The 57671-nt window shown below is 71.7% G+C and carries 45 protein-coding genes and 1 pseudogene (2 of these 46 cut by a window edge); 22 read left to right on the top strand and 24 right to left on the bottom strand.

The window, feature by feature from the left end; genetic code table 11:
• Nucleotides 1–699: the final stretch of a BTAD domain-containing putative transcriptional regulator gene (locus tag D581_RS0115720; RefSeq protein WP_026290551.1), read on the top strand. Its footprint begins 2706 nt before the window's first position; only the last 699 of its 3405 coding nucleotides appear in the window; its start codon lies off the left edge, out of view; its stop codon occupies nucleotides 697–699.
• Nucleotides 700–702: 3 nt separating this feature from the next.
• Here the strand turns inward: D581_RS0115720 and D581_RS0115715 are convergent, their stop codons facing one another.
• The 3 genes from D581_RS0115715 to panB all read right to left on the bottom strand — a co-directional run bounded on the left by D581_RS0115715 (nucleotide 703) and on the right by panB (nucleotide 3665).
• Entirely contained in the window at nucleotides 703–1563 is an 861-nt protein-coding gene (locus tag D581_RS0115715) for an ABC transporter permease (protein ID WP_018958175.1), read from the bottom strand.
• A complete protein-coding gene (locus D581_RS0115710; RefSeq protein ID WP_032752764.1) occupies nucleotides 1560–2573 on the bottom strand; it encodes an ATP-binding cassette domain-containing protein in 1014 nt (337 codons plus the stop codon). The genes D581_RS0115715 and D581_RS0115710 overlap by 4 nt, the downstream gene beginning before the upstream one ends.
• Before the next feature lie 192 nt (nucleotides 2574–2765).
• Nucleotides 2766–3665, bottom strand: coding sequence for a 3-methyl-2-oxobutanoate hydroxymethyltransferase (gene panB / locus D581_RS0115705; protein WP_018958173.1), 900 nt, complete (start codon nucleotides 3663–3665; stop codon nucleotides 2766–2768).
• Between the two features lie 385 nt (nucleotides 3666–4050).
• Here panB and D581_RS0115700 point away from each other — a divergent pair, with 385 nt between their 5' ends.
• Together D581_RS0115700 and D581_RS0115695 are read left to right on the top strand one after the other, a co-directional pair.
• Entirely contained in the window at nucleotides 4051–5076 is a 1026-nt protein-coding gene (locus tag D581_RS0115700) for an endonuclease/exonuclease/phosphatase family protein (RefSeq protein WP_018958172.1), read from the top strand.
• A gap of 187 nt (nucleotides 5077–5263) precedes the next feature.
• A complete protein-coding gene (locus D581_RS0115695) occupies nucleotides 5264–6526 on the top strand; it encodes an MFS transporter (protein ID WP_018958171.1) in 1263 nt (420 codons plus the stop codon).
• A gap of 200 nt (nucleotides 6527–6726) precedes the next feature.
• On the opposite strand, the gene D581_RS0115690 is transcribed toward D581_RS0115695, so the two are convergent.
• The 6 genes from D581_RS0115690 to D581_RS0115665 all read right to left on the bottom strand — a co-directional run bounded on the left by D581_RS0115690 (nucleotide 6727) and on the right by D581_RS0115665 (nucleotide 13031).
• Complete coding sequence (locus tag D581_RS0115690; protein ID WP_018958170.1) at nucleotides 6727–8481, bottom strand: NAD+ synthase; 1755 nt, start codon at nucleotides 8479–8481, stop codon at nucleotides 6727–6729.
• Between the two features lie 121 nt (nucleotides 8482–8602).
• Entirely contained in the window at nucleotides 8603–10243 is a 1641-nt protein-coding gene (locus D581_RS0115685) for a multicopper oxidase family protein (protein WP_026290549.1), read from the bottom strand.
• An 87-nt stretch (nucleotides 10244–10330) separates the two neighbouring features.
• Nucleotides 10331–10807 carry a hypothetical protein gene (locus tag D581_RS0115680; RefSeq protein WP_026290548.1) on the bottom strand — a complete coding sequence of 159 codons (477 nt, stop codon included), beginning with the start codon at nucleotides 10805–10807 and terminating at the stop codon, nucleotides 10331–10333.
• Nucleotides 10808–10938: 131 nt separating this feature from the next.
• Nucleotides 10939–11364: a CBS domain-containing protein gene (locus tag D581_RS0115675; RefSeq protein WP_018958167.1), complete on the bottom strand. Its 426-nt coding sequence runs from the start codon at nucleotides 11362–11364 to the stop codon at nucleotides 10939–10941.
• Between the two features lie 192 nt (nucleotides 11365–11556).
• Nucleotides 11557–12270 (bottom strand): DUF305 domain-containing protein, encoded by a 714-nt coding sequence (locus tag D581_RS0115670; protein ID WP_032752763.1) that lies wholly within the window; start codon nucleotides 12268–12270, stop codon nucleotides 11557–11559.
• A 68-nt stretch (nucleotides 12271–12338) separates the two neighbouring features.
• Nucleotides 12339–13031, bottom strand: coding sequence for a thioredoxin-like domain-containing protein (locus tag D581_RS0115665; RefSeq protein ID WP_018958165.1), 693 nt, complete (start codon nucleotides 13029–13031; stop codon nucleotides 12339–12341).
• Nucleotides 13032–13344: 313 nt separating this feature from the next.
• Between D581_RS0115665 and glnA the strand changes: the two genes are divergently transcribed.
• On the top strand, nucleotides 13345–14706 hold the full coding sequence (gene glnA / locus D581_RS0115660; protein WP_003969536.1) for a type I glutamate--ammonia ligase: 1362 nt from the start codon (nucleotides 13345–13347) through the stop codon (nucleotides 14704–14706).
• A 203-nt stretch (nucleotides 14707–14909) separates the two neighbouring features.
• Nucleotides 14910–15206: a hypothetical protein gene (locus tag D581_RS0115655; RefSeq protein WP_018958164.1), complete on the top strand. Its 297-nt coding sequence runs from the start codon at nucleotides 14910–14912 to the stop codon at nucleotides 15204–15206.
• Nucleotides 15207–15366: 160 nt separating this feature from the next.
• On the opposite strand, the gene D581_RS0115650 is transcribed toward D581_RS0115655, so the two are convergent.
• Together D581_RS0115650 and D581_RS0115645 are read right to left on the bottom strand one after the other, a co-directional pair.
• The gene (locus D581_RS0115650) at nucleotides 15367–15663 is read right to left on the bottom strand and encodes a hypothetical protein (RefSeq protein ID WP_018958163.1); all 297 of its coding nucleotides are present in this window, start codon (nucleotides 15661–15663) and stop codon (nucleotides 15367–15369) included.
• A 217-nt stretch (nucleotides 15664–15880) separates the two neighbouring features.
• Entirely contained in the window at nucleotides 15881–16219 is a 339-nt protein-coding gene (locus D581_RS0115645; RefSeq protein ID WP_018958162.1) for a hypothetical protein, read from the bottom strand.
• Nucleotides 16220–16378: 159 nt separating this feature from the next.
• Here D581_RS0115645 and D581_RS0115640 point away from each other — a divergent pair, with 159 nt between their 5' ends.
• Nucleotides 16379–17143: a GntR family transcriptional regulator gene (locus tag D581_RS0115640; protein WP_026290547.1), complete on the top strand. Its 765-nt coding sequence runs from the start codon at nucleotides 16379–16381 to the stop codon at nucleotides 17141–17143.
• A 139-nt stretch (nucleotides 17144–17282) separates the two neighbouring features.
• Here D581_RS0115640 and D581_RS01000000137280 read toward each other — a convergent pair whose 3' ends face one another.
• Nucleotides 17283–17960 carry an acyl-CoA-like ligand-binding transcription factor gene (locus D581_RS01000000137280; RefSeq protein ID WP_486585836.1) on the bottom strand — a complete coding sequence of 226 codons (678 nt, stop codon included), beginning with the start codon at nucleotides 17958–17960 and terminating at the stop codon, nucleotides 17283–17285.
• Nucleotides 17961–18177: 217 nt separating this feature from the next.
• Between D581_RS01000000137280 and D581_RS0115630 the strand changes: the two genes are divergently transcribed.
• From D581_RS0115630 to D581_RS0115620, 3 genes are all read left to right on the top strand, one after another.
• Entirely contained in the window at nucleotides 18178–19677 is a 1500-nt protein-coding gene (locus tag D581_RS0115630) for an MFS transporter (RefSeq protein WP_051114590.1), read from the top strand.
• Between the two features lie 289 nt (nucleotides 19678–19966).
• Nucleotides 19967–20824, top strand: coding sequence for a putative protein N(5)-glutamine methyltransferase (locus D581_RS0115625; protein ID WP_018958158.1), 858 nt, complete (start codon nucleotides 19967–19969; stop codon nucleotides 20822–20824).
• An 87-nt stretch (nucleotides 20825–20911) separates the two neighbouring features.
• Nucleotides 20912–23908 carry a bifunctional [glutamine synthetase] adenylyltransferase/[glutamine synthetase]-adenylyl-L-tyrosine phosphorylase gene (locus D581_RS0115620; RefSeq protein WP_018958157.1) on the top strand — a complete coding sequence of 999 codons (2997 nt, stop codon included), beginning with the start codon at nucleotides 20912–20914 and terminating at the stop codon, nucleotides 23906–23908.
• Nucleotides 23909–24150: 242 nt separating this feature from the next.
• On the opposite strand, the gene D581_RS0115615 is transcribed toward D581_RS0115620, so the two are convergent.
• Nucleotides 24151–25137: a phosphatase PAP2 family protein gene (locus D581_RS0115615; protein WP_018958156.1), complete on the bottom strand. Its 987-nt coding sequence runs from the start codon at nucleotides 25135–25137 to the stop codon at nucleotides 24151–24153.
• 76 nt (nucleotides 25138–25213) lie between these two features.
• Nucleotides 25214–26257 carry a LacI family DNA-binding transcriptional regulator gene (locus D581_RS0115610; protein ID WP_018958155.1) on the bottom strand — a complete coding sequence of 348 codons (1044 nt, stop codon included), beginning with the start codon at nucleotides 26255–26257 and terminating at the stop codon, nucleotides 25214–25216.
• Between the two features lie 346 nt (nucleotides 26258–26603).
• Between D581_RS0115610 and D581_RS0115605 the strand changes: the two genes are divergently transcribed.
• From D581_RS0115605 to D581_RS0115565, 9 genes are all read left to right on the top strand, one after another.
• Nucleotides 26604–27875 carry an extracellular solute-binding protein gene (locus tag D581_RS0115605; RefSeq protein ID WP_018958154.1) on the top strand — a complete coding sequence of 424 codons (1272 nt, stop codon included), beginning with the start codon at nucleotides 26604–26606 and terminating at the stop codon, nucleotides 27873–27875.
• Nucleotides 27876–27894: 19 nt separating this feature from the next.
• Entirely contained in the window at nucleotides 27895–28914 is a 1020-nt protein-coding gene (locus D581_RS0115600) for a carbohydrate ABC transporter permease (protein WP_018958153.1), read from the top strand.
• The gene (locus tag D581_RS0115595; RefSeq protein WP_018958152.1) at nucleotides 28911–29789 is read left to right on the top strand and encodes a sugar ABC transporter permease; all 879 of its coding nucleotides are present in this window, start codon (nucleotides 28911–28913) and stop codon (nucleotides 29787–29789) included. The genes D581_RS0115600 and D581_RS0115595 overlap by 4 nt, the downstream gene beginning before the upstream one ends.
• Nucleotides 29790–29907: 118 nt before the next feature.
• A complete protein-coding gene (locus tag D581_RS0115590) occupies nucleotides 29908–31584 on the top strand; it encodes a glycoside hydrolase family 13 protein (protein WP_018958151.1) in 1677 nt (558 codons plus the stop codon).
• On the top strand, nucleotides 31569–32627 hold the full coding sequence (locus D581_RS0115585; RefSeq protein WP_018958150.1) for a LacI family DNA-binding transcriptional regulator: 1059 nt from the start codon (nucleotides 31569–31571) through the stop codon (nucleotides 32625–32627). Before D581_RS0115590 ends, D581_RS0115585 begins: the two co-directional genes overlap by 16 nt.
• A gap of 477 nt (nucleotides 32628–33104) precedes the next feature.
• Nucleotides 33105–34835 carry a carbohydrate-binding module family 20 domain-containing protein gene (locus D581_RS0115580; protein WP_018958149.1) on the top strand — a complete coding sequence of 577 codons (1731 nt, stop codon included), beginning with the start codon at nucleotides 33105–33107 and terminating at the stop codon, nucleotides 34833–34835.
• A 183-nt stretch (nucleotides 34836–35018) separates the two neighbouring features.
• The gene (pulA, locus tag D581_RS0115575) at nucleotides 35019–40337 is read left to right on the top strand and encodes a pullulanase-type alpha-1,6-glucosidase (protein ID WP_018958148.1); all 5319 of its coding nucleotides are present in this window, start codon (nucleotides 35019–35021) and stop codon (nucleotides 40335–40337) included.
• Nucleotides 40338–40517: 180 nt separating this feature from the next.
• A complete protein-coding gene (locus D581_RS0115570) occupies nucleotides 40518–42749 on the top strand; it encodes a hypothetical protein (protein ID WP_051114587.1) in 2232 nt (743 codons plus the stop codon).
• Nucleotides 42750–42874: 125 nt separating this feature from the next.
• Nucleotides 42875–43579 (top strand): DUF2470 domain-containing protein, encoded by a 705-nt coding sequence (locus D581_RS0115565; protein ID WP_018958146.1) that lies wholly within the window; start codon nucleotides 42875–42877, stop codon nucleotides 43577–43579.
• Nucleotides 43580–43594: 15 nt separating this feature from the next.
• Here the strand turns inward: D581_RS0115565 and D581_RS0115560 are convergent, their stop codons facing one another.
• The 3 genes from D581_RS0115560 to D581_RS0115545 form a co-directional block, all read right to left on the bottom strand.
• On the bottom strand, nucleotides 43595–44320 hold the full coding sequence (locus tag D581_RS0115560) for a TetR/AcrR family transcriptional regulator (protein WP_018958145.1): 726 nt from the start codon (nucleotides 44318–44320) through the stop codon (nucleotides 43595–43597).
• A gap of 186 nt (nucleotides 44321–44506) precedes the next feature.
• Nucleotides 44507–45589, bottom strand: coding sequence for a PDR/VanB family oxidoreductase (locus tag D581_RS0115550; RefSeq protein ID WP_018958144.1), 1083 nt, complete (start codon nucleotides 45587–45589; stop codon nucleotides 44507–44509).
• 3 nt (nucleotides 45590–45592) lie between these two features.
• A complete protein-coding gene (locus D581_RS0115545; protein WP_026290544.1) occupies nucleotides 45593–46534 on the bottom strand; it encodes a metal-dependent hydrolase in 942 nt (313 codons plus the stop codon).
• 91 nt (nucleotides 46535–46625) lie between these two features.
• On the opposite strand from D581_RS0115545, the gene D581_RS0115540 reads away from it, so the two are divergent.
• Nucleotides 46626–47378, top strand: coding sequence for a class I SAM-dependent methyltransferase (locus D581_RS0115540; RefSeq protein WP_026290543.1), 753 nt, complete (start codon nucleotides 46626–46628; stop codon nucleotides 47376–47378).
• A 33-nt stretch (nucleotides 47379–47411) separates the two neighbouring features.
• On the opposite strand, the pseudogene D581_RS01000000137275 reads toward D581_RS0115540, so the two are convergent.
• The 3 genes and pseudogenes from D581_RS01000000137275 to D581_RS0115525 form a co-directional block, all read right to left on the bottom strand.
• A pseudogene (locus tag D581_RS01000000137275) lies at nucleotides 47412–47648 on the bottom strand (carboxymuconolactone decarboxylase family protein); the annotation flags it as partial.
• Between the two features lie 40 nt (nucleotides 47649–47688).
• Nucleotides 47689–48336: a LuxR C-terminal-related transcriptional regulator gene (locus tag D581_RS0115530; RefSeq protein WP_026290542.1), complete on the bottom strand. Its 648-nt coding sequence runs from the start codon at nucleotides 48334–48336 to the stop codon at nucleotides 47689–47691.
• Nucleotides 48321–49589, bottom strand: a complete 1269-nt coding sequence (locus D581_RS0115525) for a sensor histidine kinase (protein WP_018958138.1) — start codon at nucleotides 49587–49589, stop codon at nucleotides 48321–48323. The genes D581_RS0115530 and D581_RS0115525 overlap by 16 nt, the downstream gene beginning before the upstream one ends.
• A 243-nt stretch (nucleotides 49590–49832) precedes the next feature.
• On the opposite strand from D581_RS0115525, the gene D581_RS0115520 reads away from it, so the two are divergent.
• Entirely contained in the window at nucleotides 49833–51992 is a 2160-nt protein-coding gene (locus tag D581_RS0115520; protein WP_018958137.1) for an MMPL family transporter, read from the top strand.
• Nucleotides 51993–52129: 137 nt separating this feature from the next.
• On the opposite strand, the gene D581_RS0115515 is transcribed toward D581_RS0115520, so the two are convergent.
• The 3 genes from D581_RS0115515 to D581_RS1000000142100 all read right to left on the bottom strand — a co-directional run bounded on the left by D581_RS0115515 (nucleotide 52130) and on the right by D581_RS1000000142100 (nucleotide 54535).
• Nucleotides 52130–52789 (bottom strand): winged helix-turn-helix domain-containing protein, encoded by a 660-nt coding sequence (locus D581_RS0115515; RefSeq protein WP_018958136.1) that lies wholly within the window; start codon nucleotides 52787–52789, stop codon nucleotides 52130–52132.
• Between the two features lie 361 nt (nucleotides 52790–53150).
• Nucleotides 53151–54185 (bottom strand): glutamine synthetase, encoded by a 1035-nt coding sequence (glnII, locus tag D581_RS0115505; RefSeq protein WP_018958134.1) that lies wholly within the window; start codon nucleotides 54183–54185, stop codon nucleotides 53151–53153.
• A gap of 164 nt (nucleotides 54186–54349) precedes the next feature.
• A complete protein-coding gene (locus D581_RS1000000142100) occupies nucleotides 54350–54535 on the bottom strand; it encodes a hypothetical protein (protein WP_486585835.1) in 186 nt (61 codons plus the stop codon).
• Nucleotides 54536–54880: 345 nt separating this feature from the next.
• Between D581_RS1000000142100 and D581_RS0115495 the strand changes: the two genes are divergently transcribed.
• Nucleotides 54881–55801, top strand: a complete 921-nt coding sequence (locus D581_RS0115495) for a Gfo/Idh/MocA family protein (RefSeq protein ID WP_018958132.1) — start codon at nucleotides 54881–54883, stop codon at nucleotides 55799–55801.
• Nucleotides 55802–56026: 225 nt separating this feature from the next.
• Here the strand turns inward: D581_RS0115495 and pdxR are convergent, their stop codons facing one another.
• Nucleotides 56027–57442 (bottom strand): MocR-like pyridoxine biosynthesis transcription factor PdxR, encoded by a 1416-nt coding sequence (gene pdxR / locus D581_RS0115490; protein WP_018958131.1) that lies wholly within the window; start codon nucleotides 57440–57442, stop codon nucleotides 56027–56029.
• 50 nt (nucleotides 57443–57492) lie between these two features.
• Here pdxR and D581_RS0115485 point away from each other — a divergent pair, with 50 nt between their 5' ends.
• Nucleotides 57493–57671: the start of a carboxymuconolactone decarboxylase family protein gene (locus D581_RS0115485; RefSeq protein WP_018958130.1), read on the top strand. Its footprint extends 340 nt past the window's final position; the window shows 179 of its 519 coding nt (coding positions 1–179); its start codon is at nucleotides 57493–57495; the stop codon falls past the right edge of the window.

Raw genomic sequence — 57671 nt, 5'->3', positions numbered from 1 at the left:
TACCTGGCCGCGATCGGCTATGCGCAGACGCTCGGCGCCCGGTCCCAGGTAGCGGTGTTGCGGGCGCGCTACGCAGGGGCCCTCACCGAACTCGACCGGTCCGAGGAGGCCGAGGCCATCCTGCGCGAGATCGTCGACGGCGGCCGGATCTCGGGACACGAGGCGATGCCGACCGCCCGCCTGCACCTGGGCTTCCTGCTCGGACGTCAGGGGCGCCTGGCCGAGGCTCGCGAGCAACTGACGCTGCTGCGAAAGGAGTTCAGCTCCCGCACCGTCGGTGTCTTCGACGGATTCGTGCTCGGGGTGCTGGCCTGGCTGGACAACCTCGACGGCGCGTACGCTTCCGCGCTCGACGTCGCGCTGGCCGCCCTGGGCCGCTCCCAGGACCGGCTCTCGGCCATGATGGCCCCGTTCATGGCCTCCATGCAGCTGACGACCATCGCCCGTGCGCTCGCGGGGCTGGAGGGCGCGGGGGCCCCGGAGGCCGCCGCCCGGCTGCTCGGCCTCCAGGCGGCGCTCCTGCCGCCCGGGCACCTGCCGACCACGCTGGAGCGCCAGGCCCTCGAGGACGCGGAGCAGGCCGTACGCGCCCGGATCGACGACGAGACGTACACGGCGGCCTACCGCCAGGGCGCCGGCCTCACACTGGAGGAGGCCGCCGCCCTGGCGGAGACGTACCGGCAGCCCGCCGCGGAGTGACGCTCAGGCCTTCTTGCGGAACTTGGCCACCGCCAGCGGAGCCATCACCAGCGTGATGCCCGCAGCCCAGGCGAGCGTCACCCAGACGGAGTTCGCGACCGGGCCGCCCATCATCAGGCCCCGCACCGCGTCGGCCAGATTGGACAGCGGGTTGTAGTCGGTGAACGTCTGGAGCCAGCCCGGCATGGTCGTGGGCGGCGCGAAGATGGAGGATCCGAACTGCAGGGGCATCAGCACCAGCATTCCCATCCCCTGGACCGCCTGGGCCGTCTTCATGGCCAGCCCGAGCACGATGAAGATCCACATGATGGCGGCGCCGAACACCGCCGACAGCGCGACCGCCGCCAGGAGCCCGAGCACGGACGTGCCGACGCTCATGCCGAGGGCGAAGCCCATCGCGAGCAGGATGATGATGGCGACCATCATCCGGCCCAGCTCGACCACGATCTTGGCGATCAGCACCGAGGAGCGGGCTATCGGCATCGTCCGGAACCGGTCCATGACCCCCTTGCGGAAGTCGTCGTTGACCCCGGTGCCGACGGCCATGGCGATGTTCATGCCCATCATCGCCATCAGCCCGGGAATCAGATAGTTCAGGTAGTCCTGCCGGTCCCCGCCGAGGCTGCCGCCGACCGAGCCGCCGAAGACGTACACGAACAGCAGCGTGAAGATGATCGGCATCAGAAGGACGTCGAACATCGACTCCGGGTCCTGCTTGATCTGGAGCAGATTGCGCCGCGCCAGCGCCCCGATGTGCCGCAGATTGGCCCGCAGACCGATCCGGCCCTCGTCGGCCACCGCCCGCTTCGACGGCGCGGTGCCCGTGGTCCCGGCGGGAGCGGGGGGCAGAGTCGTGGTACTCATGCGGCGACCTCCTGGGGAGCCTGGTCGGAGAGGGACGTGGCCTTGTCGCCGGTGATCGCGAGGAACACCTCGTCGAGGCTGGGCAGGGCGGTGGAGACATGGGCGAGCGAGAAGCCCCGGACGCCCAGCAGCCCGATGACGGCGGTCAGCTGCTCGTCGCTGAGGATCGGCACGTACAGCAGGCCCTCGTCCGGCACCGCCTGCGCACCGGCGACGCCGTCGAGGCCCGCCTCCCGGATCGCCTGCGCCATCGCGGCCAGTTCCGCCGGGTCCGACGGCCGGATCTGGAGGGTGCGTCCGCCGACCTTCGCCTTCAGCTCGTCGACCCCGCCCCGGGCGATGATCTTCCCGCGGTCGATCACGGTCAGCTCCTTGGCGAGCTGCTCCGCCTCCTCCATGTACTGGGTGGTCAGCAGTACGGTCGCGCCCTCGGCGACCATCCGCTGCACCTCGTCCCAGACCTCGTTACGGGTCCGGGGGTCGAGCCCGGTCGTCGGCTCGTCCAGGTAGAGCACGGAGGGGCTGCCGATCATGGAGGCGGCCAGGTCGAGCCGGCGGCGCATCCCGCCGGAGTACTCCATGCAGGCCCGTTTGGCGGCCTCGGTGAGCGAGAACCGCTCCAGCAGCTCGTCGGCGCGGGCCCGTGCCTTCTTGCGGGGCAGATCGAGCAGCCGCCCGATCATGTAGAGGTTCTCCCAGCCGGAGAGCTTCTCGTCGACCGAGGCGTACTGCCCGGTGAGGCCGATGGTGCGGCGGAGCTGCCGGGGCTGCTTCACCACGTCGAAGCCCGCGACGACCGCGTGGCCGGAGTCGGGGGTGATCAGGGTGGACAGGCAGCGTACGAGGGTGGTCTTGCCCGCGCCGTTGGGGCCGAGCACGCCGAGGACGGTGCCTTCGCGGACGTCGAGGTCCACGCCGTCCAGTGCCTTGGTCTCGCCGTAGTGCTTGACCAGCCCCCGCACCTCGACGGCGTTCCGGCCGCTGCTGGGGTTCTTGTCGATTCGTTCCATGTCCACCAGCAGACCAGCGCCCACCGACAGCTCGCCGACAGGCCGCCGACACGGCCCGCGACCGGGCGCCGGACGGGCGACAGCCCGCCGATGGGGGATGTCGGCGGGCTGTCGGTGGTGCGGGAAATGGCTGGTGGGCGCTGGTCTGCTGAGGAAAGCGCGTCGGAAGGCCCGGGGGTCAGTGCGCGGGCATCAGTGGAAGGTGTGCTCCGGCGCCGGGAACGTGGAGCCGACGACCTCGTCCGCGAACTCCTTCGCGGCGTCGCCGAGCACCTGGCGCAGGTTCGCGTACTGCTTGGTGAAGCGCGGCACCTTGCCGCCGGTCAGCCCGACCATGTCCGTGTAGACGAGGACCTGGGCGTCGGTCGCGGAACCGGCGCCGATGCCGACGGTCGGGATGTGGAGCGTACGGGTGACCTCGGCGGCCAGCTCGGCGGGGACCAGCTCCAGCACGACGGCGAACGCGCCCGCGTCCTGCACGGCCTTGGCGTCGCGCAGCAGTTGCTGGGCGGCCTCCTCGCCGCGCCCCTGGACCCGGTAGCCCATCGCGTTGACGGACTGCGGGGTCAGACCGATGTGGCCCATGACCGGGATGCCGGCCTCGACCAGCAGCCGGATCTGCTCGTGGGACCGCTCGCCGCCCTCCAGCTTGACCGCGCCGACGCCCGACTCCTTGACCAGCCGGGTGGCGTTGCGCAGCGCCTGGACGGGGCCCTCCTGGTACGAGCCGAAGGGCAGGTCGCCGACGACGAGGGCGCGCTTGGTGCCCCGGACGACGGCGGCGGACAGCATGGCGATCTCGTCCATCGTGACGGGCACGGTGGTCTCGTAGCCGAGGTGGCAGTTGCCCATGGAGTCCCCGACGAGCATGACCGGGATGCCGGCCTCGTCGAAGACGGACGCGGTCATCGCGTCGTAGGCGGTGAGCATCGGCCACTTCTCGCCGCGCTCCGTGGCGGCGGCGATGTCGTGGACGGTGATGCGGCGGGTGGACTTCCCTCCGTACAGCGCCTTGCTGCTGTCGGCGGACGCACCCGCGGGGGAGGAGGCGCCCGTGGGGGAAGACGGATTCTGTGCAGCCTGAAGCGACATGGCCGGTGGCTCCTTCGTCATCTCGAGGCGCCCTGACGGCGTCCCCGGATCCCTTCCATGGTGGCATCCCGCCCCGCCACTCGGGAAGTGGGCCCGCACGTGTGTCCGAGGGGGGGCCGACGGGGAAACGTTCGACAACACGAGACGGCCTCGTATCGGGAGGTCTCGCCCCGTACGCGTGTGACCGTTCTGTCACAGCAGCCCGCCGTCCGGCCCCGTACCGGAACCCGTCGTCCCGCCTCCGTCGTCCTGCTTTCCGTACGGGCACTCCGTACGGTCGTGGGGACGCCGGGCGGGTCCGTGGGCCGACGGCCGGAAAGACGCCGCTCATCGCCTAGGGTCGAGGGCGCGGCGATGTGCAGGGCAAGGCAGTGAGGACAGTGCGATGGTGCAGGCGTACGGAGCGGACACGGACCACGGCAGCGCGGGGCAGCCGGAGGCCGGCGGGTCCCGCTTCCGGGGCCTGTGGGACAGACTGAGGTCCGACCGGGGCGTCTGGCGGCGCGGGATCGTGCTGGCCCTCTGCTCGGTGCTGCTGACCCTGCTGATGGTCGTCCACGCGCAGATCCCCAACCGGCTCGGCAACCTCGGCAGCCTCGTCGAGACGTTCCTGCCGTGGGTCGCGCTCTTCATCCCGGTGCTGCTGGTCCTCGGCCTGCTGCGGCGCTCGGCGACCGCCGTGATCGCGCTGCTGCTGCCCGCCGTGGTCTGGCTCAACGTCTTCGGGGGCCTGCTCACCGACAAGTCCGGCGGCGGCGGCGACCTCACCGTGGCCACCCACAACGTCAACGCCGGCAACCCCGACCCCGACGGCACCGCCCAGCAGGTCGCCGGTTCCGGGGCGGACGTCGTGGCCCTCCAGGAACTCCCGGGCAGGCAGGTCTCCACGTACGAGAAGTCGCTGGCCGACCGCTACCCGTACCACTCCGTCCAGGGCACCGTGGGCCTGTGGAGCAAGTACCCGCTGGCCGACACCAAGCCCGTCGACATCAAGATGGGCTGGACCCGGGCGATGCGCTCGACGGTCAGGACCCCGCAGGGCGAGGTCGCGGTGTACGTCGCCCACCTGCCGTCCGTCCGCGTCAAGCTGCACGCCGGGTTCACCGCCAACCAGCGCGACGCCAGCGCCGACGCGCTCGGCGAGGCCATCGCGGACGAACGGGTGGAGCGCGTCGTGCTGCTCGGCGACCTGAACGGCACGATGAACGACCGCTCGCTGAACGCGGTCACCGCGCAGATGCGCTCCACCCAGGGCGCGGCGGGCGACGGCTTCGGATTCAGCTGGCCGGCCTCGTTCCCGATGGCCCGGATCGACCAGATCATGGTCAAGGGCGTCGAGCCGCTGGCCTCCTGGACCCTCGCGGCGACCGACAGCGACCACCTCCCGATCGCGGCTCGCGTGGAGCTGTGATCGCGGCCCGCGTGGAGCTGTGATCACAGCCACGCAACCGACCGTTCACCGCGCGGCACAAAACGTCTGCGACAATTTGTTCTAGCCGCATACATAAAGAAGACCCAGCCGTCGCCCGGCATCCACACCGAGGCGACGGCTCTTCGTTCTGCCCCTGCCCCGAGTGATCGCGAAAGGTCCCCTCCCCATGCCCCTGGCTCTCCTCGCCCTGGCCGTGAGCGCCTTCGGCATAGGCACGACGGAGTTCGTCATGATGGGGCTGCTGCCCAACGTGGCGGACGACCTCCGCACCTCCGTGCCGACCGCCGGATACCTCGTGTCGGCGTACGCGATCGGCGTCGTCCTCGGTGCGCCCCTGCTCACCGGCCTCGGCTCGCGGGTCCCGCGCAAGCGGATGCTCCTGCTCCTGATGGCGCTGTTCACCGTCGGGAACCTGGCCTCCGCGCTCGCCCCGGACTTCGGCTGGCTGATCGCGGGCCGCTTCCTCGCCGGCCTCCCGCACGGCGCGTTCTTCGGCGTCGGCGCGGTCGTCGCCGCCCGGCTGGTCTCCGAGGGCCGCCAGGCGCGGGCCGTCGCGACGATGTTCCTCGGCCTGACCGTCGCCAACATCGTCGGCGTCCCCGCGGCGACCCTGCTCGGCCAGCACCTCGGCTGGCGGGCCACCTTCCTCGTGGTCGCGGCGATCGGCCTCGCCGCGATGGCGGCTCTCACGCGCCTGGTCCCCCACATCCCCGTCGAGGCGCACCAGGACGTCCGCCGTGAACTGCGCGCCCTCGGCAACCGTCAGGTGATCCTCGGCCTGCTCACCGCCGTCTTCGGCTTCGCCGGCGTCTTCGCCGTGTACGCGTACCTCTCGGCCATGACCACCAAGGCGATGGGCTTCGGCGAATCCTCGGTCACCCTGGTCCTGGCCCTGTTCGGCATCGGGATGACTCTGGGCGCCCTGGCCGCCGGCCCCCTCACCGACCGGGCGCTGCGCCCGACCCTGTACGGATCGCTCGGCGCGCTCGCGGTGATCCTGGTCGTGTTCCCGTTCACCGTGCACGTCCCGTGGGCGGCCCTGGTGATGGTGGTGCTGCTGGGCGGATTCGGCTTCATGACGACGACCCCGCTCCAGATGCTGGTGATGAACAAGGCGAAGGACGCCCCGACGCTGGCCTCCGCCTCCAACCACTCCGCGTTCAACCTGGCCAACGCGGGCGGCGCCTGGCTGGGCGGCGTGGCCATCGCGGCGGGCTGGGGCTGGACGTCCCCGGCCCTGGTAGGCGCGGTGCTGGCAGTGATCGGCCTGGCGGTGGCGGCGACGGCGGGCTTCCTGGACCGCGACCCGTCCCCGAAATCCCGCGTGGTGGCGGCCAATCAAGCCCGTCCGGCGCTTGAGGACACGTCGTTCAGCCGGACGGACCAGCACTCCACGCTCAGCCGCGGTTCAAGCCCGTCCGGCGATTGAGGACGGAACCCTGGGCGGGGCGGGCCCGCACCCTCGTCGACGCTGCCCCCGCCCGGCCGTTTCAGCCCGTCCGGCGATTGAGGACAGAACGAAGCGCCGGACGGGCCCGGCGGCCACGCGTGGCCGCCGTACAACTCAGCCCGTCCGGCGCTTGAGGACAGAGGCGGCCACCGGACGCCCCCGGTAACCGCCCCACCCGGCTACGACGACTCGCGCCAGCGACTCGTGATCGGCAGCCGCCGGTCCTTCCCGAACCCCTTGGGCGAGATCTTCGTCCCCGGCGGATACTGCCGCCGCTTGTACTCGGCCGCGTCCACCATCCGCAGCGTCTTCGCCACCAGCTCCGCGTCGAACCCGGCCGCCACGATGGCGTCAAGACCCTGGTCCCGGTCGACGTACATCTCCAGGATCGCGTCCAGGACGTCGTAGTCCGGCAGCGAGTCCGTGTCGACCTGCCCCGGCCGCAGCTCCGCGCTCGGCGGCTTGGTGATCGAGGCCTCCGGGATCGGCGGGGTCTGCCCCCGCTCCTCGGCGGCCCGGTTGCGCCACTTCGCCAGCCGGAAGACCGACGACTTGTAGACGTCCTTGATCGGCCCGTACGCGCCGACCGCGTCCCCGTACAGCGTGGAGTAGCCCACCGCCAGCTCGGACTTGTTGCCCGGCGCCAGCACGATCTGCCCCTCCTGGTTGGACAGGGCCATCAGCATCGTGCCGCGCAGCCGCGCCTGGAGGTTCTCCTCGGCGAGGCCGGTGAGCTGGAGCGATCCCATGTACGCGTCGAACATCGGCTCGATCGGCACCGTACGGAAGTTGAGCCCGGTCCGCCGCGCCAGCTCGGCCGCGTCGCCCTTGGAGTGGTCCGAGGAGTACTTCGACGGCATCGAGACCCCGTACACATGCTGGGCGCCGAGCGCGTCGCAGGCGATGGCCGCGCAGATCGCCGAGTCGATGCCGCCGGAGAGCCCGATCAGCACACTGCTGAAACCGTTCTTCGCGGCGTACGCGCGCAGCCCGACGACCAGCGCGGAGTAGATCTCCTCCTCGTCGCCCAGCCGCTCCGCGTACCCGCCCGCCAGCTCCGGCTCGTACGCGTCCACGGGCCGGTCGGACAGGACCACGTGGTCGATGTGCAGCCCGTCGTCCACCACGCCGGAGGGCGCCACGGCCTCGGCGGCGGGCAGTTCCAGATCGAGGATGACGCTGCCCTCGGAGAACTGCGGGGCGCGGGCGACGACCTCGCCCTCCTTGTCGACGACGATCGAGTCGCCGTCGAAGACCAGCTCGTCCTGGCCGCCGATCATCGCCAGGTAGGCCGTCGTGCAGCCGGCCTCCTGGGCCCGCTTGCGGACCAGCTCCAGCCGGGTGTCGTCCTTGTCCCGCTCGTACGGCGAGGCGTTGATCGACAGCAGCAGCCCGGCCCCGGCGGACCGGGCGGCCGGGACGCGCCCGCCGTCCTGCCACAGGTCCTCGCAGATCGCGAGGGCCACGTCGATGCCGTGGATCCGGACGACGGGCATCGAGTCGCCCGGCACGAAGTACCGGAACTCGTCGAACACCCCGTAGTTCGGCAGGTGGTGCTTGGCGAAGTTGAGCGCGATCCCGCCGCGGTGCAGCACGGCGGCGGCGTTGCGCGGGGAGCCGGCGGGCTGCCCGTAGCGCGCCGCGGCGTGCTCGGAGCGGTCCAGGTAGCCGACGACGACCGGCAGTTCGCCGAAGCCCTCCGCGTCGAGCCGGGCGGCCAGCGCGCGCAGCGCCTGACGCGAGGCCTCGACGAAGGACGACCGCAGGGCCAGGTCCTCGACGGGGTATCCGGTCAGCACCATCTCGGGGAACGCCACCAGGTGGGCGCCCTGCTCGGCGGCGTGCCGGGTCCAGTGGACGATCGCCTCAGCGTTGCCGGCGAGGTCACCGACGGTGGAGTCGATCTGATTCAGTGCGAGGCGTAGTTGAGGCACGGAGCCCAGTGTAATCGTCTTTCTGACGCGATGTCCCGGTGGGCCGGGCAAAATCTGCTCCGGCCCACCGAAACCGCAGGTCGAAGCCGCTATCAGCCTCGACCCACCGAGGATCGCAGGGTCAGCCGCGATACCCGATGACCGTCATCATCCCCGCCTCCGCGTGGTAGACGTTGTGGCAGTGGACCATCCACAGCCCGGGGTTGTCGGCGTCGAACTCCACGGTCAGCGACCGGTGCGGCAGCACGATCGCGGTGTCCTTACGGGCCCCGGCGGCGTTCCCGCCGAGCGCGAAGGTGTGCCCGTGCAGATGGAGGGGGTGCCACATGGCCGTCCCGTTGTCGAAGACGACCCGCACCCGCTCGCCCGCCTCCACAGGCCGCCGCTGCTTCGCGCTGTACGGCTGCCCGTCGAAGGCCCAGTCGTACTTCGCCATCCCGCCGGTGAGCCGGATACGGATCGTCCGGTCCGGCGCGCGGGAGGGCAGCGCGACCGACGGGTCCGGAGCCAGCCGCCCCGCCTCCACCAGCTTCCCGTCCAGCTCCTTGGGCCGCACGGAGGCGGCGGGCGCGGCACCGCTCCCGGTCCGCAGCACGGCCAGCGCCGACGCCTCCTTCTTCCCGGCCTTCTTCCCCTCGGCCAGCGCGGTCAGCGGGAAGACCCCGTCGCCGGCGGTGACGAGGACGTCGTACCGCTCGCCCATCCCCAGCAGCAGCGCGTCACCCGTGGTGTGCCGGACCGGGAAGCCGTCGGTGTGCGTCACGGTCATCCGGTGCCCGCCGAGCGCGACCCGGAAGGCGGTGTCGCCACCGGCGTTGATGATCCGCAGCCGGATGCGGTCGCCGGGCCGCGCGGAGAAGGAGGACGGGTCCTGCGGCACCCGCCCGTTGACCAGGTAGTGCGGGTAGGCCACGTCACCGGCGTCCCCGCCGAGCAGTTCGCTGGTGGCCCCCATCACCATCCGCGAGGGCCCGTCACCGCTCCCGTCCGCCGTGTCTTTCCCGTCCCCCTTGTCCTTCTCGTCCCCCTTGCCTCCCGTGTCCTCCTCGCCCGACATGGTGTGCGCGCCGTGGTCCATCCCGCCGCCCATGCCCCCGGACAGCTCTTTGAGGACGGCGTCCGGAGTGGACCCGTCCACCCCGTCGACCCAGTCGTCGAGGACGACGACCCACTCCTTGTCGTACGCCAACGGCTCCTTCGGGTCCTCGACGATCAGCGGCGCGTACAGCCCCCGGTCCTGCTGGACGCCGGAGTGGGGGTGGAACCAGTACGTCCCCGGGTGCGGCACGGCGAACCGGTAGGCGAAGTCGGCCCCCGGCGCGATGTCCCGCTGGGTGAGCCCGGGGACCCCGTCCATGTCGTTGCGCAGGGCGAGGCCGTGCCAGTGCAGGGAGGTGGGCTCCGGCAGATGGTTGGCGAGGGTCAGGGCGAGCGTGTCGCCGGCCGTCACCCGCACCTCGCGCCCGGGAAGCCGGTCCCCGTACGCCCAGGAGGCGACGGTCCGCCCGCCGCCGAGGTCGAGCCGGGCCCGGGTGGCGGTGAGGGAGACCTTGCGCACGGGGCCGGAGCCGCGCGCCGCCTCCGCCGCCTCGACTTCCTTGCCGCCGGGCGAGACGTACGTACCGGAGTCCTGCGCTCCGCCGGGGGAGTGGCCTCCGGTGTGATCGCCGCCGCCCCCGTCGGAACAGGCGGCGAGGGCTCCCGTACCGGCGACGGCGAGAGCGGCGCCGAGCACGGCGCGTCGAGTGGGTTGCGTGGGCATGCCGAATACACCTCTGAAGAACTGAAGAACTTGAAGAACTGAAGGGCTGTTGCTGCTGGGGAGAGGGCGGAGGTGAGACGCCCACTCCTAAATGCGCAGCACGGAGACGCTGTCGAGCACCGATATCCGGGGCGGCGGAATCGGCCGCAGGGCCCGCAGCAGCCCCGCACCCACCGGCGTACCGAGGGGCCGTCCGTCGGTGCGCAGGCCGAGCAGCCAGGAGCCGAGGAGGGCGAGCCCCCAGGCGCCGAGCACGGCGAGGCAGACGGAGAGCGGATCCATGCCGCTCATGGGTGCGCCGGAGCCGGGGGAGTCGTGCGGTGACTGCTGGAACTGCTGGGACTCTTGAGTGTCGGCGACGCCCGGAGCCGGGGCGAGACCTGCGGTCTGATCCTGGCCAGGGGCCTGGGCCAGGTGCTCCGCCATGGCGGCGGGCGGGGGCGATGAACCGCCGTGCTCCGCCGGATGCCCGACCGTGTGCATGGTGACGATGCCAAACAGCAGAGCGGCGAACAGCATCAGCTGCCCGTACGTCACGCTCCTGCTCCGCGTCCTGCCCGCCATGCGGGCCACCCTACCCCTGGCGGGTATAGGGCCCCGGGGTGGGGGCGGCCCGGCACCTCTTGATCACCTTTCCGTCACTCCGCCGGCACGGGGTGAGCGGGGAGGGCGCCGGGCCTTCGTCGTACGGGCGCTCAGCTGCGGGAGTAGACCCTCTCCGCCCAGCCCGCGATCTGCTCCTCGGTGAGGTGCTGCGCGAGGTCGGCCTCGCTGATCATGCCGACGAGCTTCTTGTTCTCGACGACGGGCAGCCGGCGGATGCGATGGGTCTGCATCTCCTCCAGGACCGCGTTCACATCGGCCTCCGCCTCGATCCAGCGGGGCGTGCCCTGCGCGAGATCGCCCGCCGTGACCTTCGCCGGGTCGTGGCCCTTGGCCACACAGCCGACGACGATGTCGCGGTCGGTGATGATGCCGACCATCCGGTCGGAGTCACCGTTGGCGGACACCGGGAGCGCGCCCACGTCGTGCTCGCGCATCAGTTGCGCCGCACGGTCGAGCGTCTCGTGGGCCGGGATCCAGCGGGCCCCGCTGTGCATGATGTCTTTGGCGGTCGTCATGGGGGATTTCCTCCTGCGTGCCGATGGCACTGCCGTACGGCCCCGAGCGCAACCCATCGTCACCGGCCCGCCGGGGCCGCGCGACCGCAATCACCCGTTCGGGTGCGCCGGCGCAAGGACGCAAACTGACGCACCCGTCGTACGGGGCCCGGGCCCAGGCCCCGAGCCCAGGCCCCGAGCTCGGGGCCCGGCTCAGGGCCGAGGCTCGGCACCCCGCTCGGCCAGCATGTCCCGCATCAGCCCCAGCTCGGACTGCTGGCCCTCGACCATGCCCCGGGCGAGCCGCTGCTCGGCCGGGACCGCGCACAGGGACGCACAGGCCTCGGCCATGTCGACGCCGCCCTTGTGGTGGTCCGTCATCAGCTGGAGGAAGAACACCACGGCCTCCTCACCGTCGAGACGGCCGAGCCGCGCCAGCTCGGAGCGGCTCGCCATGCCGGGCATGAGCACCCCGTCCGCACCGGCGCCGGAACCCGCCTCGGTGCCGCCCGAGCCGTGCCCGCCGTGCTCGTGCCCGCCCGTACCGGCCATCCACGCCATGGGCTGCTCCCCGCCCGGGGCGACCTTCGGCAGCTCCCACAGGTCGAGCCAGCCGAGCAGCATGCCGCGCTGGTTGGCCTGGGTGTTGGCGATGTCGTAGGCGAGACGGCGTACGTCCTCGTCGTCCGTACGGTCGCGGACGATGAACGACATCTCGACGGCCTGCTGATGGTGGACGGCCATGTCCCGGGCGAACCCGGCGTCGGCGGATGAGGCCTTCGGAACGCGAACAGACGCGTCCCCCGCTCCCGAGCCGTCCCCGTCGCCCCGCGCGGAGGCGACGGTGGCCGCCCCCGCGAAGAGCAGGGCGAGGGCCACGGCGGCACCGGCCGCCCGGCGGACACGCCGGGTCTTCCGCCGCTCCACGAGGGCGTGCGGGGCCTCGACGGCGTCGTCCTCGGCCGCCCGCTCCTCGGCCGCCCGCTCCCCGGCCGTCACTGCGGCACCGTGGCCAGCCCGCCGGTGCAGGGTGCGCCGGGCTCGGGGGTCTGCGCGCCCTGGACGTACTGGGCGAGGAACTGGTCCACCCGCTTGTCGTCGGCGGAGTCGACGGCCACCTGCTTGCCCCAGGCGCTGAGCATGATCGCGCCCTCCTGGCCGGCGTACGGGCTCATCAGCGTGAACGGGGTCTTTTTGACGCGCTCGGCCAGCGCGGCGACATCGGCGTCGGCGGCCTTGCCGTTGTAGGTGACCCAGACCGCGCCGTGCTCCAGGGAGTGCACGGCGTTGACGTCCGGGAGGGCCTTTTCGTATACGTCGCCGTCGCAGTTCATCCAGGACTGGTTGTGGTCGCCGCCGACCGGAGGCTTCATCGGATAGTCCACCGAACCGGCCACGTGCTGGCGGCCGAGCTTCGCCGCGTCCCAGGACTTCAGCCCCTCGATGGCCCCGCCCGTGGCATTGCCGTGGGAGTCGCCGTGACCGCCCGGGTGCTTGCCGTCCTGGGCCGCCGATGCGTCGGCGGACTTCTCGTTCGCCTCGGAGTTCTCCAGCAGCAGGTACGAGCCGAAGGCGACGAGACCGGCCACGACGGCAGCGCTCAGCCCTATGGCGATGGCCCGGTTGCGGGTGGCGCGGGCGCGCGGGTCGGGGGCCTGCGGCTGGGGGAACCGGGTGTCGAAGCTCATGTCGTCGAGTCCTTCTGCGAAGGGGCCGGGAAGAGGGGGCACGGTCCGTGAACCGATGCGCGCGGACGGGCGGAAAACCGGGCGGAGAACCGGACGGAGAACCGGACGGAAAACCGGGAGGGAAGCCAGGCGGAAAGCCGGCCACTGCTCGGCTGCCGCCCCCGTGCGCCACGGTCGCCGATCGTAGTGGGTGGCCGAGTGCTCTCTCTCACACCGTGTGCGTAATCTGGGGGAAATCCCGGGTCGCGATACTGAAGTGTCCCCCTACCCCGGGCGGTGGAGCACGGGCCGTCTGAACTGCAAGGATGTGGCAATGGACAAGCAGCAGGAATTCGTCCTCAGGACCCTTGAGGAGCGGGACATCCGCTTCGTGCGGCTGTGGTTCACCGACGTCCTCGGGTTCCTCAAGTCCGTCGCCGTGGCTCCGGCCGAGCTTGAGCAGGCGTTCGACGAGGGCATCGGCTTCGACGGCTCGGCGATCGAGGGCTTCGCCCGAGTGTACGAATCGGACATGATTGCCAAGCCGGACCCGGGCACCTTCCAGATCCTGCCGTGGCGCGCGGAGGCCCCCGGCACCGCGCGGATGTTCTGCGACATCCTGATGCCGGACGGCTCCCCGTCCTTCGCGGACCCCCGCTACGTCCTCAAGCGCATCCTCGCCAAGACGTCCGACCTCGGCTTCACCTTCTACACCCACCCCGAGATCGAGTTCTTCCTGCTGAAGAACAAGCCGGTCGACGGCACCCGCCCGACCCCGGCGGACAGCTCGGGCTACTTCGACCACACGCCGCAGAACGTCGGCATGGACTTCCGCCGCCAGGCGATCACCATGCTCGAATCGATGGGTATCTCGGTCGAGTTCAGCCACCACGAGGGCGCCCCCGGCCAGCAGGAGATCGACCTGCGGTACGCGGACGCGCTCTCCACGGCGGACAACATCATGACGTTCCGTCTGGTGATGAAGCAGGTGGCGCTGGAACAGGGCGTGCAGGCCACGTTCATGCCGAAGCCGTTCTCGGAGTACCCGGGTTCGGGCATGCACACCCACCTCTCCCTCTTCGAGGGCGACCGCAACGCCTTCTACGAGTCGGGCGCGGAGTACCAGCTCTCCAAGGTGGGCCGCTCCTTCATCGCGGGCCTGCTGACGCACGCGGCGGAGATCTCGGCCGTCACCAACCAGTGGGTCAACTCCTACAAGCGCATCTGGGGCGGCTCCTCCCGCGCGGCCGGCGCGGGCGGCGAGGCCCCCTCGTACATCTGCTGGGGCCACAACAACCGCTCCGCCCTCATCCGCGTCCCGATGTACAAGCCCGGCAAGACCGGCTCGGCCCGCGTCGAGGTCCGCTCCATCGACTCCGGCGCCAACCCGTACCTCACCTACGCGGTCCTGCTCGCCGCGGGCCTCAAGGGCATCGAGGAGGGCTACGAACTCCCGGCCGGCGCCGACGACGACGTCTGGGCCCTCTCCGACGCCGAACGCCGCGCGATGGGCATCGAGCCGCTCCCGCAGAACCTGGGCGAGGCGATCTCGCTGATGGAGAAGAGCGAACTGGTCGCCGAGACGCTGGGCGAGCACGTCTTCGACTTCTTCCTCCGCAACAAGAAGCAGGAGTGGGAGGAGTACCGCAGCGAGGTCACGGCCTTCGAGCTGAAGAACCTGCTGCCGGTGCTGTAGTAGCGGTGCCGGGCGGGGATTCCTCGCCCGGCACCGCGATCGGGCCGACAGATGCGGGATCGGGCCGATGGACGCGGGATCGGCCGACGGACGCGAACCGTCGGCCTCGACGCGTTCTCCCGGTGCCGGGCGGCCCGCGCTCTGCCTGTCCATCTGGCAGGATTCTGGTTCCGTGGTCGCGAGCGGGCGATACAGTCCGTGTCGTGGACATACCCGACTGGTTCCGCTGGGCCGTTCTCGGCTTTGCCGTCTTGCAGGCGGCCTCTCTTGTCCGGATTATTCGCCGGTTGCGCGAATCCGACCGCGCCGTGCGCTCCCTGGCGCGTCTCGAACTGCTGGACGCCGTCAGCACCTTGATGTTCATGACCGGCCTGGTGCTGAGCCTCGCAGTGGCAGCGTCCTGGATCTGGCTCCTCCTCGCCGGCTTTGCCCTCATGGTCGTCGTCTACGCCGTGAAGGCCCTCGAACTCCTCCGCGCCCGCCCCCGCACTGTGGCCTGACCCTTGGTCATGCTCAAGGGGAGGGCATTTCGCGTCCGAACCCGTTGGCGACCCACCACAGGATCGGCCGGTCCGGGGCGCGGTCGAGCCTGTGGTGGGCGGTAGCGGGGCCGGATCTTCGCCATCCGGGGCGGGCGCGGGCCGGGCGTGGCCGGAAGGGTTAAACCGGCGGTGTCCCCGGCGGTGATGGCGCCGGTGGCGGGTTGGGCAGCGGAGGGCCCTGGTCGGGCGGGGTCTTCGGAGGGCCGCTCCCGTGTTTGCCGTCGTTCAGGACCTTTCGGGGCGTCAGGCCGTAGATGCCGAACGGTGGGAAGAGGTCGACGCGACGTGGGTAGTCGCCCTCCGCGCACTCCTCGCAGAGCAGGTCGCGGCCGACGGGGGTATGGCGGGCGGCGGTGACCGGGGCTTTCCAGCACGCCTCGCAGTCGAGGACGTCCGTCGTGGAGAGGGCGATCACCCTGGCCTCCCGGGTGGTGCCGGTAACGCCTGGTGGGTCCTGCGCATCAGGTGCCTCCGTCTCTGGTGAGGGGGTGCCGGCAACCCGGCCCCGGTCGTTGTTCTGCCGAGGGCGGACGGCCGGGGCCGGGTCGGGTCGGGTCAGGGGGGGGCGCCCGGCCGTGCGCCGTCCGTTCGCCTGGCCGCGAGCCGTTCGCGTCGGCGTCCCGCGCCGCGTCTCATCGGCGGGTCTCCCGCCAGACGCGGACGAGCTTCGCCGCGTCGGGGCAGATCGTGCCGGTCCGGCACGCGGTGCAGGTCAGGGTGTGGCCGAGCAGGGCGCGGTACGCCGTGTCCGGGGATTCGGTCGTGGTCACGTTCGCCTCTCTGCTGATCTCGGCCCACACGTATTCGGCGGTGCGGTTGAGCGTGTGGCCGTAGCGGTCCGCCGTGGCCAGGGCGGCTAGGACGGCCGAGTGCGCGGTCGCGCTCAACTCGGAGGGGAGATCGGCCTCGACGCGGAAGGTGTCCAGGCCGGTGGTGAGGCGCGGTTCGGTGCCCGTGGCGGCGGCGAGCATGCCGGTCAGCGCCGCGACCCGCGCTTGTGCAGAGCGCACACTTCTCCCCTGATGACCGAATGTCACTCCAAGTAATGCTGAGTATTCAGCTTCAACCTGATGGGTTAGCTTTGTCAACAGCGACGCCCATATCGACGCCGAACACACGGAGCTGCTCAAATGCCACGTGATACGCCGTACTTGCAGGTGGCGGATGCTCTGCGGGCTCGTATCCGGGCCGGTGAATGGGCGGTGGGCGACAAGCTGCCGTCCCGGGCCCGGTTCGCCGAGGAGTACGGCGTCGGTCAGTCCGTGGCGCAGCGGGCCATGGAGCGCCTGATCATCGAGGGCATCCTCGAAGGTCGCGCCGGCTCCGGCACCTACGTCCGCCGGGCCCGCGAGCGCCGGCGCATGGTCCGCTCACGCCACCGCGAGCAGCGCGGCAACAGCCCCTTCGCCTCGGACATGAGCGAGCTCGACCACGAGGCCGACTGGGAGTGCACCAGCACGGCCCGCGTTCCCGCGCCGGAGGACATCGCCGAACGGCTGGCGATCGAGCCCGGCGACCTCTGTGTCGTGACCGACTACGAGTTCCTCGCCGACGGCCTGCCCGTACAGCTCGCCAAGAGCTGGGAGCCGATGGCCATCACCGACGGCACCCCGATCCTGCTCCCGGAGATGGGTCCGCACGGCAAGATCGGCGTCGTGGAGCGGATGCGGTCCATCGGCGTGAACATCGCCACCGGCATCGAGCTTCCCCGCCCCGCCCGCGCGACGCGGGAACAGGCGAATCTGCTCGGGATCTCCCTCGGCGACCTGGTCATCGAGGTGGAGCGCACGTACTTCGACCGCGAGGGGCGCCCGGTGGAGACGGCCGACATCATCGTGCCGGACATCCGCTGGGAGATCGCCTACGAGATCCGCGTCGAGCAACCGGATTCCTGATCCAGGCGCTGAGAGTTGGGCTCCCGTCGGAGTCTGCGCGCCGCGCGCCGCGCTGACTCCACCGACTGCGCGGCGCGCCGACGGGTCACTGAGTCGTGAGTCGTGAGCGGGGGGCTACCCCAGCTACCCCAGCCCTCCCTCACGCGAATCCCCGCCCCATCTCGTCCAGGATCTCGTCGATCACCGCCGCCGGCTCGCGCGTCAGGTCCTCCTCGATCCACATGCGCATCGCGATCCGCAGCGAGGAGAGGAAGCCCGCCGCCAGGACGATCGGGCGGACCGGGGCCGAGGCCGGGCCGGGGCGGGCGGCCACCGCTTCGGCCAGGTCGCGTTCCAGGGTGGCGTGGTTGGCCAACTGGCGGGCCAGCAGCGAGGGGTGGCGCATCGCCAGGCGGGTGCGCACCGCCCACTCGCGCTCCGGGGGCGCCACGCGTTCCGCGAACTGGGCCACCGCCGCGCGCAGGGCCGGCCAGGCGGGTTCGTCGGCGGGGCGGTCCCGCACCGTACGGACCAGGGTCCTGATCTGCTGCTCCTCGCCGTAGAGGAGGGCGTCCTCCTTGTTGGTGAAGTAGTTGGAGAACGTCCTGCGGGAGATCCCGGCCGCGTCCGCCACCGCCTCGACCGTCACCTGGTCGAAGCCGTGCTCCACCGTCAGGCGCAGGGTCGCCTCGTGCACGGCCTGCCGGGTGGCTTCCTTCTTGCGTTCCCGGAGTCCGGGTCCCGGTCCGGGTCCCGGTCCGGGTCCCGGTCCGGGTCCCGGTCCGGGTCCCGGTCCGGGTCCCGGTCCCGGTCCCGGCCCCGCAGTGCTGCTGTCCATGGGGGCATTATCCCTGCGCGCCGGATTGTTGCACACTGGGCAAAATTGCCCAGTGTGCATGTATGGTGAAGTCTTCTCCCTCCCGTACGGGCTTCCTGTGCAGCCGTCCGGCGCAGACGACGCCCCGTACGGGCCTCTCGTACGAACTTTCCGGAGGTTGCGCGTGAGCGCAGCAGACACCGCCACCGCCCCGGCCGGGGCCCCCGCCGCCGCACCCATGGACCACCGGCACGTCCTGCGGGCCCTGAGCGGACTGCTCATCGTGCTGTTCGTGGCGATGATCAGCAGCACCGTGGTCTCGGTCGCGCTCCCGCAGATCATCGGGTCCCTCGACGGCACGCAGTCGCAGTACACCTGGGTCGTCACCGCGACCCTGCTCGCCTCCACGGCCTCCACCCCGATCTGGGGCAAGCTCGCCGACCTGTTCAGCAAGAAGCTGCTGCTCCAGATAGCCATCGGGCTCTTCGTCGTCTCCTCCGTCGCCTGCGGATTCGCTCAGTCCACCGAGCAGTTGATCGCCTTCCGCGCCGTACAGGGGCTCGGCATGGGCGCGCTCCAGGTGCTCGTCCAGGTGATCATCGCCGCGATGATCAGCCCGAAGGAGCGCGGCCGCTACAACGGTTACCTCGGCGGTGTCATGGCCGTCGCCACCGTCGGCGGGCCGCTGCTCGGCGGGTTCATCACCGACGCCTCCTGGCTCGGCTGGCGCTGGTGCTTCTTCATCGCCGTGCCCTTCACGCTGGTCGCCTCCGTGATCCTCGCCCGCACCCTGCACCTCGCCGAGGTCCGCAGGCCCGACACCAAGGTCGACTACCTCGGCGCGTCGCTGATCGCCGCCGGGGTCAGTCTCCTGCTCCTCTGGGTCACCTTCGTCGGCACCGACTTCGACTGGATCTCCTGGCAGAGCGGCCTCATGGTCGGCGGAAGCGTGATCGTCCTCGGTGCGGCCGTTCTCGTCGAGACCCGGGTCAAGGAGCCCGTCGTCCCGATGCACGTCGTCCGCCGCCGGGACCCCGCCCTCGCGATCGTCGCCAGCCTCGCCGTCGGCATGGCCATGTTCGGCGGCGCGGTCTTCCTCGGCCAGTACTTCCAGATCGGCCGGGGCTACTCACCCACCGAGGCCGGACTGCTCACCATCCCGCTGATGGCCGGCGTACTCGTCTCCTCGACCGTCGCCGGACGCCTCGTGTCGAAGACCGGCAAGGTCAAGCCGTTCATCGTCGCGGGTGTGATCGTGCTCGCGCTCGGCTTCCTCGGGCTGTCCTTCATCGACCACCGGACCTCGCTCGTCCTGGTGTCGCTGGGGATGCTGGGCGTGGGCGTCGGGGTCGGCCTGTCGATGCAGAACCTGGTGCTCGTCCTCCAGAACACCGTCCCGCTCAGCGAGATCGGCGCGGCCAGCGGGGCGATCACCTTCTTCCGCTCCCTCGGCGGCACCATGGGCGTCTCGGTGCTCGGCGCGGTCCTCGCCCACCAGGTCGCCACCAGGATCACCGACGGGCTGACGAAACTCGGCGTCGACCCGGCCGCGTCCGGCTCCAGCGGCTCCACCCTCAACGTCGCCGCCATGCCGCCCCAGGTCCAGGACGTCGTGCGGGCCGCGTACGGGGAGGCCACCGGCCACATCTTCCTCATCTCGGCCGGCATCGCCGTGATCGGTGTGATCGCCTCCCTGTTCCTGACGCCCACCAAGCTGCGGGACAGCGTCGATCTGTAGGACGTCGATCTGCAGGACAGAGACCCCGGATCGACGCCGGATCGATCCCGGATCCGGGCCAACAGCCCGTTCTCGCGCCCGTACGGGCGCCGGAGCGGGCTGTTGTACTGTTACCACCCCCGTACGCCACGGGGATCGACGAGATCGACCGAGGAGGTGAGACCCATTACCGCTGGATCAGGCTGGGTGCTCACCCCGCGCGATCGCGTCGTACGACCGGCAGCAGCCGACCGGACGGCATAAGTCGATCGCGGAGCGCCCATCGGTTTTCCCGAAAGGCTTCGCTCGTATGCCGGTTCGCCCGTTGAGTTCCCTCTCCTCCACCGTCCTCGCCCTCCGCAGCGCCGGCTGCGTCTTCGCCGAGGACGAGGCCCGTCTCCTCCACGAGGCCGCCGCCTCCGCCGACGAACTGTCCTCCCTCGTCGAGCGCCGCGCCGCCGGGCTGCCGCTCGAACACGTCCTGGGCTGGGCGGACTTCCACGGCCGTCGCTTCGCCGTGGACGCGGGCGTCTTCGTGCCCCGTCGCCGTACGGAGTTCCTGGTAGCGCAGGCCGCCGCCCTTGCACCCCGCCGTGCCGTCGTCGTCGACCTCTGCTGCGGTTCCGGTGCGCTCGGCGTCGCCCTCGCCTCCGCTTCGGACGCGGCCGAACTGCACGCCTGCGACGTCGAACCCGCCGCCGTGCGCTGCGCCCGGCGCAACGTCGGCGACCTGGGACACGTCTACGAGGGCGACCTGTTCGCCCCGCTTCCCGCCACCCTGCGCGGCCGGGTCAACATGCTGCTCGCCAACGTCCCCTACGTCCCCACCGACGACGTCGAGCTGCTGCCCGCCGAAGCTCGCGTCCACGAACCCCGCGTCGCCCTCGACGGGGGCGGCGACGGGCTCGACGTCATGCGCCGGGTCGCCGCCGAAGCGCCCCGGTGGCTCGCGCCCGGCGGCAGCCTGCTCGTGGAGGCGAGCGAACGGCAACGGGACACGGCGGTCGACATCCTGCGCGCCTCCGGGCTGAGCACCCGGGCCCTGGTCTCCGAGGAGTTGTACGCCACCGTCCTCGTCGGCACGGCCCCCGTCGGAGCAGCGGAACACCAGGGGTCTCCTCCGTGGGGGGACCCCGTCACCGTCCCGGATCCGCCGACACAGGACTAGGCTCGAAGGGCCCCGGGGGCGGCGACGGAGCCGCGCCGGGGCGACAAACGGGGACACGGTTCGGTTCGGCTGGCGGGAGAGCACGGAATGACGACGGTGCCGGGGCGCAGAAGCAGTACGTTCACCAGGCTGCTGCGGCACGGATTCACCGACCCGTCCGCCGCGGACCAGCTCCTCGACCTGGACGCGCTGGCCTCCGTACGGTCCGATCCCGTCCTCCTGGAGGCGCTCGGGGCCACCGCCGACCCGGACCTGGCCCTGCGCGGCCTGGTCCGGATCGCCGAGGTGGAGACGGAGAGCGAGCGGCAGGTGCTGCTCGGCACCCTCGTCACCGCCAAACCCCTGCGCGACCGGCTCCTCGGGGTCCTCGGCGCCTCGGAGGCGCTCGGGGACCACCTGGCCCGGCACCCGCGCGACTGGCAGACGCTCGTCACGTACGAGGCGGTCGACCTGAACCCCGGGGTCGCCGAGTTCGAGCGCGGGCTCGCGGACGCCGTCGACCCGGACTCGCTGCGGGTCGCCTACCGCCGGTGTCTGCTCACCCTCGCCGCCCGGGACGTGTGCGGGACCACCGACCTGGCGCGGACCGCCGCCGAACTGGCCGACCTCGCCACCGCCACCCTGCGCGCCGCTCTCGCCATCGCCCGCACGGCCGCGCCCGAGGACGCGGCCCGGTGCCGGCTCGCCGTCGTCGCCATGGGCAAGTGCGGTGGGCGCGAGCTGAACTACGTCTCCGACGTCGACGTGATCTTCGTCGGGGAGGCGCGCGACGGGGTCGACGAGACCGAAGCCATGCAAGCCGCCACCCGGCTGGCCGCCCACATGATGAGGCTCTGCTCCGAGACCACCGCCGAGGGCACCATCTGGGAGGTCGACGCCAACCTCCGCCCCGAGGGCCGCAACGGGCCGCTCGTGCGCACCCTCAGCTCCCACCTCGCCTACTACCAGCGCTGGGCCAAGACCTGGGAGTTCCAGGCCCTGCTGAAGGCCCGCGCGGTGGCCGGCGACCCCGGGCTGGGCGCGCAGTACGTCGAGGCGGTGTCACCGCTCGTCTGGGGGGCCGCCGACCGGGAGAACTTCGTCCCCGACGTGCAGAAGATGCGCCGTCGTGTCGTCGACAACATCCCCGCCGACCGGATCGAGCGGGAGCTGAAGCTGGGCCCGGGCGGACTGCGCGACGTCGAGTTCGCGGTGCAGCTCCTCCAGCTGGTGCACGGCCGCAGCGACGCCTCCCTGCACAGCGGCTCCACCCTCAAGGCGCTGCGGGCGCTCGCCGAGGGCGGGTACGTGGGGCGCGCGGACGCCGCCCAGCTCGACGAGGCGTACCGCTTCCTGCGCTCCATGGAGCACCGTATTCAGCTCTACCGGCTGCGCCGCACCCATCTCGTCCCCGACGACGAGGCGGATCTGCGGCGGCTCGGCCGGTCGCTCGGGATGCGCACCGATCCGGTGAACGAGCTGAACAAGGCCTGGAAGCGGCACGCCTCCGTCGTACGGCGGCTGCATGAGAAGATCTTCTACCGGCCGCTGCTGGACGCCGTCGCCCAGCTGGCCCCCGCCGAGTCCCGGCTCAGTGCGAAGGCCGCCGCGATCCGCCTGGTGGCCCTCGGGTACGCCGACCCGGCCGCCGCCCTGCGGCACCTGGAGGCCCTCTCCTCCGGCGTCACCCGCAAGGCCGCCATCCAGCGCACCCTGCTGCCGGTGCTGCTCGGCTGGTTCGCGGACTCCGCCGACCCGGACGCCGGGCTCCTCGGCTTCCGCAAGGTGTCCGACGCGCTGGGCAAGACCCCGTGGTACCTGCGGCTCCTGCGCGACGAGGGCGCCGCCGCGGAGAACCTCGCCCGGGTCCTCTCCGCCGGCCGCCTCGCCCCCGACCTGCTGATGCGGGCCCCGGAAGCGGTGGCGATCCTCGGCGACCCGGGGGGGCTCACGCCCCGCACCCGGGCCCACCTGGAGCAGGAGATACTGGCCGCGGTGGGGCGTGCCGGGGACGCGGAGTCGGCCGTCGCGGTGGTGCGCGGGGTGCGCCGCCGCGAGCTGTTCCGCACGACGGCCGCCGACCTCATCGGCTCGTACGGCACCGAGGACAACCCCGCCGAGCAGGATCACGGGGCCCTCGTCGACCGCGTCGGCTCGGCCGTCAGCGACCTCAACGCCGCCACCGTCGCGGGCGCGCTGCGGGCCGCCGTCCGCGCGCAGTGGGGCGACACCCTGCCGACCCGGTTCGCCGTCATCGGCATGGGCCGCTTCGGCGGGCACGAGCTGAGTTACGGCTCCGACGCCGACGTCCTCTTCGTCCACCGGCCGCGCGAGGGCGTGAGCGACGAGGAGGCGGCCCGGGCCGCCAACACGGTCATCTCGGAGATGCGGCGGCTGCTTCAGCTGCCGACCGCCGATCCGCCGCTGCTGATCGACGCCGACCTGCGCCCGGAGGGCAAGAGCGGGCCGCTGGTCCGCACACTGAAGTCGTACGAGGCCTACTACCGGCGCTGGTCGCTGGCCTGGGAGAGCCAGGCGCTGCTGCGGGCCGAACCGGTGGCGGGCGACGAGGAGCTGGGCCGCGACTTCATCGAGCTGGTCGATCCGCTGCGGTATCCGATGGAGGGGCTCGGCGAGGACGCCGTACGGGAGATCCGCAGGCTCAAGGCGCGGATGGAGTCCGAGCGGATGCCGCGCGGCGCGGACCCCACGCTCCACACGAAGCTGGGGCGGGGCGGGCTGAGCGACGTCGAGTGGACCGTGCAGCTGATGCAGATGCAGCACGGGTGGGTGGAGCCGGGGCTGCGTACGACGCGTACGCGTGAGGCGCTGGCCGCCGCGTGTGCGGCGGAGCTGATTCCGGTGGAGGACGCGCAGACGCTGGACGAGGCGTGGGTCCTGGCGACGCGGGTCCGCAACGCGGTGATGCTGGTGCGGGGGAGGCCGGGCGACACGTTTCCGTCCGACCCGCGGGAGGTGGCGGCGGTCGGGCGGTACCTGGGGTACGAGCCGGGGCATGTCGGGGACATGTTGGACGACTACCGGCGGATTACGCGGCGGGCGCGGGCGGTGGTGGAGGAGCGGTTCTACGGGGCGGGGGCCTGAGGGCGTGCTCCCGGGGCTCGGCCCCGGGGCCCCCTCGGGGCTCCGCCCCGGGCCCCGCTCCTCAAGCGCCGGAGGGGCTGGGAAAGACGTCCTCAAGCGCCGGACGGGCTGGATTCGGGGCTCTGCCCCGGGCCCCGCTCCTCAAGCGCCGGACGGGCTGGATTCGGGGCTCCGCCCCGGACCCCGCTCCTCAAACGCCGGAGGGGCTGGGAAGGACGGGCTTGAAAGGATCTGGTCCGGCGCTACGGCCTCCGCGAGCCCGCCGGCTGCGGTGCGGGCTTCGGGTCCGGCTCCGATGCCGGGCGGGGGAGTCTGGTCCGCAGGGCGGTCAGGCGGCTCTTGCCGGCTGGTACCGGTACCCACTTCGGCAGCCGGTGCGGCAGTGAGCCGTACCAGACGCGGGAGACCCCGTAGCCGAACCCGAGGCAGGCCATGCCGCCCACCGCGTCCAGCCAGAAGTGGTTGGCGGTGGCCACGATGACGACCAGGGTGAGCGTCGGGTAGAGCAGGCCCAGGATGCGGGCCCAGGGCGCCGAGGCCAGGGCGAAGATCGTCAGGCCGCACCAGAGCGACCAGCCGATGTGCATCGACGGCATCGCCGCGTACTGGTTCGACATGTTCTTGAAGTTGCCCGAGGCCATCGAGCCCCACGTCTCGTGCAGGAGCACGGTGTCGATGAAGTTCGCGCCGTTCATCAGACGGGGTGGCGCCAGCGGGTAGAGGTAGTAGCCGAGCAGGGCCACGCCCGTCGTCGCGAAGAGGACCAGCCGCGTCGCCGCGTAACGGCCCGGGTGGCGGCGGAACAGCCACACGAGGACGCCGATGGTCACGACGAAGTGCAGCGTCGCGTAGTAGTAGTTCATCGACACGATCAGCCATGTGACGGAATTGACCGCGTGATTGACCGTTTCCTCGAAGGCGAGACCCAGCGACTTCTCCGCCGCCCAGATCCAGTCCGCGTTGCGCAGCGCCTGGGCCTTCTGCTCCGGAACGGCATTGCGCACGAGCGAATACAGCCAGTAACTGACCGCGATGAGCAGGATCTCGAACCAGAGCCGGGGGCGGCGGGGCATCCGCAGGGAGTGGAGCCGGGCCAGCAGTCTGCCGGTCTTCCCGGAAGCCGGGGGAAGGGGGGGCGGGGTGGCGGCTTCTGGGGCCGCCTGGGCCGCGATGGGTGAAGGATCGGCCGTCGACCGGCCTTCGTGCGTGGTCACCTGTGTTTCACCCATAGGCAGAGAGTCTTCCATAGTGATTCCCCTGCCCCCGATCATCCTCCGGTCGGGTTCCGGTCGCACGTCCTGCGTCTCAAGGACGAGGGAGCGACCCTGAGCCGCCTGCGGGGCCCGAGGCCGTCGAACCGCGAACCACCAGCTCGGGCATGAAGACGAACTCGCTGTGCGGCGCCGGGGTTCCGCCGATCTCCTCCAGGAGCGTGCGGACGGCGGCCTGGCCCATCGCCGTCACCGGCTGCCGGATCGTCGTCAGCGGCGGGTCCGTGAACGCTATGAGCGGCGAGTCGTCGTAGCCCACGACCGAGAGATCGCGCGGCACATCCTTGGAAAGCCGGCGGGCCGCCCGGATCGCCCCGAGCGCCATCATGTCGCTCGCGCACACGACCGCCGTGCAGCCGCGCTCCATCAGGGCGGAGGCGGCGGCCTGGCCGCCCTCCAGCGTGTACAGGGAGTGCTGGATCAACTCCTCCACCGCGTCCGGTGCGAGGCCGAGCTGCTCCCGCATCGTCGCGTGGAAGCCCTCGATCTTGCGGAGCACCGGCACGAAGCGCTTGGGGCCGACCGCCAGTCCGATACGGGTGTGGCCGAGCGCCACCAGATGCGTCACCGCGAGGCGCATCGCCGCCCGGTCGTCCGGGGAGATGAACGGCGCCTGCACCTTGGCGGAGAAGCCGTTCACCAGGACGAACGGGACGCCCTGGCCGCGCAGTTGCTCGTAGCGTTGCATATCGGCCGAGGTGTCCGCGTGCAGCCCGGAGACGAAGATGATGCCGGAAACGCCCCGGTCCACCAGCATTTCGGTGAGTTCGTCCTCGGTGGAGCCGCCGGGCGTCTGGGTCGCCAGCACCGGGGTGTAGCCCTGCCGGGTCAGCGCCTGGCCGATGACCTGCGCCAGCGCCGGGAAGATCGGGTTCTCCAGCTCCGGGGTGATCAGGCCGACCAGTCCCGCGCTGCGCCTGCGCAGCCGCACCGGGCGTTCGTACCCCAGCACGTCGAGCGCCGCGAGGACGGATTCGCGGGTGGTCGCCGCGACTCCGGGCTTGCCGTTCAGGACCCGGCTGACCGTTGCTTCGCTGACCCCCGCCTGAGTTGCGATATCGGCAAGCCGTGCGGTCATGGGATGGGACTGTACCGGGCCCGTGTCGGATTGCCCACCGTCTGCGGGGCGGTGCGGGGGAGGGTGCCGGAGGGTTCTCCGGCAACGTCTTGCAAGGACTTGCGGTCCCGGATCGCGGGCCGCGGTCGGATCGTCGCACTGCGGATATGCCGTGTCCCGCCTGCCCCTGCCAGGGATGAGGGAGTGCCGTCAAGGGGCTTGACGGCAACCTTGAGGACACGCGAATGTAACGATCACCAAGGCTTGCAGAAATCTTCCGCAAGGTCTTTCGGTCGTCTTTCATCCTTGTTACGTTCACGTCGACCCGGCGCCGCGACGGAGCGGTACGGCAGTTGAAGGAGTTCAGATGCGACGTGGCATAACGGCCACCGCCCTGGTCGCGGCCCTGGCGCTCGCGGCGACCGCCTGCGGCAGCGACGAGAAGTCCGGCGGCGGCAAGAGCTCGGGCGAGCTCTCCGGCACGGTGACCTGGTGGGACACCTCCAGCGTCGGCAGCGAGGACAAGGTCTTCAAGAAGCTGGCCGAGGGCTTCGAGAAGAAGCACCCGAAGGTCGACGTCAAGTACGTCAACGTGCCCTTCGGCGACGCGCAGAACAAGTTCAAGAACGCCGCCCAGGCCGGCGACGGCGCCCCCGACGTGATCCGCTCCGAGGTCGCCTGGACGCCGGACTTCGCCAACCTCGGCTACCTGGCCCCCCTGGACGGCACCCCCGCCCTGAAGAACCAGGACGACTTCCTCAAGCAGGCCGTCGCGTCCACCAAGTACGAGGACAAGACCTACGCCGTCCCGCAGGTCATCGACTCCATGGGCGTCTTCTACAACAAGAAGCTGTTCAAGGAGGCCGGCGTCGAGGCGCCCGCCGACCTGGCCGACCTCAAGACCGTGGCCGAGAAGATCAAGGACAAGACCGGCAAGACCGGCCTCTACCTCCGCGGCGACGACCCGTACTACTTCCTCTCCTTCCTCTACGGCGAGGGCGGCGACATGGTCGACGCCTCCTCCAAGAGCGTCACCATCGACAAGCCCGAGGGCGTCAAGGCGTTCGAGGCGGTCAAGGCCCTGGTCGACGACGGCACCGCGAAGACGGATGCCTCGGACGGCTGGGAGAACATGATGCAGTCGTTCAAGAACGGCGACGTCGCGATGATGATCAACGGCCCCTGGGCCGTCGCCGACACCCTGACCGGCAAGGAGTTCACGGACAAGGACAACCTGGGCGTCGCCCCGGTCCCGGCCGGCTCCGCCGCCCAGGGCGCCCCGCAGGGCGGCCACAACCTGGCCGTCTACGCCGGCTCCAAGAACCTCGACGCCTCCTACGCCTTCGTCGAGTACATGACCTCCGTGGACAGCCAGGCCACTGCCGCCGGCGAGCTGAACCTGCTGCCCACCCGCACCTCCGCGTACGCCAAGCAGGAGGCCGTGGACAGCGAGATCGTCGGCTTCTTCAAGCCGGTCGTCGAGACCGCCGTCGAGCGCCCCTGGATCCCCGAGGGCGGCAGCCTCTTCGAGCCGCTGCGCATCGAGTACACCAAGGTCCTCACCGGCCAGACCACGCCGGAGAAGGCCGCCAAGGCCACCGGCGACTCCTACCGCAAGCTCCTTGAGGGCTGGAAGTAACAGGAAGGCTGGCCGACTGATGGCTGTCCACACCAGCCAGTCGGTGGTGAAGGCCGCGGGCGAGAACACCGCCCGCGGCCGGAGCCGCGGTACTGGCACCCCACCACCGACCCCCGGCCGTCTGCGACGGGCGCTGTCGGTCCACTGGTACGCCTGGGCCATGGTCGCCCCGGTCGTCATCGTGATCGGCGTGATCATCGGCTATCCGCTGGTCCGCGGCATCTACCTCTCGATGACCGACGCGGACGAGCGCAACGTCGCCCGCTCCATCGGCGTCAACGAGATCCCCGCCACCTACGAGTTCGTCGGCGCGGACAACTACATCGACGCGCTGACCGGCTCGCAGTTCCTCGGCACGCTCGGCTGGACGCTGGTGTGGACCGTCTCCTGCGTGAGCGTCACGTTCGTCCTGGGCATGGCCCTGGCGAACATCCTCAACCGCCGCATCGCCGGACGCTCCGCCTACCGCATGGCCCTCATCCTGCCCTGGGCCATCCCCGGCTTCGTCTCCGTCTTCGCCTGGCGCTTCCTCTACAACGAGGAGCGCGGTCTGCTCAACAAGGTCCTCGGCGGCGCCGGCATCGACGCCGTGCCGTGGCTGAACGACCCGACCTGGGCCAAGTTCGCGGTCATCGCCGTCAACGTCTGGCTCGGCATCCCGTTCATGATGGTCGCCCTCCTCGGCGGACTCCAGTCCATCCCCTCCGAGCAGTACGAGGCGGCCGAGATGGACGGCGCCACCGCCTGGCAGCGCTTCCGCCACATCACCCTGCCAGGACTGCGCCCGGTCTCCACCACGGTGGTCCTGCTCTCCACCATCTGGACCTTCAACATGTTCCCGGTGATCTTCCTGCTGACCCGCGGCGGACCCGGCGAGGCCACCCAGATCCTCGTGACCCAGGCGTACAAGTTCTCCTTCGAGATCAGCCCGCGCGACTACGCGCAGTCCTCCACCTGGGGCGTGCTGATCCTCGTACTCCTGATGCTCTTCGCCGTCGTCTACCGGCGGGTCCTGCGCTCCCAGGGAGACAACTGGTGACCACCGCGACCGACACCCCCGTCCGGCACGCCGTGCCCAAGGTCCGGCTGCGCGGCGAGCGCTCCCCGCTCGCCTCCGTCGCCCTGCACCTCCCCCTGATCATCGCCTCGGTGATCGCGGTCTTCCCGGTGCTGTGGGTCCTGCTGACCTCGCTCAAGCCCGCCAAGTTCGCGACCACCACGGACTTCTTCCGCGAGACGACGTTCGTCAACTACACGAACCTGATCCGCGACACGGAGTTCCTCAACTGGTTCGCCAACTCCGTGATCATCTCCGCGCTCTCCACCGTGATCGGCGTCTTCGTCGCCGCCACCACCGGCTACGCGGTGAGCCGCTTCCGCTTCCCCGGCAAGCGCGGGCTGATGTGGACGCTGCTCATCACCCAGATGTTCCCGGTCGCCGTCCTCATCGTGCCGATCTACAACATCATGTCGAGCCTCGGGCTGCTCAACCAGCCCATGGGACTCGTCATCACCTACCTCACCATCTCGGTGCCGTTCTGCGCCTGGATGATGAAGGGCTTCTTCGACACCATCCCGCGCGAGATCGACGAGTCGGGCGAGGTCGACGGCCTCACCCCGTTCGGCACCTTCTTCCGGCTGATCCTGCCGCTGGCCAAGCCGGGCCTCGCGGTCACCGCGTTCTACTCCTTCATCACCGCCTGGGGCGAAGTGGCGTACGCCTCCGCCTTCCTGGTCGGCGACGAGAACCTCACGCTGGCCGGCGGGCTCCAGAAGTTCGTCAACCAGTACGGAGCCCAGTGGGGCCCCATGACCGCGGCCTCCGTGCTCATCGCCATCCCGGCCGCCCTGGTGTTCCTCTTCGCCCAGAAACACCTGGTCACCGGCATGTCTGCCGGAGCCGTCAAGGGCTGAGAGGCCCCCTGGCCACCCGCACCAGCACCCGCACGCACCACCGCACCCGTCACGGCGGCGCCGGAAACCCGGACCCGGTCCCCGGCGCCGCTCCCCACCCAGACACCCCAGGGACGACATGACCCAGCACCTCGCTGCCCCCTCCACCGGCACGTCCGACGACGCCCCGGGCCACCGCACCGGCTGGTGGCAGGACGCGGTGATCTACCAGGTCTATCCGCGGAGCTTCGCCGACGGCAACGGCGACGGCATGGGCGACCTCGCCGGCGTCACCGCCCGCCTGCCCCACCTGAAGGACCTGGGCGTCGACGCGGTCTGGCTCAGCCCCTTCTACGCCTCCCCGCAGGCCGACGCGGGCTACGACGTCGCCGACTACCGGGCCATCGACCCGATGTTCGGCAACCTGCTGGACGCCGACGCGCTGATCCGCGAGGCCCACGGCCTGGGCCTGCGCATCATCGTCGACCTGGTCCCCAACCACTCCTCCGACCAGCACGAGTGGTTCAAGCGCGCCCTGGCCGAGGGCCCCGGCTCCGCCCTGCGCGACCGCTACCACTTCCGCCCCGGAAAGGGCGCCGCCGGCGAACTCCCGCCCAACGACTGGGAGTCCATCTTCGGCGGCCCCGCCTGGACCCGTACGGCGAACCCGGACGGCACCCCCGGCGACTGGTACCTCCACCTCTTCGCCCCCGAGCAGCCCGACTTCAACTGGGAACACCCGGCCGTCGCCGACGAGTTCCGCTCCATCCTCCGCTTCTGGCTCGACATGGGCGTCGACGGCTTCCGCGTCGACGTCGCCCACGGCCTCGTCAAGGCCGAGGGGCTGCCCGACCTCGGCTCCCACGACCAGCTCAGGCTGCTCGGCAACGACATCATGCCGTTCTTCGACCAGGACGGCGTCCACGCGATCTACCGCAGCTGGCGCACCATCCTCGACGAGTACCCGGGCGAGAGGATCGCCGTCGCCGAGGCCTGGACCCCGACCGTCGAGCGCACCGCCAACTACGTGCGCCCCGACGAGATGCACCAGGCGTTCAACTTCCAGTACCTGGCCACCGCCTGGGACGCCGCCGAACTGCGCGAGGTCATCGACACCTCGCTCGCCGCGATGCGCCCGGTCGGCGCGCCCGCCACCTGGGTGCTCTCCAACCACGACGTCACCCGGCACGCCACCCGCTTCGCCAACCCGGCGGGCCTCGGCACCCAGATCCGCACCCCCGGCGACCGCGAGATGGGCCTGCGCCGGGCCCGCGCCGCCACCCTCCTGATGCTCGCCCTGCCCGGCTCCGCCTACGTCTACCAGGGCGAGGAGCTCGGCCTGCCCGACGTCACCGACCTGCCCGACGAGGCCCGCCAGGACCCCTCGTTCTTCCGCGCCGACGGCCAGGACGGCTTCCGCGACGGCTGCCGCGTCCCGATCCCGTGGACCCGCGAGGGAGGTTCGTACGGCTTCGGCGACGGCGGCAGCTGGCTCCCGCAGCCCGCCGGCTGGGGTGAGCTCTCCGTCGAGGCGCAGACCGGCGTGGAGGGCTCCACCCTGGAGCTGTACCGCGCCGCCATCGCCGCCCGCCGGGAGCACCCGGGCCTCGGCGCGGGCACGGACGTCGAGTGGCTGGACGGCCCCGAAGGCGTCCTCGTCCTCGCCCGCCCGGGCTTCGTCTGCACCGTCAACACCACCGGCGCCCCCGTCCGTATCGCCGCCCGCGGCCGGGTGCTGCTCGCCAGCTCCCCGGTCACCGTGGACGGCGCCGAGGCCGAGCTGCCCGCCGACACCACGGTGTGGTGGACGGTGTGACACTGCCCGCGCCCAGGACCACGGCGGCGCCCCGCCTCTCCGACATCGCCGGACAGGCGGCGGTCAGCGAGGCGACGGTCAGCCGGGTCCTGAACGGGAAGCAGGGCGTCGCGGACTCCACGCGTCAGCGGGTGCTCGCGGCGCTCGACATCCTGGGCTACGAGCGGCCCGTACGGCTGCGGCAGCGCAGCGCCGGACTGATCGGCCTGGTGACGCCCGAACTCACCAACCCGATCTTCCCGGCGTTCGCGCAGTCCGTCGAACAGGTGCTGGCCGGGCACGGCTACACCCCCGTGCTCTGCACCCAGCTGCCGGGCGGTGCGACGGAGGACGAACTCGTCGAGCAGCTCGTGGAGCGCGGCGTCGGCGGCATCGTCTTCCTCTCCGGGCTGCACGCGGACACCTCCGCCGACCCGGGCCGGTACGCCGCGCTCACCGAGCGCGGCGTGCCGTTCGTCCTGATCAACGGCTACAACGAGCGCATCAGCGCACCGTTCGTCTCGCCCGACGACAACGCCGCCGTACGGATGGCCCTGGGGCACCTCGCCGAGCTAGGCCACCGCCGGATCGGCCTGGCCATAGGCCCGCAGCGCTACGTCCCCTCCCGCCGCAAGCGCGACGGGTTCGTGGACGCGGCCGTCTCGGTGCTCGGCATGGACAGGGCCGAGGCCGAACTGCTCGTCTGCTCCACGCTGTTCAGCGTCGAAGGCGGCCAGGTGGCGGCGGGCGCCCTGCTGGACGCGGGGTGCACGGGCATCGTCTGCGGCAGCGACCTGATGGCCCTCGGCGTGGTCCGCGCCGCCCGCGGGAGGGGCCTGGAGGTACCCCGTGACGTCTCGGTCGTCGGCTTCGACGACTCACAGCTCATCGCGTTCACCGACCCGCCGCTGACCACGGTGCGCCAGCCCGTGCAGGCGATGGCGGCGGCCGCCGTGGGCGCGCTGCTGGAGGAGATCGGGGGCAGCCCGGTGCAGCGCACCGAGTACGTCTTCCAGCCGGAGCTGGTCGTACGGGGCTCGACGGCGGCGGTACGCAACGGCTGACCGCTAAGCGTCAGCGGGCCCGTGCGGGACGGGCTCCCGCAGACACGGACACGTACAGGAGAGGCACCAGGAGTCGGCCCAAGACGGGCCGGCGGGGAGTTGCAGCGACTCCGGGTGCCTCTCTTGCCGTGACCGGCCCGGCCGGCCGGGCGTGTGGGGTCCGACGGCGTGCAGCGGTGCCGGATCCCCCGGCCGACCGGACCGGAGTCGGGAGAAAACGTAACAGGCTCGCAATATCTTGCGAAAGACCTTGCAGCGAGAAATCGCGAGGAAGTCGGGAAGGAAACTCCGCTGTTTCGCGGATGTGGGCGGGGGATGTCCAAAGGGTTGACCGGTGACGGGTGGGCTCGTACGGTCTGCTCCGCGGCAAGGTTTGCATTCTTGCAGCAAGAACCTTCAGGAGCCTTGAGGGCACGGCGCGTTGCCGACTGAGGCTGCACCGTCATCCCCGCTTCCCCCACCCGCAGGAGGAAAGACATGGCACGCAGATCCCTGTCTGCCGCGCTCGCCCTCGTGGCCGGCGCCGCCGCCCTCGTCGTCCCCACCGGATTCGGCGCCGCAGGCACCGCGCAGGCCGCCGCCCCGGGCGACAAGGACGTCACCGCCGTGATGTTCGAGTGGAAGTTCACCTCCATAGCCAAGGCCTGCACGGACACCCTCGGTCCGGCGGGCTACGGCTACGTCCAGGTCTCGCCGCCGCAGGAGCACATCCAGGGCGGCCAGTGGTGGACCTCCTACCAGCCCGTCAGCTACCGGATCGCCGGCCGGCTCGGCGACCGGTCCGCCTTCTCCGCCATGGTGAACACGTGTCACGCGGCCGGCGTCAAGGTCATCGCTGACTCGGTCATCAACCACATGTCGGCGGGCAACGGCACCGGCACCGGAGGCTCCGCGTACTCCAAGTACGACTACCCGGGCCTCTACTCCGGCAACGACATGGACGACTGCCGGTCCCCGATCAACAACTACAACGACCGAGGCAACGTCCAGAACTGCGAGCTGGTCGGCCTCGCCGACCTGGACACCGGTGAGGACTACGTACGCGGCAGGATCGCCGGCTACCTCAACGACCTGCTCTCGCTCGGCGTCGACGGCTTCCGGATCGACGCCGCCAAGCACATGCCCGCCGGCGACCTCGCCAACATCAAGTCCCGGCTGACCAACCCGAACGTCTACTGGAAGCACGAGGCGATCTTCGGGGCCGGTGAGGCCGTCTCGCCCTCCGAGTACCTCGGCAGCGGAGACGTCCAGGAGTTCCGGTACGGGCGGAGCCTCAAGCAGGTCTTCCTCAACGAGAACCTCGCCCACCTGAAGAACTTCGGCGAGGGCTGGGGCTTCATGGAGTCCGGCAAGTCCGCCGTCTTCGTCGACAACCACGACACCGAGCGCGGCGGCGACACCCTCAACTACAAGAACGGGTCCGCCTACACCCTGGCCAGTGTCTTCATGCTGGCCTGGCCCTACGGCTCCCCGGACGTCCACTCCGGCTACGAGTTCAGCGACCACGACGCGGGACCGCCGAACGGCGGCCAGGTGAACGCCTGCTACAGCGACGGCTGGAAGTGCCAGCACGCCTGGCGCGAGATCTCCTCCATGGTCGGCTTCCGCAACACCGCGCGCGGCCAGGGAGTCACCAACTGGTGGGACAACGGCGGCGACCAGATCGCCTTCGGCCGGGGGAACAAGGCGTACGTCGCCATCAACCACGAGGGCTCCGCGCTGAACCGGACCTTCCAGACCTCGCTGCCCGCCGGCGACTACTGCGACGTGCAGTCCGGCAAGGGCGTCCAGGTCAACGGCTCCGGCCAGTTCACCGCCACCGTCCCGGCCGGCACCGCCGTCGCCCTGCACACCGGTGCCCGTACCTGCGGAGGAGGCGGCACGAACCCCGACCCGGACCCCGGCAACGGCACCTCCGGCGCCTCCTTCGGCGTCAACGCCACCACCCAGCCCGGCCAGAACATCCACGTCACCGGCGACCAGGCCGCCCTCGGCAACTGGAACCCGGCGAGCGCGCCGAAGCTCGACCCGGCGGCGTACCCCGTGTGGAAGCTGGACGTGAACCTGCCCGCCGGGACCACGTTCGCCTACAAGTACGTCCGCAAGGACGCGTCCGGCAACGTCACCTGGGAGAGCGGCGTCAACCGCACCGCCACCGTCCCGGCCTCCGGGAAGGTCACGCTGACCGCCGACGTCTGGCGCGGCTGACACCCGAACCCCCAGCGGGCCGGTGACACTGCCACCGGCCCGCTTCCCCTCCTGAGCGACCCTCTGAGCGACCCCTTGCTCGACCCATCGCTCGACCCCTTGCTCGACCCATCGCTGGGGCCGAGCGACCCCTTGCTCGGGCCCCCGCTCGACCTACCGATCAAGCCCCAAGGAGCACCCTCCGTGTCCCGAACCACCCTCGGACGATGGGCGGTGGCCGCCCTGTGCGCGGCGCTGCTGCCCGTCGTCCCGGCGGCCACCGCCGCCGCGTCGCCCCGGCCGCCGGCCCCGCCATCGGACGCGAAACTCGCCCGTGAGGCGGACCGGCACGACCTCACGCGCGAGCAGTTCTACTTCGTGCTGCCCGACCGGTTCGCCAACGGCGACGCCTCCAACGACCGGGGCGGGCTGACCGGTTCGCGGCTGGAGCACGGCTACGACCCCACCGACAAGGGGTTCTACCAGGGCGGCGACCTCAAGGGCCTCACCCGGAAACTCGACTACATCAAGGAGCTCGGCACCACCGCCATCTGGATGGCGCCGATCTTCAAGAACCGGCCCGTGCAGGGCACCGGCAAGGACGCCTCGGCGGGCTACCACGGCTACTGGATCACCGACTTCACCCAGGTCGACCCGCACTTCGGCACCAACGCCGACCTGGAGCGGCTGATCGACAAGGCCCACGCCAAGGGCATGAAGGTCTTCTTCGACGTCATCACCAATCACACCGCCGACACCGTCGACTACGCGGAGAAGGCCTACGGCTACCAGCCCAAGGGCGCCTTCCCCTACCTCGACGAGGACGGCCGCCCCTTCGACGACCGCGACGGCGTCGAGAAGGTGGACCGGGACTCCTTCCCGTACACCCCGGTGCAGACGCCCGGTACCGGCGAGAAGGTCCCCTCCTGGCTCAACGACCCGACGATGTACCACAACCGGGGCGACTCGACGTGGGCCGGCGAGTCCAACGAGTACGGCGACTTCTCCGGGCTCGACGACCTGTGGACCGAGCGTCCCGAGGTCGTGAAGGGCATGGCGGAGATCTACGAGAAGTGGGTCCGCGACTTCGACATCGACGGCTTCCGCATCGACACCGTCAAACACGTCGACCTGGACTTCTGGACCCAGTGGGCCACCGCGCTCGACGCGTACGCCGCGAAGCGCGGCCGGGACGACTTCTTCATGTTCGGCGAGGTCTACTCCGCCGACACCGAGGTGACCTCCCCGTACGTCACCCGGGGCCGCCTGGACTCCACGCTGGACTTCCCGTTCCAGGACGCCGCCCGGCAGTTCGCCTCCCAGGGCGCGCCCGCCGACCGGCTCGCCTCCGTGTACGGGAACGACTACCGCTACACCACCGACAAGGCCAACGCCTACGAGCAGGTCACCTTCCTCGGCAACCACGACATGGGCCGTATCGGGACCTTCCTGAAGCAGGACAACCCGAAGGCCGACGACGCCGAACTGCTGAAGCGGGCCCGGCTCGCCAACGAGCTGATGTTCCTCGGCCGGGGCAACCCGGTGATCTACTACGGCGACGAGCAGGGCTTCACCGGAGCCGGCGGCGACAAGGACTCCCGCCAGACGCTCTTCGCGTCGAAGACCGCCGATTACCTCGACGACGACCAGCTCGGCACCGACCGCACGCACGCCTCGGACGCGTACGACACGAAGCACCCGGTCTACCGCTCCATCGCCGCCCTGTCCAAGCTCACCAAGGCCCACCCGGCACTGCGCGACGGCACCCAGATCGAGCGGTTCGCGGAAGGCTCGGTGTACGCCACCTCGCGCATCGATACCGAGCGGCCCCACGAGTACCTCGTCGCCTCCAACAACGGCACGAGCCCGCGGAAGGTCCGGCTCGCCACCGAGTCAGCCGACATGAACTTCCGTACCCTGTACGGCGGTTCCGGCTCGGGCCGCAGCGGAAAGGACAAGAAGGTCACCGTCACCGTGCCCGCGCTCTCCAGCATCGTGCTGAAGGCGGACCGGACCGTGGACGCACCCGCTGCCAAGCCCACGATCGCGCTGAAGGCCCCGGCCGCCGGCGCCACCGGCACCGTCGGGATCACCGCCGACGTGGACGGCGGACAGCTCAACCGGGTCGTCTTCGCCGCCCAGGTGGGCGACGGGAAGTGGGAGACGCTCGGTTCGGCCGACCACGCCCCGTACAAGGTCACCCAGTACCTCGACGAGACGGTGAAGGCGGGAACGCCGCTGCGCTACAAGGCCGTCGTCGTCGACCGGGCGGGCCGCACCTCCAGTGCCCTCGCCGCGACCACCGCGGGAGCGACCCCGCCAAAGCCGAAGCCCGTCGCCGTCGAGCGCGACCGGGCGGTCGTCCACTACCAGCGCCCCGACGGCGACTACGAGGGCTGGCAGCTGAAGTCCGGCGGGAAGACCGCCGAGTTCATCGGCCGGGACGCCTACGGGGCGTTCGCCTGGCTCGACCTGGAGAAGGGCACCGACTCCGTCCCGTACACCGTCGAGAAGAACGGCACAGCGGACGGTCCGCGGCGGACCGTCGACCTCGGCGTGACCGGTCAGGTCTGGATCGAGCAGGGCAAGGACGGGCAGCGGGCCGAAGCCCCCGAGGCCCCGCCGCAGGACACCGGCAAGGCGGTCCTCAACTACCACCGCCCGGACGGGAACTACGACGGCTGGGGGCTGCACACCTGGTCCGGCGCCAAGGAGCCCACCGACTGGTCCAAGCCGCTGATGCCCGTGAAGAAGGACGCCTACGGGGTCACCTTCGAGGTGCCGCTCGTGGACGGGGCCACCACCCTCAGCTACATCCTGCACAAGGGCGACGACAAGGACCTGCCCACCGACCAGTCCCTGGACCTCGCCACCTACGGCCACGAGGTGTGGATGCTCGGCTCCAAGCCCGGCTACCTCCTCCCGCAGACCGGCGGCGGCGCGGCCCCCGACCTGTCCAAGGCCGAGGCGCAGTGGCTCGACAAGGACACCGTCGTCTGGAAGGTGAAGGCCACCGACGCCACCAGCCAGCAGCTCGTGTACGCGGAGAAGGGCGGTATCTCCGTCGTCGACGGGGTGCTCTCCGACGAGGGCCGGTGGTTGCGGCTCACGCGGTCGGCGCTGAGCGACGCGCAGAAGGCGAAGTACCCGCACCTCAGGGACTACCCGGCGTTCACCGTAGACGCCCGCGACCGGGACCGGGTCCGCGCATCCCTGCGCGGCCAGATCGTCGCCACCCAGCGCGCCGCCAACGGGGCCCTGCTCGCCGCCACCGGCGTACAGACCGCCGGGATCCTGGACGACCTGTACGGGGAGAAGGCGGCCTCCGCCGAACTCGGCCCGGTCTTCCGCAAGTCGACGCCCACGCTCTCCGTGTGGGCCCCCACCGCCCGGACCGTCTCGCTCGAACTCGACGGCCGCACCCACCCGATGAAGCGCGACGACCGCACCGGCGTCTGGTCGGTCACCGGAAAGAAGAACTGGCGAGGCAAGCCCTACCGGTACGCCGTGACCGTCTGGGCCCCCACCGTCCAGAAGATGGTGACCAACAAGGTCACCGACCCCTACTCCACGGCCCTGACCGCCGACTCCGCCCGCAGCCTCGTCGTCGACCTCACCGACCCGAAGCTCGCCCCGCGCGGCTGGTCCGGTCTGAGGAAGCCCGCCGCGACCCCGCTGCGGGACGCCCAGATCCAGGAACTGCACGTCCGCGACTTCTCCGTCACCGACCGCACGGCAAAGCACCCCGGTCAATACCTCGCCTTCACCGACACCGGCTCCCGGGGCATGAAGCACCTCAAGAAGCTCGCCGACTCCGGCACCTCGTACGTCCACCTGCTGCCCGTCTTCGACATCGGCACGATCCCGGAGAAGAAGAAGGACCAGCAGAAGCCCGCCTGCGATCTCCACGTCTACGCCCCCGACTCCGAGGAGCAGCAGGCCTGCGTGAGCAAGGCCGCCGCCAAGGACGGCTTCAACTGGGGCTACGACCCGCTCCACTACACCGTCCCCGAGGGCTCCTACGCCTCCGACCCGGACGGCACCCGGCGCACGGTCGAGTTCCGGCAGATGGTGCAGGGCCTCAACCAGGCCGGACTGCGCACCGTCATGGACGTCGTCTACAACCACACCGTCGCCTCCGGGCAGGACGACAAGTCGGTCCTCGACAGAATCGTCCCCGGCTACTACCAGCGCCTCCTGGAGGACGGCTCCGTCGCCACCTCCACCTGCTGCGCCAACACCGCGCCCGAGAACACCATGATGGGCAAGCTCGTCGTCGACTCGATCGTCACCTGGGCGAAGGAGTACAAGGTCGACGGCTTCCGCTTCGACCTGATGGGCCACCACCCCAAGGACAACATCCTCGCCGTCCGCGAGGCGCTGGACGGGCTGACGCTCGCCGAGGACGGCGTCGACGGCAAGAAGATCATCCTGTACGGCGAGGGCTGGAACTTCGGCGAGATCGCGGACGACGCCCGCTTCGTCCAGGCCACCCAGAAGAACATGGCCGGCACCGGCATCGCCACCTTCTCCGACCGGGCCCGCGACGCCGTGCGCGGCGGCGGCCCCTTCGACGAGGACCCCGGCGTCCAGGGCTTCGCCACCGGCCTCTACACCGACCCCAACTCCTCCCCGGCCAACGGCACCCGCGCCGAGCAGAAGGCCCGGCTGCTGCACTACCAGGACCTGATCAAGGTCGGGCTGACCGGCAACCTCGCCGACTACACCTTCACCGACACCTCCGGCCGCACGGTCAAGGGCTCCGAGGTCGACTACAACGGGGCGCCCGCCGGATACGCGGCCGCACCCGGCGACGCGCTCGCCTACTCCGACGCCCACGACAACGAGACCCTCTTCGACACCCTCGCCTTCAAGCTCCCGGTCGACACGACGGCAGCCGAACGGGCCAGGGCCCAGGTGGTGGCCATGGCCGCCTCCGTCCTCTCCCAGGGGCCCTCGCTCTCCCAGGCCGGCACCGACCTGCTGCGCTCCAAGTCCCTGGACCGCAACTCCTACGACAGCGGCGACTGGTTCAACGCCCTGCACTGGGACTGCCGCGACGGCAACGGCTTCGGCCGGGGCCTGCCGCCCGCCGCCGACAACCAGGACAAGTGGGCGTACGCGAAGCCGCTCCTGGCCGCCACCGGCACCATCGCGCCGAACTGCGCGCAGATCGACGGGGCCTCGGCCGCCTACCGCGACCTGCTCACCATCCGCTCCACCGAGAAGGAGTTCTCCCTGCGCACCGTCGGCCAGGTGCAGTCCGCCCTGTCCTTCCCGCTCTCCGGCACGGCCGAGACACCGGGCGTGATCACCATGCGCCTCGGCGAGCTGGTCGTCGTCCTCAACGCCGCGCCGACCACCGCCGACCAGCGGCTCGCCGCTCCGGCGGGGAAGACGTACGCGCTGCACCCCGTCCAGGCCACGGGCGCGGATCTTACGGTCAAACGAGCCAGGTACGACGGGAAATCGGCCACTTTCACCGTCCCGGGACGCACGGCGGCCGTCTTCACGCTGCGCTGACCTCCGGCAGCACTACGGTGACGGCAGACGTCGGCAATGGAGCCGCGACAGCCGTCCTGGTTCACCGGGCCGGTCCCGCTCTCCCCCTCGGGGAGGCGGGGCCGGCCCGGTGCGTGCGGCAGGAGCCCCACCCGGGGCGGTCGGCTCGCCGGCGCACCCTGCTCCAGCGCCCGGACGGTGATGATGACCAAGGTGGGATACCTCCCCGACGAGACGAGCAGCTTCGTCGGGAGGCGGGCCGAACTGGCTCGCCTGGGAACCGCGTTGACCATCCGGCGGATGACCACCCTGATCGGCCCCGGCGGCGTCGGCAAGACCCGGCTCGCGCTCCGGGCCGCCCGCGCCGCCGCCGACCGCTACGCGGACGGCGCCTGGTGGGCCGACCTCTCCCCGCTCCCCGACGACGGGCTGCTGCTCCCCACCGTCTCGGACGCGGTCGGACTCGCCGACCACACCCTGCGGATGCCCGTCGAGGCGCTCTGCGAATGGCTCGGCGACAAACGCCTCCTGCTGGTCCTCGACTCCGCCGAACACCTCCGTGCCGCCTGCTCGCATCTGCTGGCGGAGATCCTGACCACCTCGCCCGGCCTGACCGTCCTGGTCACCAGCAGGCAGCCGCTCGGCACCCGGGGCGAGTACGTCGTCGAGGTGCCGCCGCTCCCGGTCGACGGCGCGCCCGACGCCCTCCAGCTCTTCGCCGACCGGTTGCGCGCCACCGACCCCGGGGCCGGCCTCGACGCCCCCGGCGACGAGGCGGCGGCCACCGAGATCTGCCGCCGCCTCGAAGGCATCCCGCTCGCCATCGAGCTGGCCGCCGCCGGCATCGGCCGGCACAGCGTGGCCCAGCTCGCCACCCGGATCGGCAGCCGCTTCGACGCCCGGAGCGCCGGCTTCGGAGCGCCCGGCCGGGGCGGCGGCCTCGCCCTCGCGTCCGGTTTCGGAGCGCCCGGTTTCGAAGCTCCGGGTTTCGGAGCCCCCGGTTTCGGGGCATCCGGCGTGGACGGCGCACCCGGGTTCGACGGGGCCGTCGGGTTCGAAGGGGATGCGGGCACGGCCCGCCTCGACCTCCTCGCCGACGCGACGGTGTGGCCCCGCCGCCACCGCACCCTGCGCACGGCCATCGGCTGGTCCCACGAGCTCTGCACCCCGCTGGAGCGCCTCCTGTGGGCCCGTCTCACCCCGCTGCGGACCGACTTCGACGAGGCGGTCGCCCGCGAGGTCTGCGCGGGCGGCCCGCTCACCCCGGGCGAGGTGGACCGGGCGCTCCAGGGCCTCGTCGCCCAGAGTGTCGTCCAACGCGACGGCGACCGCTACCGGATGCTCGACACCCTCCGCGAGTACGGCCGGATGTGGCTCACCGAGCTGGGCGAGGCCCGCGCCGCCGCCGACCGGCACGCGAGAAGCTTCCTCGGCCTCGCCCGCCGCGCCCACGACGGCTGGACCGGCCCGGACCAGGTGTCCTGGTACCACAAGGTGTCCGACACCCACCTCGACCTGTGCGCCGCCCTGGAACACCTGCTCGTCCACGACGTCGGCGGGGCCCAGGAGATGGCGGGCCGCGTCGGCTTCTTCTGGGCCTGCTGCGGCCACCTCACCGAGGCCCGGAACTACGCCCGGCGCGCCCTGGACGCGGGCCCCGTCGAAGGACCCCGCCGGACCAGGCTGCAATGGGTTCTCGGCGTCGCGGCCCTGCTCCAGGGCGACTTCGCGACCGCCGAGAAGTGCGGCGCGCTCTGCACGGCCGGCGCGCTGTTCGACCGGGACGACGAGGGCATGCTCGGCGCGGCCTATCTCTCCGGTCTCACCCAGCTGATGAACGGGGAGCCCGAGGCGGCGCTGGAAGCGGCCGGGCGGGTCCTGCGGATGACCGAGGGAGTGCCCGTGGACTCGGCCCACCGGCTGCGCTGCCACCTCATCACCGTCTTCGCGCTCACCGCGCTCGGCCGGCTCACCGAGTCCGAGGCAGCCGCCACCACACTGCGCCGGGCCTGCGAACGCGGCGGCGAACACTGGACCCGTTCCTACGCGGACTACCAACTCGCCCTCATCGCCCTGCTCCAGGGTCACCCCGAAGCCTCCGCCACGCACGCCCGGTCGATGCTCGCGGGCAAGCACCGGCTCCGCGACAGCTTCGGCATCGCGCTGGGGCTGGACATCCTGGCCGCCGCCATCGCCGCCCAGGGCGCGGGCGCGCAGGCCGCCCGGGTCTATGGCACCGGACACGCGTACTGGCGCATGGTCGGCCATCCCCAGCGCGGCACGCCCGAGCTGGGGCCGGTCCGCGAGAGGTGCGAGCTCCAGGCGCGGGCGGCCGTCGGCGACGAGGCCTACCAGCGCGCCTTCGAGCGCGGCCAGTCGGACAACGCGGAGGTCGGTCTCGCCGCTGCCCTCCGCACCGAGCTACAGCTCTGACCTGGGCGTGAACGGGACCGGTGCACGGATGGAGCCCCGGACTACCCACACCTGGGCCAAGTGGGTAAGGTTAGGCATACCTAAGTAGCTGCTTGGGTTCCGCTGACCCTTCCTGGAGAACTCGGATGCGTCTTTCCCGCCCCCGCGCCTCGCAGCCGACCCGCGCCGAGCGCGTCCGGTCGATCCTGACCGTCGCCCACTCCATGACCGTGGTCAGCGACGGACTGCACACCGAAGTCCGCCGCCTCGACGGCACGGGCGCGATGGGCCATATCCACCTGCACGCCCCGAACGACGGCGGCCACGCGCCGAGCGCCGAACGCGTCCCGGCCCGACTGGAGTTCACGGACATCGCCCCCACCCCCGTACGCGACCGGCTGCGCGCCCGCGTCACGGTCACCGGGCTGCTGGCCGCCCCGTACGCCACCGACACCGAGCAGAGCACCTGCATGGAGTTCGGGCAGGCCGTCCTGGAGGACGCCGAGGGACGCGCCTTCATCACCCTGGAGGAGCTCGAAGAGGTGGAGACCGACCCGATCGCCGCCTGCGAGGCGGGCATGCTCACCCATCTGGTGGACGACCACGCCGAACTCGTCCCCCTGCTCCTGCGCCTCGTCCACCCCCGCCCGGAGCGCGGCATGACACGGGCCGTGCCGCTGGCGATGGACCGCTTCGGGGTGACCCTGCGGCTCGAATACCCCAGCACCCACGAGGACGTGCGGCTGCCGTTCCCTCGCCCGGTCACCGAGATCGACCAGGCGGGCCCGCAGATCCACGCCCTGCTGGCCGCCGCCCGTCGCGTCTCCCACCGCAACGGCCTGCCGGCCTGAGGGCTGTCCCGGGAATCAGTGCGGCAGCCGCTGCGCGGGCACGGCGGGCACGTCCGGGGCGAACGCGGAGAGCCGGGCGAGCAACTCCCCGAACGGGCCGTCCGCCGGCTCCTGGGACAGCACCCGCAGCACGATGCCCGCCATCTCCTGGTCGTACGCGGCGCTGACCGCGGCGAGCGCCGCGAAGTCGTGCACCAGCTGCGTCTCCAGCTCGGCGCGCGGGATGCGCCGCCCGTCCAGCCAGATCAGCGCCGTCGACTCGGCGAGCGAGACCCAGGAACGGACCACCAGCTCCAGCCGGGCCGGTGGTTCGGTCACTCCGAGGTGCGTGATGATCTGCTCGTACGCGGCCTGCCGCACCCCGTCGATCATGGCGTTCGCGGTCGAGGAACCGACCGCGGGCCCGCCCCGCATCAGCGCCGAGAAGCCGGGGCCGTGCTCGTCGACGAAGTCGAAGAACCGCCCCATCACCCGGAGCAGCCGCGCGCCCAGGGGCCCCTCCGGAGGCTCCAGGAAGCGCGCCGCCAACTCGTCCGCGGCCCGCCGCAGCGCCGCCTCGTACAGGCTCTGCTTCCCGGGGAAGTAGTGGTACACCAGCGGACGGGAGATGCCCGCGGCCGCGGCGATCTCGTCGATCGACACTTCCTCGGGTGAGCGGCGGCTGAACAAGTCCAGCGCGACGCCGATCAGTTGCTGTCTGCGCTCGTCGACGCCCATCCTGCGCCGCACCCCGGTCGTCATACGGACAGCCTATCCGGGGTGTGCGCGTACGCCCCCTCCCTCTCCCCTCAGCCGCCGACGGAGCCGAGCAACCACTCCGTCGCCAGTTCGTGGATGTCGACCCGGCTGCGATCGCCGTGCTCGGCGAACATGAACCGGTAGGCCGCCGCGCCGAAGGAGGTCAGTACGTGACGTCGCCGTAGCCGTTCAGAGGTCCAGGACGAGACGCCCGCCCCGGCAGCGCGAGACGCAGATCAGCATCGAGTCGCCCCGCTCGTCGTCGGTCAGCAGATCGTCCCGGTGATCGATCTCGCCCTCCAGGACCCGCTGTTGGCAGGTCCCGCAGAACCCCTGCTCGCAGGAGTACGCGACATGGGGCGCCGCCGTGCGGACAGCGGCCAGCACCGACTGCCCGGCCGCGACCGGCACCGTGCGCCCGCTGCGCCGCAACTCCACCTCGAACGCCCCGGAACCCGGGCCCGCCGCGCCCTCCGTCGCGGCCGAGAACCGCTCCAGATGCAGCGGGAGCCCCTCCGGGAGCGCGGCGGTCACGGCTTCCATCAGCGGCTCGGGCCCGCAGCAGTAGACCGCCGTGCCCGGGGCGAGACCGCCGAGCGCCGCCGCGACGTCCGGGTGGCCCGCCTCGTCCTGGGCGACGACCGTGACCCGGTCCCCGTCCGCGCCGAGCCTCTCGATCTCCGCCAGGAACGGCATCGACCCCCGCGACCGGCCCCCGTACAGCAGCCGCCAGTCGGCCCCCGACGCGGCCAGCGACCGCAGCATCGGCCATACCGGGGTGATCCCGATGCCGCCGACGACGAAGACGTAAGCCCTGGCCTCGGCCAGCGGGAAACGGTTGCGCGGCCCGCGCACCTCGATCTCCAGGCCCTCCCGGAGCTGCTCGTGCACCTCCCGCGAACCGCCCCGGCCGTCCTCCACCAGCCGGGCCGCCACCGTGTACGCGCCGGTGTCCTCCGGGTCGCCGCACAGTGAGTACTGCCGCACCAGGCCGGACGGCAGCACCAGGTCCAGATGGGCCCCCGGTTCCCAGCGCGGCAGACCGGCCCCCTCCAGCCGGAGCTGGACGACACCGTCGGCGACCTCGCTCCGCCGGGTGATCAGCAGCCGACGCACCGAGGTCGCGCGCCGCTTGGAGTGGCCCGAGATCGGCTCGGGCAGGGCGGGCAGCGGCCACAGCGGGGACCGGGCGATCCGGCGTTTCAGGGCGCGCCGGGTGAGCAGGGCGACGCCGGAGACGAGCACGACGGTGCGCAGACGGGGCAGGGCCATGGTTCAGGACCTTCCCGTCGTGGCGGTCGTGGCGGTCGTGGCGGTCGTGGCGGTCTCGGCGGTGAGCGCGGCGAGCGCGGCGGGGGAGTGGGCGAGGTAGTCGACGGCCTGGGCCGTACTGCCCTCCCGCGACGGGTGGTACGACCGGCTGAGATAGCTCGGCACGGACCGCAGGATCGCGCCCGTACTGGGCAGCGTGCCCTGCTTTCCGCTTGCGTGGAACGCCTTGAACGAGGCCTTGCCGCCCAGCAGCGTGGGGTCGTTCTCCATGAAGAAGCGGGCGCCGCGCTGCCAGAGGAACACCAGCGCGGAGAACGCCGCCGCCCAGGTGCGCACCCGCCGCCGGTAGCCGCCGTCCACGTGCAGGAAGACGTCGAAGGCCACCGACCGGTGCTCGACCTCCTCCGCCCCGTGCCAGCGCAGCAGATCGAGCATCGTCGGATCCGCTCCCCGGCGGTCCAGGGCGTCGGCGTTGAGGATCCAGTCGCCGAGGAACGCGGTGTAGTGCTCGATCGCCGCGATCGTCGCCACCCGCTCCATCAGCCACCACTTCGAGGCCCGCCCCGGCGGCAGCGTCCGGTCTCCGAGCAGCTTCTCGAAGAACCAGTCGACCTGCGCGGTGTACGGGGTCGGATCGAGGCCCAACTCCCGCAGGTGCGGCAGCACATCGTCGTGGGCCTGGGAGTGCACGGCCTCCTGGCCGATGAACCCGATGACGTCCTCGCGCAGTCGGTCGTCGTGTATGTACGGGAGTATCTGGCGATAGACGTGGATGAACCAGCGCTCCCCGGCCGGGAGCAGCAGGTGGAGCACGTTGATGGTGTGTGTGGTGAACGGGTCGCCCGGCACCCAGTGCAAGGGGGTCTTCTCCCAGGCGAAGGACACCTTGCGGGCCTTGAGGGGCGTCCGCTCCGACGCGACCGCCGCTGGCTGCGTGTTAGACATGGCGTCAATGTACTGACGGGTACGCGGGGCGACCAGAGGCGTGCAGGGATTTCCCTGTCGTTCTGCCAGGCCCCACGCGATGATTGCTTGTATGACGAAACCTGTGCAGGCCCGGTCCTTCGACGCCATCGCCGCCGACTACGACGCGCACCGCCCCTCCTATCCGTCCGCCCTGTTCGACGCCGTCGAGGAGCTGGCAGGACTGTCGCTCGCCGGAGCCCGGGTCGCGGACGTCGGAGCGGGGACCGGTCTCGGCACGGCACGGCTGTACGAGCGCGGCGCCCGGGTCACGGCGGTGGAGCCGGGCGACGGGATGGCCGAGCAGTTCCACCGCAGCCTGCCGGACGTGCCGCTGGTCCGGGGCGACGGGAACAACCTGCCGCTGCGGACCGGCTCCATGGACCTGATCACGTACGCCCAGGCCTGGCACTGGACCGACCCGGCACGCTCGATACCCGAGGCCCGCCGGGTACTGCGCCCGGGCGGGGCGCTGGCCCTCTGGTGGAACGACGGCGACCCGTCCGTGGAATGGCTCGTCGAGCAGGAGAACCGGATGCGGGTCTTCTTCGGGGTGGAGGTTCCCCCCGCCCCGTCCCACGAGGCCCGCTTCCGGGCCGAACTGCCCGACGGGCTCGACTTCCGCATCCGGCAGGTGGCGTGGAGCCGCCGTGTACCGGTCGACGCCCATATCGCCACCCTGGCCACCCACTCCGACTTCCTGATCGGCGACCCGGTCGAGGTCCGCGACTTCTTCGACCGGGAACGGGCCCTGCTCACCGCCCTGTTCCCGGACGGCGAGGTGGAGGATGCCTACGTCGTGAGTCTTGCCGTAGCTCACCCCTGAGCCCGTCCCGGGTGCGGGGCGGGCGGCCGACTCTCAGGCGAAGGCGGCCAGGGGGGCGTCCACCGGGGCTCCGGTGAGCCGGTTGGCCAGGGTCGACAGGGTGTACGCGCCGATCCCCAGGACCACTTCGAGGGCGTTCTGCTCGGTGTAGCCGTACGCCAGGAAGTCCCGCAGCGTGACGTCGTCCACCGCGCCCGCCGAGGCGGGCACCGACAAGGTGAACCGCCGCACGGCTTCGAGGCGTTCGTCCGGAAGCGGAGCCCCGCCCCGGCCGCGCACCCCGGCCGCGCACCCCGGTCACGCGCGACGGTCAGCCGTGGTCCAGATACGCCAGCACCGCCAGCACCCGGCGGTTGTCGTCGTCCGACGGGGGCAGGTCGAGCTTGCCGAAGATGTTCGACGTGTGCTTGGCCACCGCCCGCTCCGTGATCACCAGCTGCGAGGCGATGGCGGCGTTGGAGCGGCCCTGGGCCACCAGCTCCATCACCTCCCGCTCGCGCGGGGTGAGGCCGCCCATCGGTTTGTCCTGCGAACGACGCGACAGGAGCTGGGAGATGACCTGCGGGTCCATCGCCGTGCCGCCCGCCGCCACCCGCCGTACCGCGTCGATGAACTGGTCCGCGTCGAAGACGCGGTCCTTCAGCAGATAGCCGATGCCGCCTTCGCCGTCCGCCAGCAACTCCCGTGCGTACAACTGCTCCACGTGCTGCGAGAGCACCAGCACCGGAAGCCCCGGCCGCGCCCGGCGGGCGGCCAGGGCGCACTGGAGGCCCTCGTCGGTGTGGGACGGCGGGAGCCGGACGTCGACGACGGCGACGTCCGGCTCCAACTCGGCCAGGGCCTTGGTCAGTTCGGGCCCGGTCTCCACAGCCGCGGCGATCTCGAAGTCGTACGCCTCCAGCATGCGCACCAGGCCGTCGCGCAGCAGGAAGAGATCTTCGGCTAGGACAACTCGCAAGGAATCTCCATGGTCACCATGGTGGGACCGCCCGCGGGACTGCTGACGGCCAGGACGCCGTCGAATGTACCCAGTCGCCGTTCGATTCCGCTCAGCCCCGAGCCCGGTCCGACGACTGCACCGCCCCTGCCGTCGTCCGTCACGGAGATCCGGAGCATCCCCTCCGCATGGTGCACGTCCACGTAGATCCGCTCCGCCCCCGCGTGCTTCACCGTGTTCGTCAGGGCCTCGCTGACCGCGAAGTACGCCGCCGACTCCACCGGGGCCTCCGCCCGCCCCGGCAGCTCCACCGTCACCTCGGAGGCGACCGGCAGCCGCAGGGCCAGCGCCCGGACCGCGTCGCCGAGGCCCCGCTCCGCGAGAACCGGCGGGTGGATGCCCCGGACCAGGTCCCGCAGTTCGGTCAGCGCCTCCGCCGAGGACTCCCGGGCCATCGCCAGCATCTTCTTCGCCTGCGCCGGGTCCTTCTCGATCAGCGCCTCGATCGTGCCCAGGTTCATGCCCATCGCGACCAGCCGGGCCTGCGCCCCGTCGTGCAGGTCCCGCTCGATGCGGCGCAGCTCGGACGCGGCGGTGTCCACGGCCTCGTGCCGGGTCTCGGTGAGCCGCTGGACGCGCTGCTCCAGCTCCTGGTCCTGGGTGGGCGCCAGCAGCGTCCGGGCGAGCACGAAGTGCAGCCGCAGCAGCGGCCGGCTCGCCCACAGCCCGACGTGGAAGAGCACGATTCCCAGCGCCAGGGCCGCGAACCCCGTCGCCTGGCTGTCCACCGGCACGAAGCCGTACCAGTACGGATCGTCCCGGAACACCCGCCACAGGCCCGCCGCCAGGACCAGCCCCTCGACGGGGTAGATCATCAGGGCCGCCGCCAGGACCGCCACCACCGTGCCCGCCGTCATGTCGACCAGCAGCCACTGGAGGTCCCGCCAGGTCGCCGGGTCCTTCAGCATCAGCGTGGTGCGCTCCACCTGACCCGTCACGCCCGACCGCAGGTCCTTCGGCAGGGGCCGGTACAGGACCGGAATCCGTACGTCCGACCAGGTCACCGCCCACAGCCGCCGCTGGTTGGCGTGTCTGCGGACCGCCTCCAGCACCACCGGGGTGGTGAACACGCCGATGCCCAGCAGGATGAAGGCGATCGAGAGCACCGCGAGCACGAACAGAGTGATGGACGCCGCCAGGCCGACCACCGACAGGAACAGTCCGCGCCCCGCCGCCAGCGCCGCCGGCCGCAGCCGTCCAGAGAACACCTTCATCGCGGGTCCCGCCCCCTCACCGGAGCCGGGCAGGTCCCGGTCCGGGTGCCAGTCTCACCCGGCGTCGTCCCGTCGCGTCAGCCGGTCCGCCACCCGGAGGGGGTGTACCTGGCACCACCCCCGCACCCGCCCCCTACGCCTCCGTGACCGGGGGCCCCGACGGCTGGGGCGGACCGCGCCCGATCCCTAGATTCGAAGCGTCCCGATCACCTACCTGACGCTTACCTCCGGGGGAGAAACCGCATGAGGCGCAATCTCGCCGCACGCATCGGCGTGTGGAGCACGCACCACCGCAAGACGGCGGTATTCGGCTGGCTGCTCTTCGTCGTGCTCGCCACGGGCGTCGGCGGGGCCACCGGCATGGTCGAGATGACCAACGCTGAGAACGGCGCGGGCGAGTCCGCCCGCGCCGAGCAGATCCTCCTCGACGCCGGACTCGACAAGCCCGCGGGCGAACTCGTCATGGTCTCCGCCCCCGCGGCGGGGGACTGGAAGCCGGCCGCCGAGGCCCTCACCGACGCCGTACGGCAGACCGGCGAAGCACAGAACATCGCCCCGCCCGTCGCCTCCGAGGACGGCAAGGAGGCCCTGATCGCCTTCGAGATGAAGGGCGAGGCCGCCACCTCCTCCGACCGGGTCCAGCCCGTCCTGGACGCGGTCGCCGCCGTGGGCGAGGACCACCCGGACACCGAGATCCACCAGTTCGGCGAGGCCAGCGCGGGCAAGTGGCTCGGCGACCTGCTGGCCGAGGACTTCAAGAAGGCCGAGTTCACCGCCGTACCGCTGGCCCTCGGCATCCTCCTCGTCGCCTTCGGCGCGGTCGTCGCCGCCCTGCTCCCGGTCGGGCTCGCCCTCACCGCGTGCATGGCCGCCTTCGGCCTCCTGTCCATCGCCAGCCACCAGCTGCACCTGTTCCAGACCACCTACTCGGTGATGTTCCTGATGGGCTTCGCCGTCGGCGTCGACTACTGCCTCTTCTACCTGCGCCGCGAACGCGACGAACGCGCCGCCGGACGGGACGCCGAGACCGCCCTGCGCATCGCGGCCGCCACCAGCGGCCGGGCGGTACTCGTCTCCGGCCTCACCGTGATGGTCGCGATGGGCGGCATGTTCCTCTCCGGGCTCCTGCTGTTCAAGGGGTTCGCGCTCGCCACGATCATCGTCGTCTTCATCGCCATGCTCGGCTCGGTCACCGTCCTGCCCGCCCTGCTCTCCTGGCTCGGCGACCGCATCGACGCCGGCCGCATCCCGCTGCTCAACCGCCGCGCCAAGCACGGCCAGGCCGGCAGCGGCCGGATCGTCGGCCGGGTGCTGGGCCCCGTACTCGCCCGGCCCCGCACCTTCGCCGTCGCCGCCGTCGTCCTGCTCCTCGCGCTCGCCGCGCCCGCCCTCGGCATGAAGACCGAATCCCTCGGCCTGGAGCAGCAGTTCGGCTCCGACTCGCAGCTCTCCATCGCCCACAGCCGCATCACCGACAGCTTCCCCGGCGGCCCCGCCCCCGCCCTCGTCGTCGTCACCGCGCCCGACATCACCGCCCCGCAGGTCACCAAGGCCCTCGACGGCTTCGAGGACGTCACCGTCCACGGGGACAAGAACGTCGCCGAGATCGAGATCCCCCTCCCGGGCGGCACCGGCGACCTCACCGAACTGCGCGCGAAGCGCCTGCCCGCCGCGTTCGACTCCACCGGGGCGAAGGCCCACGTCACCGGGGAGACCGCCGGATCGGTCGACTTCAACGACCAACTCCGGCGCGGTATCGTCCCGGTCTTCGCCTTCATCACCGCGGTCACCTTCCTGCTGATGCTGTTCTGCTTCCGCAGCTACGTCATCGCCCTGACGTCCATCGCGCTCAACCTGCTCTCGGTGGCCGCCTCCTACGGCGTGATGACCGCCGTCTTCCAGCACGGCTGGGGCGCGTCGCTCATCGGCTCGGAGGGGGTCGGGGCGATCGAGGCGTGGATGCCGCTGTTCGTCCTCGTCGTCCTGTTCGGCCTGTCCATGGACTACCACGTGTTCGTCGTCTCCCGGATCAGGGAGGCGCGCGGCGGTGGCCTCGACAACCGGGCCGCGATCGAGACCGGCATCCGGCGCACGGCCGGGGCGGTCACCGGAGCGGCGGCCATCATGGTCGCGGTGTTCGCGGTGTTCGGCACCCTGTCCATGCAGGACATGCAGCAGATGGGCGTCGGCCTCGCCGTCGCGGTGCTGCTGGACGCCACCGTCGTACGGATGGTGCTGCTGCCCTCCGTGATGCTGCTTCTGGGCGAGCGCAACTGGCGTACGCCGCGCCTCCTCTCGCGCCTGCCGAGCCTGGAGGAGGAGAACCATGAGGGATACGACGAGCCGGCGGGCCCGGTGAGCACCCCCGGCCCGGTGAGCGCCACCGCCCCGGCGGCCCGGTGAGCATCACCGCCCCGGCGGGCCGGTGAGCATTACCGCTCCGGCGGGCCGGCAGCGCTGAGACGCCCGGACGGCCCCGGACCACGGTGAGGAGGAACCGTGGTCCGGGGCCGTCGGACGTTCCGGGTGGACCGAGCCGGTCAGGGCGTGTACTTGTACCCGACCCGCCGGACCGTCTGGATCGAACGGCGGTACTGCGCACCGAGCTTGCGGCGCAGCCGCGCGACGTGGACGTCGACGGTGCGCCCGTCGCCCACGTGCCCGTACCCCCACACCGTCGTCACCAACTGGTCGCGGGTGTGGACCCGGTGCGGGTGCGCCACCAGATGCGACAGCAGCTCGAACTCCAGGTACGTGAGGTCGAGGGCGACACCGTCGACGGAAGCCGTACGCCGGGTGGCGTCGATCCGGACCGGACCGACGGGCGCCCCCTCGTCTGCCGCCAGGCCGGGCTCCGGGTGCTGGGGGAGCGGCGAGCCGCCCGGCCGGAGCGGGGAGGCCGCGACGGCCCCCGCGAACGCCGGCTGCCGATCGGCCGGCACGAGCACCAGGTAACCGATCATCGGCGGCTGACCGGGAAGGGTGGGCAGGGTGTGCTGCGGGGCGGGCAGCCAGGTGGCCCCGGGCGGGAGGAAGTCCACCATGCCGGCCGGCCCGGCGACCTCGTCACGCTCGACCGCGCGCAGCCGGTGCCGGTTCGGGTGGGCGGGGAGGGAGCGGGCGGTGGGACGGGCCGCAGCGGGTGCCGGGGACGCCGCGGTGGCGGCGGACGCGGCGGAGAAAGTACGGGTGTTCGCCATGAGGGTCAGCTCTTTCGCGCGAGGAGTCGTCAGGGACGGACTTGCGTCGTGCGCGCGGACCGAAGGCCGGGGTGAGCGGCTTTAGTGGGCCTGCGCGTTCCACGCGCGGCAACACACCCGGTCGAAATCATGGTGCTGACGGGAAGGCCAGAACGGTTCGAGGTCGCTGCGACCCGACGCGATGTGCTGGAAGCTGGCCATGTGCTCCATTGAAGCAGACATCGCGGCCGTGCATCAGACTCCTCTCACCCGTCGATACGGACCCTTTGCGTAACGTTCCTCACGCCCGGCCGTCATCGAACACGGGGGAGGGGCCCGCCGGCGAACCGGCGGACCCCTCCTTACGTGACCGGCGTCGGGATCAGACCTGGCCGGCCTTCTCCAGCGCGGTGCAGCAGGTGTCGACGATCAGCCGGGTGACGACGTACGGGTCGACGTTGGCGTTGGGGCGGCGGTCCTCGATATAGCCCTTCTGGTCCTGCTCGACCTGCCACGGGATGCGGACCGAGGCGCCGCGGTCGGAGACGCCGTAGTTGTACTCGTTCCACGGGGCGGTCTCGTGCAGGCCGGTGAGCCGGTCGTCGATGCCCGCGCCGTAGTTCTTCACGTGGTCCATCGGCTTCGAACCCTCGCCCAGCGACTCGCACGCGGTGATGATCGCGTCGTAGCCCTCGCGCATCGCCTTGGTGGAGAAGTTGGTGTGCGCGCCCGCGCCGTTCCAGTCGCCCTTGACCGGCTTCGGGTCCAGGGTGGCGGAGACGTTGAAGTCCTCGGCGGTGCGGTAGAGCAGCCAGCGGGCCACCCACAGCTGGTCGGAGACCTCCAGCGGGGACAGCGGGCCCACCTGGAACTCCCACTGGCCGGGCATGACCTCGGCGTTGATGCCGGAGATGCCGAGCCCCGCCGTCAGACAGTTGTCGAGGTGCTTCTCCACGATGTCACGGCCGAAGATCTCGTCCGCGCCGACACCGCAGTAGTAGCCGCCCTGCGCGGCCGGGAAGCCGCCCTCGGGGAAGCCGAGCGGCCGGTGGCCGTCGAAGAAGGTGTACTCCTGCTCGATGCCGAAGATCGGGGCCTGGCCCGCGAACCGCTCCGCGAGGGGGCGCAGCGCGGCCCGGGTGTTGGACTCGTGCGGCGTCATGTCGATGTCGAAGACCTCGCACAGGACGAGGATGTCCGAGCCGCCGCGGATCGGGTCCGGACAGGTGAAGACGGGCTTCAGCACCCGGTCGGACGCGTGGCCCTCGGCCTGGTTGGTGCTGGAGCCGTCGAATCCCCAGATGGGCAGATCCGCCACGTCCCCCGACGGCGCGCCATCCATGATCTTCGTCTTGGAACGAAGCTTGGCGGTCGGCTCGGTGCCGTCTATCCAGATGTACTCAGCCTTGAACGTCACGGACGCCATCCTTTGCGGGTGCAGCGGTCTATGCGGCGCAGCTTGGCAAGAAGCGATTTCTCGTCCGTTGCCCGGATGTGAACCCCGTGTTACCGAGGTTTCCTGCGTTACGGGGGCCCGCGTCCAGGACCGTCGCCCATGGCCCGGGGGGTAACGGAAAACGCTCAGACACCGCCCTTGAGCAGGGCCGAGAACCCGGCCGCCCGCAGCCGGCGGACCAGCTCCTGGCGGTTCGACCTCAGCGCGGCGGCCGCCCCGCGCAGGGCGCCGGTCAGCTCGGCGCGCCGCTCGGCCCGCTGCTCGAAGCCGAGCGACAGCACGTACGAAGTGAGCCGGGTCAGCGGCATCACGGTCAGATCCCCCCGCGCCGCCGGGGCACCCCGCCGCTGGGACCGCGGCCTGCTGCTCCTGGGTGCGCAGCCGCTCCAGCCGGGTCATCCGGGAGTCCCGCGGCCGGCCCCGGAAACGTAACGGGGCCGGGCCGCCCCGCCCCACCGCATTCGGGCGCCCGGCGACATCCCGCGCGAAGCGCCTGCGCCCCGTGCCCGGGCGGGCCCGTACTCGGGCGGCGGACGCCCGGCCCCCGCACGCCCGGCCCCCGCACGCCCCGCCCCCGCACGCCCCGCCCCCGCACGTCCGGCCCCCGCACGTCCGGCCCCCGCACGGCCGGCCGGCGCACCCGGCACACTGGCCCCATGGACTCACCTGCCGGCACCACGCCCCCTCTCCGCATCGGCCTCCTCGGCACCGGCCCCTGGGCGCGCAACACCCAGGCCCCCGCGCTCGCCGCCCACCCCGGCGTCGAACTGAGCGGGGTGTGGGGCCGCCGGGCCGAGGCGGCCGACGCCCTCGCCGCCGCCCACAGCACTCGCGCGTACACGGGTGAGGAGGGCATCGACGCACTCCTGGAGACGAGCGACGCGGTGGCCTTCGCACTGCCGCCGGACGTGCAGGCCTCGCTCGCGGTCCGCGCCGCCGAGGCGGGCTGCCACCTCCTGATGGACAAGCCCGTGGCCACGACGGTGGAGGGGGCCCGTGCGGTGGCCGGGGCGGCGGAGAAGGCGGGGGTGGCCTCGGTCGTCTTCTGCACGCTCCGGTTCGCGCCCGAGACCTCCGCGTGGATCGCCGAACAGGCCGCGCTGGGCGGCTGGTTCACGGCGCGCGCCCAGTGGCTGGGATCGCTCTACGCGGCAGGTTCGACCAGCGCGTACGCGGACTCCCCGTGGCGGCGCGAGAAGGGCGGCCTGTGGGACGTCGGCCCGCACGCGCTCTCCGTGCTGATCCCGGTCCTGGGTGACGTGGACCACGTCACCGCCGCCCGGGGGCCTGCCGACACCACACACCTGATCCTGCGCCACACCTCCGGCGCGTCCAGCACGGTGACGCTCGGGCTGAGCGCCCCGCCCGGCGCGGCGGGTGTCGAGATCGAGTTCCGGGGCGAGCGGGGCACGGCGTCGGTCCCCGGCTGGGACGGCGCGGAGACCGCGTTCCGGGGCGCGGTGGACGCCCTGGCCGAAGCGGTACGCACGGGGGTGCCGCACGCCTGCGACGCACGCTTCGGCCTCCACCTCACGGAGCTGCTGGTGGCGGCGGAGACACAGGCGCAGGCAGGCTGACCGGCGGGAGCGAGGGCCACGGGCGTGCGGCACCCCGCGGCTGGGCCTCCGGGTTTCGGGTCGGCGGGGCCTCCAGGCTCCAACACCTCCGGGTTCCGGGCTGGCGGGGCCTCCGGGCTCCAACACCTCCGGGTTCCGGGCCGACGGGACCTCCGGGCTCCAACACCTCCGGGGCCTCCAGCGCCCCTGGGCGTACGGCGCCCCGCGGCCCCCCGCCACACCGGCTCACCCCGGTGGCAGGGCCCGGCACAGGGCCTCCAACGCCTCCGGGTAGGCGGATTCGGCGGGTGTCGCGTACCCGACGACGAGCCCGCCCCGGGGGCCCTCCGCCCGCTCCGCCTGCCCCGCCCCCGGGTGCAGGTAGTCGCCCAGGCCTTCCACCGCCAGCCCCTGCCAGGCCGCCGCCCGGACCGCCGAACGCTCGGTGCCGGGAGGCAGTTCCAGCAGCGCGTGCAGGCCGGCGGCGATCCCGGTGACCCGGATGTGCGGGGCCCGCCGCTCCAGGGCCGCCACCAGCTGGTCCCGGCGGCGGCGGTGGCGCTGCCGCATCCGGCGGACCTGCCGGTCGTACGCGCCCGACTCGACGAAGTCCGCGAGCGTCAGCTGCTCGGTGGCGCTGGAGAACTGTTCCCGCTCGCCCTTCGCCGCGACGACGGGGCCGACGAGCCGCTGGGGCAGCACCAGCCACCCGATCCGGAGGGTGGGGGACAGACTCTTGCTCACCGACCCGACCAGCACCACATGCTCGGGATCGAGCCCTTGGACAGCACCCACGGGCTGCCGGTCGTAGCGGAACTCCCCGTCGTAGTCGTCCTCCACGACGAGTCCGCCGGTGGCCCGGGCCCAGTCGACGACGGCCGCCCGCCGCGCGGGGTGCAGAGGCCCGCCGGTGGGGAACTGGTGGGCGGGCGTGAGGAGCACGGCACCGTCGTGGCGGGTGAGCCCGTCGACCCGGGCGCCGTCCGCGTCCACGCCGAGCGGCCGGGTGCCGACCCCGTGGGAGGCGAGCAGCGCACGGTGGAAGGGCAGGCCGTACTCCTCCGCCGCCCACGGACCGCCCACCACCTCCGCCAGCAGCCGCAGCCCGTGCGCGGCCCCCGAGCACAGCACGATCCGCTCCGGCGCGGCCCGCACCCCCCGCACCCGGGCCAGATAGCCGGCGAGGGCCCGCCGCAACTCGGGCCGCCCGTGCGGATCGCCGGGCCCGAACGCGTCGTCGGGGGCGGCGGCGAGCGCACGCCGCGCCGAGGCCAGCCAGGCGGTGCGCGGGAAGACCGAGGGGTCCGGCTGCCCCTGGACCAGGTCATGGACCGGGCGGGCGGCGCGCTCGGGGGTGCGCGGCCGGTGCACAGGGGTGACCGGGACGGCCCGCTCGGCGACCCGCGTCCCCGAGCCCTGCCGGGCGGCCAGCCACCCCTCCGCGACCAGCTCGGCGTACGCGTCGGCGACGGTGTTCCGGGCGAGGCCGAGATCGGCGGCGAGGGAACGGTAGGGCGGCAGCCGGGTGCCGGGGGCGAGCCGCCCACTGCGCACGGCCTCGCGCAGCGCCGCCATCAGCAGGGCCCGGCGGTTCCCCGTGCCGGAGAGCTCCAGAGGCAGATCGCTGCCCAGGATCTCCGCCGAATTGACCCATGAACTCATCACAGAAGTGCACCCCACACCCAGTCGCCTGTCGCCCTAGATTCGTACCCATGACGACGACGGAGATCAAGACGAACGACCGCAGGACCGCCCCCGCCGCCACCGTCCGGAGCAACACGACCACCCCCCGGCTGGACTTCGCGAAGACCGCCCCGAAGGTCTTCCGGGCCGTGATCGGCCTGGACGCGGCGGCCCGCGCGGGCCTGGACCCGACGCTGGTCGAACTGGT

This window comes from Streptomyces sp. CNB091 (genome assembly GCF_000377965.1).
The sequence above is the reverse complement of the archived record's forward strand: the minus strand, read 5'-3'. Positions and strand labels throughout refer to the sequence as shown.

Bases quoted from the DNA above. Each gene is read 5' to 3' on its own strand.
- D581_RS01000000137280 (WP_486585836.1), bottom strand. From the start codon at position 17,960: ATGGACAGCAGCACTGCGGGGCCGGGACCGGGACCGGGACCCGGACCG.
- D581_RS0115570 (WP_051114587.1), top strand. From the start codon at position 40,518: ATGATGACCAAGGTGGGATACCTCCCCGACGAGACGAGCAGCTTCGTC.
- D581_RS0115645 (WP_018958162.1), bottom strand. From the start codon at position 16,219: ATGCTCGCCGCCGCCACGGGCACCGAACCGCGCCTCACCACCGGCCTG.
- D581_RS0115600 (WP_018958153.1), top strand. From the start codon at position 27,895: ATGGCTGTCCACACCAGCCAGTCGGTGGTGAAGGCCGCGGGCGAGAAC.
- D581_RS0115545 (WP_026290544.1), bottom strand. From the start codon at position 46,534: ATGTCTAACACGCAGCCAGCGGCGGTCGCGTCGGAGCGGACGCCCCTC.
- D581_RS0115710 (WP_032752764.1), bottom strand. From the start codon at position 2,573: ATGGAACGAATCGACAAGAACCCCAGCAGCGGCCGGAACGCCGTCGAG.
- D581_RS0115680 (WP_026290548.1), bottom strand. From the start codon at position 10,807: ATGGCGGGCAGGACGCGGAGCAGGAGCGTGACGTACGGGCAGCTGATG.
- D581_RS0115525 (WP_018958138.1), bottom strand. From the start codon at position 49,589: ATGAAGGTGTTCTCTGGACGGCTGCGGCCGGCGGCGCTGGCGGCGGGG.
- D581_RS0115625 (WP_018958158.1), top strand. From the start codon at position 19,967: ATGCCGGTTCGCCCGTTGAGTTCCCTCTCCTCCACCGTCCTCGCCCTC.
- panB (WP_018958173.1), bottom strand. From the start codon at position 3,665: ATGTCGCTTCAGGCTGCACAGAATCCGTCTTCCCCCACGGGCGCCTCC.
- D581_RS0115715 (WP_018958175.1), bottom strand. From the start codon at position 1,563: ATGAGTACCACGACTCTGCCCCCCGCTCCCGCCGGGACCACGGGCACC.
- D581_RS0115520 (WP_018958137.1), top strand. From the start codon at position 49,833: ATGAGGCGCAATCTCGCCGCACGCATCGGCGTGTGGAGCACGCACCAC.
- glnA (WP_003969536.1), top strand. From the start codon at position 13,345: ATGGACAAGCAGCAGGAATTCGTCCTCAGGACCCTTGAGGAGCGGGAC.
- D581_RS0115700 (WP_018958172.1), top strand. From the start codon at position 4,051: ATGGTGCAGGCGTACGGAGCGGACACGGACCACGGCAGCGCGGGGCAG.
- D581_RS0115630 (WP_051114590.1), top strand. From the start codon at position 18,178: ATGGACCACCGGCACGTCCTGCGGGCCCTGAGCGGACTGCTCATCGTG.
- D581_RS0115640 (WP_026290547.1), top strand. From the start codon at position 16,379: ATGCCACGTGATACGCCGTACTTGCAGGTGGCGGATGCTCTGCGGGCT.
- D581_RS0115515 (WP_018958136.1), bottom strand. From the start codon at position 52,789: ATGGCGAACACCCGTACTTTCTCCGCCGCGTCCGCCGCCACCGCGGCG.
- D581_RS0115550 (WP_018958144.1), bottom strand. From the start codon at position 45,589: ATGGCCCTGCCCCGTCTGCGCACCGTCGTGCTCGTCTCCGGCGTCGCC.
- D581_RS0115675 (WP_018958167.1), bottom strand. From the start codon at position 11,364: ATGACGACCGCCAAAGACATCATGCACAGCGGGGCCCGCTGGATCCCG.
- pdxR (WP_018958131.1), bottom strand. From the start codon at position 57,442: ATGAGTTCATGGGTCAATTCGGCGGAGATCCTGGGCAGCGATCTGCCT.
- D581_RS0115695 (WP_018958171.1), top strand. From the start codon at position 5,264: ATGCCCCTGGCTCTCCTCGCCCTGGCCGTGAGCGCCTTCGGCATAGGC.
- D581_RS0115565 (WP_018958146.1), top strand. From the start codon at position 42,875: ATGCGTCTTTCCCGCCCCCGCGCCTCGCAGCCGACCCGCGCCGAGCGC.
- D581_RS0115495 (WP_018958132.1), top strand. From the start codon at position 54,881: ATGGACTCACCTGCCGGCACCACGCCCCCTCTCCGCATCGGCCTCCTC.
- D581_RS0115590 (WP_018958151.1), top strand. From the start codon at position 29,908: ATGACCCAGCACCTCGCTGCCCCCTCCACCGGCACGTCCGACGACGCC.
- D581_RS0115580 (WP_018958149.1), top strand. From the start codon at position 33,105: ATGGCACGCAGATCCCTGTCTGCCGCGCTCGCCCTCGTGGCCGGCGCC.
- D581_RS0115610 (WP_018958155.1), bottom strand. From the start codon at position 26,257: ATGACCGCACGGCTTGCCGATATCGCAACTCAGGCGGGGGTCAGCGAA.
- D581_RS0115665 (WP_018958165.1), bottom strand. From the start codon at position 13,031: ATGAGCTTCGACACCCGGTTCCCCCAGCCGCAGGCCCCCGACCCGCGC.
- D581_RS0115540 (WP_026290543.1), top strand. From the start codon at position 46,626: ATGACGAAACCTGTGCAGGCCCGGTCCTTCGACGCCATCGCCGCCGAC.
- D581_RS0115605 (WP_018958154.1), top strand. From the start codon at position 26,604: ATGCGACGTGGCATAACGGCCACCGCCCTGGTCGCGGCCCTGGCGCTC.
- D581_RS0115620 (WP_018958157.1), top strand. From the start codon at position 20,912: ATGACGACGGTGCCGGGGCGCAGAAGCAGTACGTTCACCAGGCTGCTG.
- D581_RS0115685 (WP_026290549.1), bottom strand. From the start codon at position 10,243: ATGCCCACGCAACCCACTCGACGCGCCGTGCTCGGCGCCGCTCTCGCC.
- D581_RS0115560 (WP_018958145.1), bottom strand. From the start codon at position 44,320: ATGACGACCGGGGTGCGGCGCAGGATGGGCGTCGACGAGCGCAGACAG.
- D581_RS0115615 (WP_018958156.1), bottom strand. From the start codon at position 25,137: ATGGGTGAAACACAGGTGACCACGCACGAAGGCCGGTCGACGGCCGAT.